Source organism: Paenibacillus periandrae (assembly GCF_022458865.1).
Classification (GTDB): domain Bacteria; phylum Bacillota; class Bacilli; order Paenibacillales; family NBRC-103111; genus Paenibacillus_S; species Paenibacillus_S periandrae.
On sequence record NZ_JAJNMU010000012.1, the window covers coordinates 57,672 to 115,342 of the forward strand.

A 57,671-nucleotide genomic window follows, 5' to 3' on the forward strand; every position below is an offset into this window, starting at 1 on the left:
AAGCAGTCCTTCAAAAAAGTACAGGTTGCATTCGCGGATGTATCGACCCACTGTTTATTCGATAAGGAGTATGTGGAGGTGCTATCACAGGTTGGACGTGTGACGACCCTACTGATTAAGAGTAATGCAGCCCACACGATACGTTTATTACAGGATAATCAGCCACTGCTGCTGGAGGAGCTGCCTGTTACCGTCGAGGATTTATTTATGAGTAGGCTGGGGGGAAATGGATATGTTTCATAAAGGATTATGGTTTCAGCACTATAAGCAGTCCAAATATATACTCTGGGCTTTATGGCTGGTGGCGGCGTTTAGCGGTTTCCAATTGCTCAGTCATGCAAACAATGTCGTCGTGAACATCGAATCTTCATTGAAAAATAACTATAAATTCGAATATAACTTTAATGCCGATCTGGAGATGGTATCGATCCTTCAACTTCTGATATGCATAGGATTACCAGCTTTCCTTGTTGGTTTCAATCGTACGAATCAAACTCTGGAATACATGTATGCGATGCCTGTGAAGCGGGAGCATATATTTGTATCCAAATGGATGCTTGGTATCGTTCATATCATCGGATCTACTACAGTAGGCCTACTTATTCAGCTCATAGTGATCCATTCGACGATTTTGAATAATTATTTGACTGATGGTTTATTTTGGATCTATTATCTCCAGCAGTTAATTATTTTGAGCGCAGTGTTTAGTTTTTCGTTGTGGCTCGGTTTCATCGGAGGCAGCTTCTTATCACAGGCTGCGTATAGCGTCATTTTTTTACTGCTTCCCTCTGTGCTATTTGGATTGGTTAAAGAGATGGTTTCCCTGCACTATTTTGCTTTCGGTGTAACGAATATTAGAGATGCCTGGTTTTTCAGTATGACGTTGGATCCTTATTTTCAAAATATTTCGTTTCCACTGAAGCTGCTTAAAATTAGTGAATGGTTCAGGGTAGCTAGTCATCCCAATCGTGGAGGTTCAGAGGAGTACATAGAGTTGATTCGTCAAACTTATTATGGCTGGATGTCCTTCTTGGTACCGCTGCTGGTTACGCTCGGAAGTGTCTGGGGCATGCTCCGTATGGCCGTTACAGCCAGAAACGAAAACAATGGGAAGGTGTTGTTGAATAACAAGCTTCGTCCCTACTTGGTTGCAGGGGTAGTGATGTGCGCATTTCTATTTGGCGGTGCGGTGCTGGAAGGTACGTTGGGTAATCATTATTATGGTTCTGATGGCACGGAGCATGGGCGTTATGTGGAAAATATAGCGATTTACTATGCGGCTGCGCTGGGATCAGCAGGTATCGGCTATTATTTAATCAAAAAATGGCTCGGAAGCAAGCAGCAGCTGTCAAAAAATTAACTCATTCCTTGATGGAATAACGACTTAGTGGAATGCCACCCGGCGATTTAAGGGGGTACTAGAAAAAGATAGTACTAACAGGATCATCCTTCACCCTTTATAATAGTGGATAAGTCATAAGCAGATGAAAAAAATACGTCGGGAATGATTTTGGTGGTGGAAATCAAGGAACGCTTAATGGTATTGAAGAAGCACGAAGACATTTGTTACAGCATTTGCCTGTATGTGCTGCAGTGCGAAGCCTTGGCTTGTGAAGCCGCAAAGGCTGCATTGTACAACCTGCTGAAATGCGACTCATTTTTCGTTGAAGATTCTCATACTAAAAGTATTCTGCTGCGTAAGGAATCAATGAAATGTGCCTTGCAACTGATGAAATTGAAGTCATAATATGGATTTGGAACCTTGATAGGCTTATGCCTTCAAGGTTTTTTTGTTGTTGGAGTACGATTTTCAACGCATAAAATCGATGGTAAACGTGTTCATGTTAAATGGCCAATATTGATATTAGAGTAGATGTAAAACTATGGACATCCAAAAACGGTTGACTAACGATAAAATCCCAGCTACAATGATGTAGTAATTTAGTAAATTACTAAGTTAGTAAATAAGTGGAGAGATGAGGAAAAGAAAATGAAAATACCTACTACCTTAAAGCATAAGCCTGTTGTTGTGGTAGAAAATTATGAGCAGGTTGACGGCCGATTCGCCAGAAATACAGATGCAAAAGGTCTTTCTCTGGGATTGGCCCAGTGGAACGATAAAGGCAAGGTCGATATTTCAGCCAAGGTATGGAGATACACGGGAGAAGAATGGTCAAGGCAATCGGAGGAACTGCCTCTCCATCGCGCTCTTGATTTATCCATTCTGATTTGCCGGACAATGGCGCATTTTAGCGAAGCATACAGATATGAGCATTTATATGACCCGAAGGAGCCTGTCATCGACCGGGTTGGTATGCAAGGGGATGCCATGACCGTGGGTATATGTACCAGCAATGACACAATCAATGAAGATATTAAGCTGTTCAGTCAAGCTCTGAGCGATGACGATGAGATGATCAGCGAGCGTTTGCGCATGCTATCAAAAATATTAAAGGATATGGGGTATTAAAATGTTTTCCAATCGTTACGTTCGAACTATTATCATTTCCCGAGTGCTGCTGCAGCTGGGAATCTGGATCCGGAATTATGCCGTACTTCTTTATGTTACCCATTTGACGAACAATAACCCGGTTGATGTATCGCTGATTTCCGTTGCGGAATTTGCGCCGATTTTCTTATTCGGCCTTATTGGCGGGACCTTTGCCGACCGATGGCGGCCGAAGCGAACAATGGTATGGAGTGATTTGCTGTCAGGCTTGTCCGTTGGGGCTGTGCTGCTTGCCGTTATGAATGGTGGATGGGTTGCTCTTCTCTTCGGCTCATTCGTTTCTGCCAGCTTGTCTCAATTTTCTCAGCCTTCGGCTATGAAACTGTATAAGCGGCATGTGCCAGCTGAACAATTGCAGAGCGTGATGGCGATATCCCAAACTCTTGTCGCTGTCTTTACGGTTTTGGGCCCAGTCATCGGCACGTTTATTTTCATACAGTTTGGAATTAACGTATCGTTGATCCTGACGGCAGTATTGTTCCTGGGGTCTTCGCTTATACTATCGTCGCTTCCACGCGACGCGGAGGAGCCGAATTCCGGGGCTGCCAGCGACTTCAAAAAGGAGTTGATGGCGGGGCTGCGTTACATCAGATCCAATCAATCCTTAAAAACACTCAGCGTTACTTTCTCGGCTGTCGGATTGGCATCAGGACTCACTATGCCGCTTCAAATCTTCCTTGTCATCGAGAAATTGGGACAGGACACGCAATTTTTGCAGTGGTTGGTTATGGCTAATGGAGCAGCCATGCTGGTGGGGGGATTTGCCATAATGGGGATAGCCAAAAAGGTGAAGCCACAGCTTCTGCTCATGGTAGGATTACTTGTTACTGCCGTATGTACAATCGGAATAGGCGCTTCTACAATGATTGGGCTGACAATCGTCCTTTTAGTGATCAGCGGTTTGTTTTACCCTTGTATTCAAGGCGGAATCCAGACGCTTATTGTGCGGAACACAGAAGGAGCATTTATTGGCCGGGTATCGGGAGCGATCATGCCTGTTTTTATGGGAATGATGGTCATCGGCATGTTCATATCCGGATATTTAAAGGATACGTTATCGCTGTTAGCAGTATATGTGGTCAGCGGCGGTTTGATTATTACCGGTGCACTTTTACTGACCCCTCTTGTGAAAAGAAACAAGGCTGAGAGAGGCCCAGCATCATGACGGATAGGAGAAATGTTATGAAGGAGCACGTACAATATTTGTTGTCGCCTGCAAGACAATTGTCTGATGCAGAAAAATGTCTTGTCTGGAAGAAGCCGTTATCTCATAAGGTCAGCGAGGAAGAACAGCGTATTAGTAAAGAAATAAAGCGCAGCTGGAATCGTGGGGAAATGAAAATCGCCAATATTTTGTTAGAGGGCGACGCCGGATCAGGTAAGACACAACTTGCAAAAGCATTATCGGCTAATTTCGGGCTGCCCTATACGAAAGTAACCTGTTTTGCGGATATGGATAAATCGGATATTATTGGCGCTATTTTGCCGGTTATTTCCTCTGAACGATTAGAACGGATGGACCAAGCGGACCAAAGCGTTTTGAAGGCATTGTATGAGAGCGATGGCTTTCAAAGCGCAGCTGAAGTTCTGATCAATGTACTGGGAGTTACACCGGAAGCAGCCGCATTAAAGATGAAACAATTGCTAAATCTGGCCATGGAAAACACCGAGGGCGAAGCAGTTGAGTACCGGTTCTACCCGTCCGAGATCGTCAGAGCTTATCAAAAAGGCTATCTCCTGGAAATTCAGGAACCCAACGTGATTCGCGATGCCGCGGTGTTAATGGCACTAAATTCTGCCTTGGAGCTGGATGGCAGCATCAACCTCCCGACAGAAATCATACGCAGACACCCGGACTTTATAGCGGTTATTACAGCAAATCGCAGTTACGCAGGGTCCAGACCCCTGAACGAAGCACTGCGTGACAGAGTTCAGCATACGGAAAAGATGGACCTGCCAACCAAAGAAGTCATGATTGAACGTGCGAGGGCAAAAACCGATTATAGGAATGAACAGGTTTTGGGCGTTTTTGCAGATACTATTATGATTCTGGACAAAACAGCACGAGCTAATGCGATTAAAGGTGTGGCAGGCATGCGTTCCTATTTCTACTGGGTAGATGCGGTTGCCGAAGGTACTTCCGCAATCGAGTCTCTTTACCATAAAGTCATCTACAAGATCACAACCGATTCCGATGAAATCAAAATACTGGAAGATGCACTTAAAAGCCATCATTTATTTGAGAACTTGAACGCGGCTGAAATCGAAGTAAAAAAAAACGAATTTTTGACACTGCAGAGCTCCGGACAAGTGGAAATATAGATGATGCAGCTTTTGACAGTGATGACATTGAAGAGGAAGCAGGTATTGCACTTAAAAAGTCTCCTGATAGCGACGAGAGCTCATTGGATAGTGATTCCGAAGATGCTGATGATATGGAAAGCTCGGATTTGGGAGAGAACGGCTCCCCCAAGTATCACCAAGCAAATCCTGATCCCATGTCAGAGGATGAGCAGCAAAAGGAACGTGATTTTCGTAAAAAGCTGAATCGAGATGCACGGGAGGTTGTGTCCGAATCGATGCATAAGGGCGTCAAGCTGATTGTCCACCGTCCGGAGTATGTATTGGATAATAAAGAGGAATATGTTGGCCTAAGCAGAGAGCTTATGCCTGTCGTACGAGAAATTGCCAGAACAACGCTTCCGCTGTTGGAGCATGAGATTTCTACTGAATTTGCGAGAAATCATTATTATGGTACGCAATTTAAACCAGAAAACGTTGCATATCGAGATTACAGATATTTTGCCAAAAAACGTCCTCCTACAGATTCCCCTTCACTTGTGGTCGGACTGAGGGTTGACGAATCAGCATCGATGGCTGCTTTTGGGAGATTGGAGGCGGCCAAGCGCGCAGTGATCGCGGTTTATGAATTTTGTCAAATTTGTAATATTCCCATATTGATCTACGGTGATACTGCGGATGTTTCCAGAATGGAGCAAATGTCAATATTTGCATATACCGATTTTAACAAGGCGGAGCCGAATGATCGATTCAGGCTAATGGGGATTCGAGCCAGAAGTAATAATCGAGATGGAATGGCGCTTAGAATTATGGCCGATAGGCTAGTGGATTCACCGCAACAAACCAAACTGTTAATTAGCATAAGCGACGGACAGCCCAAAGCAATGGACGACTATACCGGAGGTTATGCTGCCAAAGACATGCAACAGACAATATCCGAATATGAGCGGAAGGGAGTTGCATTTCTGGCAGCCGCTATCGGCCAAGACAAGGATGTGATTCATCAAATCTATGGGAATGAGAGATTCCTGGATATGACCAACCTAAATGAATTCCCGAGAAAGTTGGTTCGGATTATTTCTCGGTATTTATAACTACGACGGTCATGAATTGACCCCAAAAGGAGAGAAAAAGCATGGACAAGAACAAACGCAAGGAGCTGCAGGAGGAATACAAGCAGATTAAGACCTACCTGGGTATAATCCAAATAACAAACAAGACCAACGGCAAAATATACGTAGATAGCTATCCAAACCTGAAAAACAAATGGCTGGCAATACAGGGCCAGTTGGATATGGGAAGGTTCGCAAATTCCCAATTGCAAAAAGATTGGAAGGAGCTCGGATCCGAAGCATTTTCCTATGAGGTGCTGGAACAGAAAGAAGCTGACGAAATTACCGACAAGCGCTGGGAGCTTCAGCAAATGAAAAAGCTGTGGCTAGAGCAATTGCAGCCCTACGGAGAGAGAGGATATAATAAGCCTTCAGTCAACTAAAATATAATGCTAGAAATAAAACAACCCGTCAATCGCTACAATTGGCGGGTTTTATGATTATGGTTTTTTCTATGTCTGAGTGCTCAGCATCATTAATGAGGCAATCCCATTCTTTCCAAGTCACTGCGGTTCAAATAAGTTGTGCCGTCTTTGACAAGCATTTGGATATTACCTGGGTTGCTAATGGCGATTTTTTCATCGTCTGTGCTGTTGGGTAGATTAAAAATAAAGTTTTGCTTACCATACTCCAGATTAATTTGAGGAGTACCGGGTGAGATGGTTACCTTAATGCCAGGAACTAACGTTAATTCCCGTAAAGCTACCCATTTGGCCGTATCGACGGGCTCGCTTTTGACGGCCGGCTGGTCCAGAGCTATCGTCCTGCTCTCGGTCGTATATTTGACGTTATAGCCTAACAGATCCGCTATGGCACGCACGGGCAAATAGGAAGTCCCATCATAGACCAGGGGAGTCGTGTCCATCTTCTTTTCCTGTCCATTAATTTTAAAAATGAAATTCGCAAATACAGCTGTGACCTCGCCTTGAGTAGCAGCTACTGCAGTGGTAACGGAACCTATCATCATGCCGATTGCTAATCCAAGAATTATCTTTTTCATGATCAAACCTCCATCTGCTGGTATTATTAGGATTATAGCATATTTCAACTGCTGAAGTTTCATCGTTACCGTCAAAAGATGGTATAGGCAAAGATGACCCCTAAAGTAATTTAGGAGTCATCTTATTAGAGCCTGTTGTTGCATGGACAAAAGGTCATTCACACAGTTTATTAACTGCCAAGTCAATGCCTGTTAGTTTATGTAGTAAGAGCCAGTTGGCAGAGCAGTCGATTTGTCGACCACAACAAGACCTACACCATTGAGCACATAAGCAATTCGGGTATCATCGTTAAATATGAATATCCCGGGTACATAAATGCCTCTAATGTTCGTTTCACCTATCGACTGAGAGGTCGAAGCTGTTGGGGTTTTGCTCACATTCGGCGTGTTCAGCAGCGGATCGGTTGTCGCCTCAGCGGCACCTACTACTGTTGGAAGCATCAAAGCTGCGGCAACTACTAACATCGATAATTTTGTTTTAAAAGACTTCATCATCATCACTCCATCTATTTTTTTGTTATGTAACTATATCTTTCTGGAGCATCTTCCCCAGTTGAGTATTATTACCCACGTTGAATTTATTCGAAGCATGTGCTGCGAATTATTTTATAAAAAATTGTAAACAAGACTTTAAAGATTAATATATTATTAATCCTACTAAACCGATTGACATTTAATGATATTGAGTTAAAATAAGAATAACAGATAGACGTTGAGCAAGTGAAAGACTACATGAATGGGGGAAGCCGGTATGAAAATAGTTGCCATTATCGGAGGAAGTCAAACGGATACATTTAAAAAGATAGGTGAGAAGCGTGGGGTCATAGTGGAGCATCATAATGGTAAAACCGGCGGCGGTTCCGTGGAAAGCTATTTCCTGCGTATTATTAATAAAGCTGACGTTATTATTATTTTGAAAGGTGCGATCAAGCATACGTCCATGTGGGCTGTCCGGGAGCTTGCAGAAAAGAAAGGAAAAAAAATCGATTATCATGATGGTTTTGGTGCCACAGGCGCTTTGGAAAAGGCATTGCAAATTGTAGGGTGATAGGGTAAATACGGGTGTGAATCGAGTGTCCTATTAAACATAAAGGCTGGTGACAACAATCAAATACGATGAACATCCGTAAACCCTTTTCCAGATTTAATTGGATGAGGGTTTATTTATAATAAATGAGTCACCTTTGGCGTATCCTAACCAATGAGGTGATCAGGATGAATGAGGGAACAAACAAACCGAATTATGAGCAAATTTATCAGGAGTACAGGCAGCAGGGGGAAATGCAGGCAGCGCAGGAGCAAATAAGTAATCAGTCAGCTGATGGCAAAGAGTCCATCGTGGCTGTACGTAAAAATGCTGATGGTGATATTATTGCGATTCAAACATCAGCTGGACGTGAGCTGGATTATGTGACTGCTGTGAATGAGGCCAAGTCAGGCGCACTTGCACATGTGGATGTATTCCACCGCTACGGCCGTGATATTTTGCGAAGTGAGCCAGATGGTATACAATCCAACAATTTGGATAATCTGCCTACGTTTTAGGGAAGAAATATTGAAGTTCAAATGCTTTAACCCGGAGGGAACCTGTTTACTTCCGGTTCTTTGTGCTGCTCTGGCTGGTGCGGAGTGCGGAGTGCGGAGTAAAAATACCAGTTATCGCACTCGATAAAAATTTCGCAATCCATAAGAAATCCGGAAATAAGATGCATGTTACACTAGGATTGAACTTGCTTATCCATCATGAATAGAACCTAAGCGATTAGCGAAGAGATGATGTTAAGGAGTGAGTCCATGATGAGAGCTCGAAATTTGTCAAAGGAGCGGCTCGGCCGTATGCATGACATTATGGCTGGCTATGTTGAGCGCGGCGAGATATCCGGGATGGTTACATTGATCAGCCGTCGAGAGGACGTATATGTCGATGCAATCGGTAAGCTGGCATTCGGCAGCGATGTATCGATGCAGCGGGATACTCTCTTCCGCATCGCCTCCATGACCAAGCCGATCACCGCAGCAGCGGCCATGATTCTGGTGGAGGAATGCAGGCTTCGGCTGGACGAGCCCGTAGATCAACTGCTGCCTGAACTGGCTGATCGTCAGGTTCTTAAGCGGATCGACAGCCCGCTCGATGACACCGTGCCCGCAAAACGTGCCATTACCCTGCGCGATCTGTTAACCTTTCAGTTGGGAATCGGGGTCGTTATGGCACCGCCCGGCATGTATCCGATTCAGAAGGCGATGGACGAGGCTGGACTTGCTCCTGGCCCGAACCCGCCAGCTCATTCACCAGATGAATGGATGAAACGTCTCGGCAGTCTACCATTGGTTCATCAACCGGGTGAGAACTGGATGTACCACACGGGCTCAGAGATACTCGGTGTGCTGATTGCACGTGCGGCAGACCAGCCGCTGGAGCAATTTTTACGCGAGCGGATCTTTGAACCGCTTGGGCTGAAGGACACCGGATTTAGCGTACCTGCCGACAAGCTGGATAGACTGCCAACGAGCTATATGACTCATCCGGATTCCGGAGCACCCATGGTTCATGATGAGCCTGCTAACAGCCGCTGGAGCAGCAAGCCTGCCTTTCCCTCTGGAGGTGGGGGACTCATATCGACCGTTGACGATTATTTGGCTTTTTGCCAGATGATGCTGAACAAAGGCCAGTACGGTCGCGAGCGCATCCTGTCCAGACCATCCATTGAGCTCATGACTATCGATCATCTGACAGCGGAGATGAAGGCGAACAACCGTATCTTTTTCGGGGACCACAGCGGCTGGGGGTTCGGTATGGCTGTCAGTCTCAAGAGGAGTGATCTGTCCGATACTCCTGGAAGATTCGGTTGGAATGGAGGCACGGGCACATCGGGTTATACCGATCCGAAGGAAGAGATGATCGGGATTGTGATGACCCAGCGTCTGATGGATTCCCCTGCTCCTCCTGGTGTTTTTCTTGATTATTGGACATCGGCTTATCAAGCGATTGATGACTAAAACAGTTAGCAGTAACCGTTCAGCTGCACATTATAAAAATTTCACGACCAAGGAGCTGTTTATTTATGACAACACGATTAGTCCCTTATCTAGTATTGAATGGTAATACGAAGGAAGCTATTCAATTTTATGAGCAAGCCTTGGATGCCAAGCTGCTATTTATGCAATCTTTTGGGGAAATGCCGGAAAACCCTGATTTTCCTATACCGGCAGAGCTCAAAGAACGTGTTGGACATGCCATGTTAAAGGTTGGCGAAACCGACCTTATGCTGTCGGATACATTCCCTGGTCAACCTCATCACCAAGGAAATCAAGTTACGATCTGTGTCGTAAATAATGACAAGAATACATCAAGCAAGATTTATGAAGCCTTAAAGCAAGATGGCCAAGTGATAATGGAGCTGCAAGAAACCCATTTTAGCCCTGCATACGGAAGTGTAGTAGATAAGTTCGGTATCACTTTCCAAATTTTCACTGAAGGTCAATTTTAAAAGTTGCAAAACCAAAATGCAGTGCAGATCAATATCTGTACTGCATTTTTTTTGGAAGCAATCTGTGGTAATATGGTTTAATATTTTCTGTAAGCAGACTCTTATCTGGGATGCTGCTGCCTATGCAACGAAGGAGTGGTAACTTGCATTTATTAGTCAAGGAACGCAGCATGAATCATGAAATTTCGGTATACGAGACTACTCAGCTATATGGAGAGACAGGCAAATTTCGATTTTTACAGTTTTCAGATCATGCTGTGCAAGGGGCAATCGATTTAAATGATCCACAACGTATCGTGCTCGAATACCCAAGGGCTATTATACATATGATGAAGTTTAATCAACCGTTGTTTAATAATGTGTTTGTTATCGGGCATGGAATCGGAACGATCGCAGGTCACTTTTCAGATAAGAGATTTACAGTAGCAGAAATTGACGAAAAGGTCGTGGAGCTAAGCAAGTCGTTTTTTGGATACCTCCCTAATAATGTGTCAGTAGGAGATGGACGTCAGCTTCTTGGGAATGAGGATGACCACACGTTGGATTACATCATACTGGATGCCTTTACCAAAAAGGGGACCCCGTATCACTTAACAACAAGTGGTTTTTTCGAATTGACCGGGCAAAAGCTTACCAGCCAAGGTGCACTCATCATGAATTTAATGGGAAAATCAAGAAATGATCAGCTGATCAATGCTATACATACCACACTTGGAGAAACATTTGCACACTCAAAGGTATTCTCTCTGCCTGCTGACAAGGGGACTGACATCAGAAATATGCTTGTCGTTGGCAGTAATAAAAACATTGAATTCCAAACCCGCGATATGGCAGGTTTTGTTGAAATTGAGCTTAGTCAAGGATATATTATCCATGATCAAGATCCAAAAATAGCGGAATGAGTCGTCTGCGGGAGTGGAGGTATCTGTAACAAGAATGGACAACATTCTGAATTATGGATAATTGACACCAATATGAATAAAGGCGATAATCTTTTTTGAATAGGCGCATCGCCTCTATGAAGTAGGTTTGCATTTAAATTTGTCAGGAGAAGGAGGGTTTACCATCGGAATGAATGGCCGCGAAATTTATGGAAGGCTGGTTACGACAGGCGAGTACGTTTATGTTCAGACAAGTGGCGAACACATTCATCGAATAATTCCTGCTGAGAAGCAAGAGATTGGCAGTAGTGAAGAGGAATTGTGGATTGCCCCGGGGCTGATCGATTTACAAATTAATGGTTTTGCCGGCTATGATTTAAATATGGCTGAAGCTGATTTGGAGCAGCGTGTGGAAGCGATTGGTCTCATGACGAGAGAGGTATTGAAATCCGGTACGACATCTTTTTGTCCCACGGTAATTACGGCCGGATTTGATCAAATTCATAGCAGCATGACAGCCATTCGAATGGCTTGTGAGCGTGATCCTATCATTGACAACTGTATATTGGGCATCCATCTGGAAGGGCCTTATTTATCTGATCAAGATGGACCGCGAGGCGCTCATCCCCTTGAACATGTCAAGGATCCTGACTGGGAGGAATTTTGCGCTTGGCAGGAGGCTGCCGGCGGGCGCATTCGTATAGTAACTTTGGCACCGGAGCGCAGTGGGGCTGTTCCCATGATTAAAAAGCTTGTCCAAGCAGGTATTTTGGTCTGTATCGGACATTGTGCGGCAAACCATGATGAAATTACGGCGGCTGTTGATGCAGGAGCAAGGATGTCGACTCATCTTGGAAATGCTGCTCATTCGCACCTTCCGAGACATCCAAACTATATCTGGTCTCAGTTGGCTGAAGACCGTTTGATACCGAGTATCATTTCCGATGGACATCATTTGCACCCGTCTGTGGTCAAAGTCATGGCGCGAGCAAAAAATAATCATATCGTGCTCGTCAGTGATGCTGTGCATCTAGCTTATATGCAGCCGGGAATTTATAAGACGCATGTAGGGGGAGAAGTCGAATTGCTTCCTTCGGGACGCTTGCAGACTGTGGCTAATCCACTTGTTCTAGCAGGTGCGGCGGTCTCACTGGCGGAATGCGTACAAAATTTTAAGCGGTTTACGCAATCTGATCTACATACCGCTTTCAAGTTAGCTACGTTGATCCCCGCACATCTAATAGGTGAACCGCTCCTTGGTGATGTACAAACAAATGGAATCGCGGATATCCTAACCTTTACCTGGAATGAAGCCGAGGACAAGCTAAACTTGCAGACAGTTATTAAACGTGGAGAAACGATATTTTCAGCTGCGAAGGCATGATGAATGTGTAAAAACATCTTATTGACGAACAACAACATAACAGCTATAATTTCTAATTGAAACGGTTCAAATTTTAATACTGTTTCAATTAGATTTTTTTATATAGGAGGTTGCCTTTTTTATTTAATTCATTTTGTAAACGCTTACGGATTTAAGTTTCTTTTTGGGAAATCATTATGGTTAACCAGGACATACAACAAAGTATAACTGCACTTCGACACACATCACTTCCAATGAAACATATATGTTATGTATTTACTGAATTAAAATTAATTATTGCATTTTTTCAATATTAAATGTTATTATAACTAACATGGATGATTTGATCTAAGAAACATTATTTTTTAAATAAAATTTGAACCGGTTCAAAACATTTGACCGTGTCAATATATTATTATTCAGGAAAAGGAGATGTGATCCAGAGCTGATTTGAGCAGCGTGCACCGTGTTCGGTACCTTAGTTTCATCGTATCTGGAAGTGCCGGAAGTTGGTTACACCAATAACTTAGAGGAGTGGTCGTAGATGGCATCTAAAAAATTAGTTTCTGGTGGTCTCGCAGGCATGTTGGTTTTAACAGCTATGCTGTCGGCGTGTTCTAGCTCTAGTAATACTTCAACTGGAGGAGCTGCTCAGCCTGGCACAAGCGCTGCCGACGGAAAGGCCGTAAGCCTGTCGATCTGGACAGGGTGGCCCGAACTGGACCCATTTTTCAAAAAAATGGCTGAAGACTACAAAAAAACAAAACCGAACGTTTCGATCGAAATCTCTTCATTCCCGCTTCGAGATTACGAAAAGAAAGTAGCAGCGGCTCTGCCATCCAAAAGCGCTGCAGATATTCTTCCATTAAATCCAAATCTGGCGCTTCGCTACATTGAAGGCAAAATGCTGCAAACCACTCCGGATGATCTGGTGAAACAAAATAACTCAGGAATTCATCAAAAATTAATCGTGGATACGACAGTAGTCGGTGGCAAGTCATACGGTGTACCGTCCTTCATGGGCTCCGGTGCCATTTATTATAATAAAGATATGCTGAAGGAAGCGGGTCTTACCGAACCGCCAACCGTGGATAACTTGCTGGATTATGCTCAAAAGCTGGCCAAACGTGACGCTTCCGGGAACCTTGAGCGTGCAGGCATGAGTCTACGGCTTAGCGGTGGGGGCAGCGGTACCGGGGAGAAATTCTGGAATATATTAGCACAGCGCGGAGGCAGTATCGTTAAAGAAGTATCACCTGGCAAATTCAAGGCTGATTATAACACGGAAGCAGGTTATCAGACCTTGAAGCTGTACGTAGATATGGTGCATAAGTTTAAAACAGACGACCCGAAGGTAAAGCACGATACGGAAGCCTTCCAGACAAAAGCGGCAGCATTTTATATTCGTGAATCCAATGTCATTGCGGACACCAAGAAAAAAGCACCTGATTTGAACTATGATGCAGCTCCGTTGAAAGCAAATGTGATCAGCTTGATCAATTATTATGTTTCCAGTACGGATAAAGCCAAAGCAGATGCTGCATGGGATTTTATTCGCTTCGTTACTAAGCCTGAGAATCATAAGCAAATGGTTGCCATGAGTGGCTGGCTGCCACCGCGCGACGATTTGGATCTGAACGATTTGTACAAGGAATACCCGCAATACAAAGCGTTTTTTACAAAACAGGAATTACAGATGTACCCGGCCATTGCCGAGTTTGATGAAATTTTGACCAAGTTTGCAGACCGTATCGCGACCAAAGGCTTCACTGATCCGTCATTTGTGGATAATCCTGATAAGATGAAGGCTTTCCTGAATGAAGCGGCCAAGGAAACGAACGACATTTTGAAAAAAGCAGGCCATCTGGCTGAATAAGTAAATTAACTAAACAGCATACTTACCCGGTTATTCAGGCCGGGTAGGTTGCAGCATGAGGTGAAGATATGCCCGATACAATCAGATTCGCCATTGTGGGTGCAGGAAGTATAGCAAGGCATCATGCCGAATCGATCCGTCGACATCCCGATGCACAATTAGTCGCCATCGCTGATAATAGTCTGGATAGAGCTCGAGCATTGGCAGAAGAGGCGGGCTCGGCCGCTCATTTGTTTACCGATTATGAGGAGCTGCTGAAGCTTGCGGACATTGATGTTGTCTGTGTATGTACGCCGAGCGGAGCACATAGTGAGGTGACTATTGCTGCAGCGCAAGCAGGCAAACACGTTCTTTGCGAGAAACCGCTGGATATTCATGCTGATGGTATGACCGCCATGATTAACGCTTGTCGTGAACATGATGTGAAGCTTGGTTGTGTATTTCAAAGACGCTTAATGCCGGCTATGCTGCATGCTCATAAGGCGATACGAGAAGGCAAGATAGGCAGACCGGTGCTTGGCAATGCGTATTTGAAATATTATCGGAGTCCCGAATATTACAAGAGCGGCGGTTGGCGTGGAACCTGGAAGCTTGACGGGGGCGGGGCTTTGATGAACCAAGGTGTTCACGGTGTGGACCTCATCCAGTACCTGATGGGTGATGTAGAGTCGGTTTTCGCGTATTCCGCAGCGCTGTCAAGGGAAATTGAGGTAGAAGATACAGCTGTCGTGGCATTGAAATATAAAAGTGGTGCGTTCGGCATCATCCAGGGCACAACCTCGGTATATCCGGGCCAGGAAACAAGATTTGAGCTGCACGGAGACCAAGGCACCATTGAGTTCGGAGATGAGGGGATCAAGCAATGGGTTTTTAAGGGGAAGGAAGAACCGGCTCCGCATTATGAAGATACATTGGGCCTGTCGTCGAGCAGTAATCCGTCGCAAATTTCCACAGCCGGTCATTACTTTTACGTTGATGATATGATACAGGCTATCCGGGATAACCGTGAGCCGCATGTAAACGGAGAAGAAGCAAGAAAACCGGTTGATTTGATACTTGCGATATACGAGTCGGCGAGGCTCGGTAAAGAAATCAAGTTATAGCATTTGTTAATGAAGTCTTCTTGTACTCATGAGAATTTCTTAAGGAGCGAATGAAAATGACCCATTTAGCAATAGACGGAGGAACACCTGTCAGAACGAAAGCTTTCCCGGAGTGGCCGATTTTTGACAATCTGGAGGAAAGGCTGCTGCTTGAGGTGCTGCATTCCGGCCAATGGGGAGGAGCCAATCGCAACAAGCTCCCCGAGGCTGAAAAGCTGTTTGCCGAGCTTCATGACGCCAAGCATGCAGTAACGGTTGTGAATGGAACCGTAGCGATTACCGTAGCGCTTCAAGCCGCTGGTGTCGAGCCGGGGGATGAGGTTATCGTGCCTCCATACACATTTTACGCTACAGCTGCAGCACCGCTGATGTTTGGTGCGATTCCGGTATTCGCCGATGTGGAGGAGAACACCTTGCTTATCGATCCTGACAAAGTGGAAGCCTTGATCACTCCAAGGACGAAAGCGATCATTCCGGTGCACATCGGTGGGGCTGTGGCTAACATGACGAAGCTTAAAGCCATCGCAGATAAACACGGTTTGCGAATCCTTGAGGATGCGGCGCAAGCGGCGGGTGCCCGCTATAATGGTGCAGGTGTAGGGACGATTGGCGATTTGGGCACATTCAGCTTCCAGTCCTCCAAGAACATTAATTCCGGTGAAGGCGGAATGATTCTAACCAATAACGAGGAATTGGCAGATAAGGCCTGGTCTTTGATCAACGCGGGACGTATTCGTAAAGGTGAATGGTATCAGCACGAAGTCGTAGGCTGGAATCTGCGCATGACAGAATTTCAAGCGGCTATTCTTATTGGTCAGCTCAGCAGAATGGAGCAGCAAATGGTTGCACGTGAAAAGAATGCGCGCCTGTTGAACGAAATGCTGCGGGATATTGATGGTATTCGTACGCTTGATGCAGATCCGCAAATAACGCGGCACTCCTATCACCTGTATATTTTTAAAATGCATCAGGAGCTGGCCGAGAAGCTCGGTAAACGTGAATTTTGCCAAAAACTCAATGCGGAAGGCATTCCCGTTCATGAAGGTTATGTAGCACTAAACCACAACCGGGCGATTTCCGAGGCCATATACAAATTGACAGGAACGGCTCGTCAAGATTCTTGCCCGATTGCTGAACGTGCGTGTGAGAAAGAAGCGATGTGGCTGGCGCAAAATGTTTTGTTAGGCGATGAACAAGACATGGAAGATATTGCAAAGGCAATCCGAAAGGTCGTACAATCGGTTTAGTTCCTGTGAAGAAATGGAGGTACAAAACCGTATGATATGGAATCGTGTGGGTGTATTAACTGATGAGGTGTCTCCTCATTTGGAGGAAGCGCTCGATTGGATTGTAGATAATCAACTGAAGCATGTGGAAATCAGGTCAGTGGACGGGCGTAATATTATGAATATACCGGACGAGGCATTGGTAAATATACGACATGAAGTAGAACGACGGGGGCTGTTTGTTTCCGCGATAGCCTCCCCTGTATTCAAATGCTCGCTGGACCCGGAGCGCCAGGTTTCAACGGGTGACACGTTTGGTCAGCAGGAAGAAGACATTGAGGAGCATCACCGAAAGCTGCTGCAAGCAATCCGAATAGCCAAACAACTGGGCACAACAAAAATTCGCATTTTTTCATTTTGGCGTGAACAGGACCCCTTGCGTTATGAAGCAGACATTATCCTTCATCTGAAGAGAGCGGCAGCAATAGCCGAGCAGGAGAACGTGACCTTGCTTCTGGAGAATGAGCCTTCTTGCAACGGCGGATATGCCGAGGAGGTAGGCCGCCTTGTACGTGGAGTGAACTCCCGTGCACTTCAAGTGCTTTGGGACCCGGGCAATGAGGCGTATGGAGGGAAGTCCGCTTATCCTGAAGGTTATGAGTATATTAAAGATGTATCAGGGCACGTTCATTTGAAGGATGCTCTAGTGGAGCAGGGTGGTACGCCTCGCTGTGTACCGATAGGAAACGGACGGGTTCCGTTTGCAGAACAAATTATCGCGTTGGAAAAAGACGGTTATAAGGGCCTGTACACCATTGAAACTCATTACATTCCTGACGGCGGTACGCCCGCGGACGGGACGATGCTCACACTTCAGGGTTTACGCAAAGTGCTTTCGTCTTTGGAGGCACAACTATGAACGTAACGATCGCCGATATAGCGAAGGCTACAGGGTTAGCCAAAAGCACGATCTCCGGAGCCTTGAACAACAAGAGCGGGTTCTCCGAAAAAACACGCCGTAGGGTACTGGCTGCAGCAGAAGAGCTTGGCTATGTTCCTAATGAAATTGCCAGAGGGTTATCGTCCAAATCGACAGGGTCCATTGGATTGATTATTAAAGATATAACGAACCCCTTCTATAATCATATAACCAAGGGCGTTCAAGAGATTGCAGGCGAGCATGGTTACACGGTATTTTTGTGCAGCAGTGGTGAGGAGCATCAAGCGGAAATCAAACATATTCAAGCGATGGTCCGCAAAAGAGTGGATGGTTTGATCATTGCACCGCTGTTGGAGGAAGTTACCTTCGATCATTTTTTTGAACTCAAAGACCAAAACGTACCTTTTGTACTGCTTGGCAAAATTCAGGGGTTGTCCTGCGATACGTATGACTTTGATGATTATGATGGAGGGCGTCAGGTGACGGAGCACCTGCTTTCCATGGGACATACCCGAATTTGTTTTGTACGTGGCCCCAAAACCTCAAAAGCCGCCAAATTACGTTATTCCGCGTTTACTGATACCTTAAAAAGCCATGGTATCGAAGCGGATGAAAGGTATGTGTTTCAAAACGCTAACGGTATAGCGGATGGCATGGCGGTCGGCAAGCAGATTGCGGCTATGCCGGATCGGCCTACGGCAGTTATATGCTTTGATGATGTGATTGCCATCGGATTGATCAAAGCGGTCATGGAGGCTGGTATGCAAGTACCGGAGGATCTCTCGATCATCGGCTTCGATGATATCGAAGTGAACACCTTCCCTCTGACGACCGTATCGATACCTACCTATGAGGCAGGTAAAGCCTTGGCATGGACCTTGTTCGATCGCATCCTGCAGAGGCGCACTTCCGGGTTTCAACATATTACATTCGAGCAAAAGCTCATTGAAAGAGCGTCGGTCAGACAGTTGCATAATAAATAGAATAGGAAGTGTAGGAATGGAAGCAACGACCATGAATCAACTAACTGTACTGCGTTATACATCACGTTTAGATATGGGTAAAGCAGTAGCATCGGATGTTGCAGCAAAAATGAAAGAGCTGCTGGAACAGAAATCGAGTATTGCTGTCGTGTTCGCCTCTGCGCCATCGCAAAATGAGTTCCTTGACGCTCTTCACGAGGACGAAAGCATCCCGTGGGAGCGGGTAGTCTGCTTTCATCTGGATGAATATGTGGGTTTACCCGCCGATGCGCCACAAAGCTTCTCTTTGTTTCTAAAGGAAAAGCTGTTCAATTCCCGCAAGCCCAAACAATTTAATGCCATTAATGGTTTAAATGATCCAAAAGACGAATGCATAAGATATTCAGAATTGCTGTCCTCCCATTCCATAGATATCGCCTGCATAGGAATCGGCGAAAACGGGCATATCGCATTTAACGATCCTCATGTTGCTGATTTCAATGATCCGTTAAGAGTCAAATCCGTAATGCTGGACGAAACCAGCAGGGTGCAGCAGGTCAACGATGGCTGCTTTGACGCTCTGGACAATGTACCGGTTGAAGCAATTACGCTGACCATACCGACGATTCTATCTGCATCCTCGATCTTTTGCACAGTTCCCGGTGAACGCAAAAGCAAGGCCGTTCAGGAAACGTTGTATGGACCGGTTGACATACGCTACCCCGCAACAGCGCTGCGTAAGGCTGCATCCTGCCGTATTTATCTGGACGAGGAGAGCGCTTCATTATTGTAAGCCTGCTTGAGGTTTCACCGGAAAGGAAAGGGAAAGGGGATGGCAGGAATGCAACCACACGTGAAAAAGAAATTTCGACTCAATTCCAGCCACTGGTTTTGTATCATTGGGCTGGCGCCGATCATCGCCTTGTATGCCTATCTACGATTTATCCCGATTGTGAAAACCATGTACATCAGTTTATTTGAATGGGACCTTATTTCCGCGAATAAGCCATTCGTTGGTTTGGATAATTTTGTAACCTTAATCCAAAGTGAACCGTTTCTGATGGCTCTTAAAAATACGACGATCATTGCTTTCGGTATCCTCATATTCGCGGTTCCGGGCTCGCTGATTATTGCGAGTATGCTACATAAAGGGGTTCGCTTCAAAGCATGGTATGAAGCGCTTTATTTCCTGCCTGTGATCACGCCGATGGTTCCGGTGGCGGTTACCTGGAAATGGATGCTGGATTCCCAGCACGGCTTGTTCAATTACTTTCTTTCCTTCTTCGGTGTGCCCCCACAGGCGTGGCTGTTTGATCCCGTTCTGGCTGTAGTTTCTGTCATTATGATGACCGTGTGGAAAACAATAGGGTATAACATGATCATTTTCCTTGTCGGGATGACCGGCATTTCCAAGGAATATTACGAAGCGGCTGCCCTTGATGGGGCGACAGGAGTAAAGGGGTTCCGTTATATCACACTCCCGCTCCTGAAGCCGATTACGGTGTTTGTATCGATTATTACTTTAATCCACGGTTATAACGTGTTCAGCCAAATTTACATCCTGGCTTCTGACATTCAAGGTTCACCTGGTTATGTCGTTCGTGTGCTGGTCTATGACATGATCGAAAATGCATTCCGCTACTATAAAATGGGTTATGCTTCAGCGGAAGCGGTTGTGCTGTTCCTGATTGTGCTTGTCCTGACATTGGCTCAGCTATGGCTCGCCAAGGATAATACAACTTCACGGAAGGGGGCAAAACGATGAAACGCAGAAATCAGATCATGACTGCCTTGATGATGCTATTTCTCACTCTGGGAGCGCTCATTATGGTTATTCCTTTCCTTTGGATGATATCTACAGCGTTCAAAACACCTCCAGAATTGACCATATGGCCACCGTCTTTCATACCGCACCAGTTTAATTTCGATAATTTTGCCGCGGTATTCGATATGGCTCCCTTCCATCTGTACTTCTATAACAGCTTGCGAATGGCCGTCTTTTCCGCAGTTGCAATTGTGTTCACATCCGTTATAGCCGGATTTATATTTGCGAAGTTCAAGTATTTTGGTTTGACCTTTATCTTTTCAATTTTTTTGGCCACTGCAATCATTCCTTTTGAAATTTACATGATTCCTCTCTATATGCAAATCCAGAAATTGGATATGCTTAATAAATTTAGCGGGTTGGTATTGCCCTATCTGGTAATGAGCTTCGGTATCTTCTTCATGCGACAAAATGTCATCCAGCAAATTCCCGATGAAATTCTGGAATCTGCGAAGGTGGACGGAGCGAATGAATGGCGCACTTTTTTTCAAATAGTGATGCCTTTGCTGGTCGCACCGATGAGTGCTTTAGGAATTTTTGCTTTTATCGAAGCTTGGAATGCGTTCGTATGGCCGCTGCTCGTCGTTGGCGACAAGTCGCTATTCACAATGGAATTGGGTTTGGCTATGTTCCAATCGTCCTTCTCAATTGACATGACAGTGATGTCAGCGGGCTCGCTCATTTCGGTGATTCCTATTTTAATCGTATTCATTTTCCTCCGTCGACACATTATTCAAAGCATAAGTATGACTGGCGGGAAATAAAGGCCAAACCTATTCACGGGGGTGAATCATGAAACATTTATTATCGTTTTATCAAGAGCATGCCGAGCAGGTTCTATTGCCCTTTTGGCTGAAGGCGATCGACCTTGAGCGAGGCGGTGTCTACACATGCTTTAATAATGAAGGAACAGAATTGGTGAGCACCGATAAGTATACATGGTCTCAGGGTCGCTTTATTTGGATCCTGGCTCAGACGGCATCGATGATTGATAACAAGCTGCTCACTGGTGACGCTGAATTTTGCATGCGTAATGCTCGTAAAAACGTTGACTTTCTAAAGAATCACGTTTTTCTTGATAATGGCAACTGTGCCTATGTATTGACGGAAGATGGCGGGAAGAAGGAAGCAATTCCTGGGTTAGGATATGACATCAGCTTTTATGCAGATTGTTTTGTCGTGCTTGGGTTTGCCAAATTCGCTCACGGTTCCAGAGATGCCGAGGTGCTGCAGGATGCATTACAATTGTATCGCCGTATTGTAGAGCGGCTTGCACAAGGGAATGTGAGAAGCGAGCCTTATCCGGTGCCTGTTGGGTATGAGGCGCACTCTGTCCCGATGATCATGTTGAACGTCGCCCAGGAGCTTGCAGATGCACTTGATTCGTTCTCTCACCCAGAAGCACAAGCGGTTCGGGATGAGGCTGAATCTTATATGAACACGATCATGGATCGTTTCTATACAGGCAGCGGAATCATTCGAGAAATGCTCCCAATGGATGTGGGGGAGACAGACACACTGCTCACCCGGCACGTGACACCAGGGCATTCCTTGGAATCGATGTGGTTTGTTATGAATGAAGCGTTAAAGATTGGTAATCAACAGCGGGTGGATCAAGCAGCTGCCGTTATTGAACAGGCTTTTGAATTGGGCTGGGACCCCGAGTATGGAGGGCTGCTGCGCTACGTTGACCGAGAAGGCGGCGAAGTGCGTGGACGCAGGACCGGCGGCAGATACGAGCAATTAGTAGGTGATACCTGGGATATGAAAATATGGTGGCCGCATTCGGAGGCGTTGTATGCGCTGCTGCTCGCATACAAGCAGACCGGAGAGCCGCATTTTTACGCCAAATATGAACAGATGCATGATTATGTATTCCGAACCTTCCCCCACCCAGATGCCGGGATTGGCGAGTGGATCCAAATCCGAGATCGGAGCGGTCAACCGGTTCAGAAAACGGTAGCTTTGCCGGTCAAAGACCCTTATCATATTTTACGGAATGTATTGCTAACGATTGAACTGCTTGCTGAGCAATAATTGCATGCTGTATGGGGAGGAGACATCATTGTCTAACAGAAAAGAGGGAAGCTGTGATATAGCGGGTCAAGAGAAGCATAACGAAGAACTGATGCTTGGCTGCGCCAAAGTGGATATCACTCCGCAGAAGCCGCTGGCTCTGGCTGGATTTGCACATAGGCAAGGTAATTATGAATCCGTCATCAAGCCTTTGAACGCCAGAATATTGTATTTCCAGCAGGGGCAGACGGGAAAGGCGCTGATCGTATCGGCCGATCTGCTTTGGTGGGGATCAGAGCGAATGGAAGGAATCAGGGTCAAGCTTCGGGAACGCTTTGGATTACTGGAATCACAAATCATGTTCCACGCCACACATAATCATTCGGGACCACAAGCCAGTGTGATGTATACCCCTTCCCTCGGCAAGCCGGATATCGAATATATCCGCTATCTGGAGGATGGTATTCTGGATGGTGTGGATCAAGCAGTGCTGGAATTGGAGACGGTGACGGTCGAACGGGGGATAGGACGGTGCGACTTATCCGTTCACCGCCGTAAAATGGTAGATGGAACGATCCGCATGGCTCCTAACTTTGAGGGACCTGTTGATCCGGATGTGAACGTTATTCGTTTGTCTGCTTCGGGGGGAAGGACCAAGGGGATTCTGGTACATTATGCATGTCATCCAACGACAACTGGAGAAAATGTGATTTCATCCGAATTTCCAGGAGTTGCGATGGAGCTGATTGAAGAAAAGCTGGGCAGCGGAGCCATATCGGCGTATTTGCAAGGCTTCTGCGCTGATGTCCGCCCTGCGCTTGTGCGGGACGGTGAATTTTATCGGGGTGGTGACGAGGAAGTATGCAGGATAGGGAGAGCATTGGCAGACGAGGTGCTCGCTATTGTGCAGCAGCCGATGAAGAGACTGGAAGCAGGGATATTGGCTTCGAGGTCGATCAAGGTGCAGCTCCCCTTACAAGCTCCACCTGTTCTGGATGATCTGCTGAATTGGGCAGGGGTGTCTGCAGCTGAATTGGCGGCAGTTCATCAACAAGCTTTTTCTAATCCGTCAGTTGATGGGGGAAATGAGGATGCGAACCGTTCCACAGCCGATGCTAATCCCATCAAACAGTTAATGCCAGATGCAAAAATCGTGGAAAAGTGGAGTCAACTGCTGTTAATGGATCAGCGCTATCAGCAACGTTATGTAGAGCTGGAGCTTGCGTATTTACAATTGGCTGAAGGGCTTGTATTACTGACAAGCAATGCGGAGCTGGTTGGGGCGTATAGCCGCTTCATCAAAGCCTCCTTCGGAGATACGGTGCTTCCCGTAGGCTACACTAATGGAATGATCGGGTACGTACCCACAGCTGCTCAATTATCCGAGGGCGGTTATGAGGCCGTTGATTATATTTATTATTTCGGTTTACCTGCACCGCTTGCATTTGAATCGGAGGCTATTATACACAGCAGTATAATCAAATTGGTTGTTCATTAATAAAAAGCAGCTCACAATACATAAATAGTGGGGTGATGCTATGGCAGTTGTAAAAGCCCGAGATCAAGACATTAACTTATTGGCAAGGCTGCTTAGGGCTGAAGCAGAGGGAGAAGGAGAACAAGGCATGCTGATGGTTGGAAATGTAGGGATTAACCGAATTCGAGCTAACTGCTCCGACTTTAAGGGTCTTCGGACGATTCCGCAAATGATTTATCAGCCGCATGCATTTGAAGCTACACAACATGGTTATTTTTATCAAAAAGCAAGAAAAAGAGATGTGAGATTAGCGAAAAGATCTGTAGACGGTGAAAGGCTGTGGCCAGCCGAGTTCAGTCTGTGGTACTTCAGACCTGAGGGCGATTGTCCGGATGAATGGTACAACCAGCCTTTGGTAGCCAGGTACAAAGCGCATTGTTTTTATCAGCCAACCTCTGAAACCTGCGATAATATTTATAATACGTTTTGATAATGGGGCCGAGAGGCTCCTTTTTTTGTCTTCATTTTTTATCGTTTAATTTAACTTCAGAGGGGGAAAGATACTTGAAAAAGTTGTGAGGTGAAGCTGGTGGAGGAATTAACGTCAAGTAAGAAAGTGACAATTATGATTGCTTTAATGGCGGCGATGTTTTTTGCAGCTATTAATCAAACCATTGTAGGTACTGCGATGCCGCGGATTATAGCGATTCTGGGGGGGATAGAGTATTATACCTGGGTTATTACGATTTACATGCTCACCTCTACAATTGCTACTGTGCTTGTCGGCAAGCTGTCGGATATTTATGGGCGTAAGCCGTTTTTGTTAACGGGTATCGTGTTTTTCATTATCGGCGCTTTTCTTTCCGGTACAGCATCAACGATTTTTCATCTGATTACTTATCGGGGGATTCAGGGTATTGGTGGCGGTATACTGATGTCAGCAACAGTAACGGCTGTAGGTGATTTGTTCGCTCCCCGAGAACGAGCCAAATGGACAGGTGTCATGATGGCGATTTTTGGCTTTTCCAGTGTACTGGGTCCTACACTCGGCGGCTTTATGATCGATCATATGGCTTGGAAGTGGGTATTCTGGATTTTTCTCCCGCTCGGCTTGGTAGCTTTCGTGATGATTTGGTTCATGTTTCCCAAAACGGCCCGAGTTGCAACCGAATCAATCGATTACATGGGTTCGATATTTTTGTCTTTGACGATAGTTGCCTTGCTGCTCGGATTTTCGTGGGCAGGTTCCAAATATGCCTGGAGTTCCCCGCAAATCCTCGGTCTTCTTTCAGCGGCCGTCATTTGTTTGGTCATTTTGCTATTGATTGAACGAAAAGCCAAAAGTCCGGTCATGCCGCTCGGGCTGTTCAAAAACTCCATCGTGACGATTTCCAATAGCATAGGTTTCCTTATGAATGCAGGTATGATGGGTGCCATGATTTACTTACCTTTTTTCGTGCAGGGAGTTAAAGGGGTATCGCCGACAAATTCCGGTTTTGTCAATATGCCCATGTCTATAAGTATGATCGTGCTTAGCACCTTATCTGGGCGATGGATATCCAAATCCGGCAAATATAAGCGATATGCGATCATAGGTATGCCTTTCCTGGTTGCGGGTATGGTGATGATGGCATTCATGAACAGCATTACAATGGCGGTGTTCAGTATGCTCATATTCGGTATAGGGTTAGGCATATCGATGCCGGTGTTTACCTTGACCGTGCAGAACGCTGTTTCCCCAGCAGATCTCGGTGTGGCGACAGCGACAGCTACATTGTTCCGAAATTTGGGTGGAACCATTGGTATTGCGGTGATGGGTACGGTCATGAACACCACATTAACGAGTAAATTGAAGGCTGCGATGACATCGGGCCAAGGAGTTGATTTAACCAAGCTGGATCCTGCAGTAGCTTCGCAGCTATCCGGTTTCCTGAATCCACAGATGCTGCTGGATCAACCCAAGCTCAAGGAGCTGCACAATACATTACCGGCTGATGTGCAGCCTCTGTTTACACAAATGATAGCTATGCTGCGATCCGTACTCAGTGACTCGTTGACCGTTGTATTTCTGTTCGGTACTGCCTTGTTGGTCCTGGCTTTCATTCTGGTTCTGTTCCTGAAGGAAATTCCATTACGGACATCCAATGAAGTGAAAAAAGAGCAGCCTGAAGAGGAAGAGGTACGGACAAGTAAAGGCAAAAAAGAGCCTGCTCTTCACTAGGAGCTGCTCATTAGGAGTAATTTTCACAAAATGGTTACAAATTCCGAGCATAGCGCGTTTTTTTTCCATATTGCTCTGGCATTGCTTTTCTTGCACGTGCTTTTTGGTTAATATGTATAGGCAATGAATTTTTCTAAGTAAGAAAGGAACTGATTCGTTTGAACAAGAAGTCCCTTAAACTGACAACATTTTGCATTATATTTTCTGCTATCTTGACCATCCCTATACAATCCGTGGCAGCCGCTGATACGAATACGAGCATAAAACAATTTTATAGCAGCTCCAAATCGGGCAAAGTTATAGATTTTGTTGGCGATAGCACCACGGAAACCGCCCCGGCGATGTACAAGCGTATTGCCGAGCAATATGCGGTAACAGGTGGCGCGCTGCATGGGACAACGATTCTTAATCGCGGCACCAACGGTAATACATTGCATAACTTCGTGAATGACAAAGCGGCCAACGATAATTCGCTAAGTAAGGTGATCATAGATAACGCCGATTTATATATCATTTCTTATGGGATTAATGACATACGCCGAAGCTCCACTACCGGAGCCACCAGTCCTACGCAAATTAAAGCGGATCTCAAAACAGCTATAGATCGGCTATTAGCCGAAACCAAAGGCAGCATTTTGCTTCGGACACCAAATACCTTGTTATCTAAAAATCCTGCCGATGCGATATTGGTATCGCCGATAGAAAACGCTCAGCTCTACTCTGATCAATTATGGGAGATTTATAACAGCTTTAAAGGGTACAACGATCGTGTCGATGTTCTGGATATCCCCAGTATGATTTTTGGCAGAAAAGCTGTGCCGCAGCACCTGCTCATGTTCGATATCCTGCATCCTAATGATGCTGGCTATCAAGCGATTGCTGATGCAATTGTTGACAGAATTACGGGTGGAATGGCTGCAGGGGAATGGCATTACATGGCGTATGACCCGAAAACATTTACTATTGAGTTAAGACAAACGACTCCCTTTTATGATGATTGGCAGCCATTTAACCGTGAGCCTGTTTCCTATCTGGAACCGCAAAATTTAACCGTACTGAAGGAAAAGATTGACGAAGAGAATGCCGGGTGGACGTGGTATCAAATCCAAACCTGGCTCGGACTTAAATGGGTTCATGCGGTCCGACCGATCGCTCGTTATAGCGAATGGATCAATAATATCCATCAACCCAACAAACAAGCAACCGTGACGGTGACGAATCGAACCTTATTGTACAATGATGCCTATACGGATACAAGTAACGGTTACTCGATTAATCCGCAAACCGTGGAGGTGCTTGATGTAGGTAATTATATGTACAAAATTAAGACCTGGTATGGGGATTTGTGGATTCCGGCCAATGCAACGACTTCTCCCCTGGATAACCATTATGGTAAACTTGCCGGCTCAGAAGATAATAAGCTTAGGTCTGTAGACCAAATGATTCACCTCACTGTGACTACGGCCTTGTCCGAATTACCGACAACATTGGCAGCTAGAAGCCTCGGCGCACTGTCACCCCAAATCGTGCGAGCTTTTGAAAAAAAAGGGGATTGGTATCATATACATACAAGCTGGACAGGCGATGCTTGGCTGTATTATCCCAATGCCACTAATAAATCAACCTAAAAGTCAATCAGGAGGAGCCTCTCCCATTAGTTTAAAGAGGCTGCCTCGATTTTTTGCCGATCACCTTCATCAAGGCATGTTTCATGGCGATCCCTGATCGATTCCAGGAATGCTTGCGCATGTCCTTTCGACCTTGCTGTCCTTTCTGGCGGCAAATGGCGGGATGCTGATATGCATATCTCATTTGTTTCTTTAAATGCCTCAGGCTGGGTTCTGCCCATAGCTGCCCACGCTGAGCGAACAAATAGCCAAAGCTTGGCGATATCGATTTTTTCATACTTCGTGCCGGTGGCTGCAGCTTATAGTTAATCAGCAACGAATTTCTGTTGTTCAGAAAGTCCATTTGTCCACCCCAGCGTGTAGCAATCACGGGTACTCCGCTGGATAATGCCTCAAGGAACGGCAGACCGACACCTTCCCCACGTGTAGGAAGTACAAATGCATGACCTGAGGCATACAGAGCTTTCAGCTTTTGTGGACTTGTATGGCTGGTAATGAGATGTACGGGTGCTGTTCGGCCGCATTTGCATTTTTTCTTGAAGGCCTGAATGCGTCTTTGAATGGATCGACCCGAGGCCTGCGAACCAACTCCATTAGTTTTGATCACTAGAGCAACCCGGTCCTTGGGAGAGAATTCTTCCCAATAGGCTCTTAGTAAGGTCTCCGGATTTTTACGATGCTGGAATGTAAACACGGAAACAAATACGAAGGTCCCTTTCTTTACAGACAGGGGCAGCTTTCTGTTGCCAGGCTTAAAAGTTTGGGTATTCACGCCATGGGGCACGATAAATACGGGAACCTTTACACCGCTTGTTCTCATCGCAGTCTTATTCTGGGTAGAAGGTACAAAGACCGCATCAAATCGATTTATGTTCGGATGCCAATTACGAGGGATTCGAGTTGTCTCCCAGACGGTATTGAGCACGATATAACGATACTGTTTACGAGCTTGTTTCGTGTTCAGCGTGTGCGGTAGCCCATGATAAATTAGAATCTTCGTTTTTTTACGTGCTATCGGCTTTGTAGCCAAAGCCTTAAGGGTTCCATGTTTGCCCTTCGTATATAGGAGAGGTTTGCTACGGTTTGTTGCCAATTTTACATCTACACCTTGTCGATACAAAGCAAGGGCATACTCCCGACTGGCGGTACCGATTCCTGTTGCTTTCAGTACAGGACCGTTCCATATGACTTGATAATTTTTCATGGTTAACCTTCCTTTTGGAAAATAATCTCCTATAATTTCGCAACCCTTAAATACTTGCGATATCGTATGCTTACCGGGTAGCTTTGGTTAAAGGCTAGCCGAATTTATAGTTTTCTCATCGTTTTTTCATCTTCATCATTTATAGTAGCCCTCATTCACTGTTCATTATTCGTATAAAAAGGAGAGGGCTGTTATGAATGTTACTCAGTGGGATTATCAAATTTTTCAAATGATTAATGGCTGGTCTGGGAAGTATATGTACTGGAATCCGCTGATGAGGTTGTTGTCGGAGGATGCGGAGTATTTATTTTATGTGGGTGTCATTGTGTATTGGTTCTCCAGGATGCGTCAAAGCAGGAAAATGGTGTTTGAGTCGCTATTTGCCGCAACTATCGCGATGGGGATAAGCGTTATCATAGGAGCATTTTATTACAGGGATCGGCCATTCATTACACATCATGTTATGCAAATGATCAATCATGCTGCGAACGGTTCTTTCCCGAGTGATCACGCAATTGGGGCTTTTGTGATCGCAACCTCAATATTCCTGTTCCGAAAAAAAGAAGGTTATTTGTGGCTATTGATCGCAGGTCTAATCGCTTTTTCACGTGTATGGAATGGTGTTCATTATCCGCTTGATGTGATCGCCGGTGCATTCATTGGAGTTCTTACTTCCATATGTGTTCATCAACTGTTCTTGCGATCGTCGTATGCTTACAAATGGTTGGGAAACGGGATCGATTATTATGAAAAATGGGAGCATAAAATCAGAGTCAAATCCTAAACGCTTCAAAACCACTAGCTTAAGATCAGCAATAGGGGGTACATATGAATATTAAGCAGCAGCTTGCGCGTGCTTTTATTTTAAGTATTTGTTTTGCAGTATGCTTTGGCCTGATTGCTTTATTGATCCATGATCGTCGATTGGATGCTTTTGACCAAACCATTATTGGGTGGGTTCAAGCGCTGGAATCACCAGGGTTAACGCTTATAATGAAGGGTTTCACCACCATAGGTTCAGGTTTGGTCATAGCCATTTTGGTTCCTCTTGTTGCGGTATTTTTATATTTTGTGCTGGGGCATCGAAGGGAGCTATACTTTTTTATCGGTGTCATTATTGGCTCAACCTTATTAAATGAGGTTTTGAAAATCATTTTTCATCGGGCGCGGCCGACGATTCATCGTATTATTGATGCAGCCGGTTACAGCTTCCCAAGTGGACATTCGATGGCGGCGTTTACATTGTATGGTGTCATTGCTTTTCTTTTATGGAGACATGTATCGGGTGCATTTAATCGCAGTATTTTGATCCTATTCAGCATCCTGATGATTGTAATGATCGGCATCAGCCGCATTTATTTAGGTGTGCATTATCCAAGCGATGTACTGGGCGGATACATGGCCAGCGGCACCTGGCTTACGGCTGCCAGTTGGTTTTTTCATAAGTATGGGTATGGCACAGCTGCCCAAAAAGCTCAAACTCAGTACTGATCCATACCCAAATGCAGCCCACCTCCGAAGAGATTGAGCTGCATGCAGGACCCTATATTAAGAGGTTAAATCTTACAAAACGCGTCGTGCCGTCTTGTAATGAGAGCTCCACCAGCCGGAATTGAGGTCAGAAATGGTAACACCGGGACCTCCATACGTGTGTAAGAGCTTACCATTCCCTATATAGATAGCTACATGATGAATGGGCGAGTAGAAGAACACGAGATCACCCGGCTGCAGCTGATTCCGGGAGACATAGCTGCCAACGGCAGATTGCTGCCTGGATGAGCGTGGAAGCTGGATACCATATTGTTTAAATACATATTGTGTAAAGGAAGAGCAATCAAATACCCTCGTTGTACCCGTTGGCGCGCCATATTTATAAGGAACTCCCATTAATCGTTTTCCTGTAGCTATAATTTGACTGGCTTTACTGTAATTTACTGTTGTGGAGGACGCTGCCTGTGCGGAACCGTTTCCCATAAAGCTGCCTGCCCCTACGAGCACAGTAAGACTGAGTGCAACACTTGCTGTCAGTTTTCCAAAACGGTGATGTACGAACATATTGCTTCCTCCTCTGGGTCATGTTGTTAGTTAGTTAGGTGATCACCTGTGCCCACTATAGCACAGCGCAAAATACCTTTATTTACTAACAGAGACTTAGAGGCCGACTCAGTATGGTTTTAATTCACTTTATTAAAAAGCAATGAGAAAATTTTAATATAAACTATCTTTACGAACTGGTAGGATTATGGCATAGTTAGTTCTCATATTTTCACAAGGAAAGCTCATTTTGACAAAACATTTAACCGGAAGAAGGCAACCTGCCTATGGTGATCATGGATCGCAAAAGAATACTATTGATAGAAGATGAAAAGAATTTGTCTCGCTTTATCGAACTTGAACTGCAGCATGAAAGTTTTATGGTTAAGGTGGCTTATGATGGCAGAACCGGATTAGAGCTGGCACTTGGAGAAGTATGGGATGTGATTTTGCTGGACTTGATGCTTCCTGGCTTGAACGGAATTGAACTATGCAGACAAGTAAGAGCCGTCAAACATACGCCGATTATGATGCTGACTGCCAAGGACAGTGTTGTGGACCGGGTTGCCGGATTAGATAGTGGTGCAGATGATTATATTGCGAAGCCGTTTGCAATCGAGGAGTTATTGGCGCGAATTCGAGCTCTTATACGCAGGTCGGATCAATCGGAAGGACAACAGCACTCCATCCTGTTATATCGTGATATCCGTGTTGATCTGGACGCACGTACCGTTACCAAAAAAGAGCATCCCATTGAATTGACCAAACGGGAATTCGATCTTCTGGTTATGCTGCTTAAAAATTCCAATTTGGTCATGACCCGAGACATGCTGCTCGATAGAGTATGGGGATATGATTCTAGAGTGGAGACGAATGTAGTGGATGTATACATCAGATATATAAGAAACAAAATTGATAATCCCGATCAAGAAAGTTGCATTCAAACCATTCGGGGCATTGGGTATGTGATGCGATGATGACGCTGATAATTGCTAAATTAAACCGGCTGCCTATTAAGTGGAAACTGGTCTTGTGGTCTTCTCTCTTGCTATTTTTACTTTTCGCCGTCTATAACCTCGCTCAATATTGGGTGATCAATGAATGGATGAAAAAGCAGGAACTCGTTTCGATGCAAAAAAACATGGTAGAGCTTCAGGATTATTTTCAAGAGAAAAGGCTTGCGTTAGAACCCGGTAATGTAACGAATACCCAAAAATTTCTGGACAATTTTAATCAATCCAATCAAGTGATTCGTATTCTGGATGCTGCAGGCACACCCATCATTACAGCGGCAGATCATCTTGATAGTGAGTGGGTATCGCCGAAGAGTGTCGAACATATGGAAACGCTGAATATATGGCATTTGGAAGAACATCTTCTAGTGATGAGAAGCCCATTAGTTACACCTGATTTTAAAGGTACATTGGAAATATTCAACAATCTGGAGACGTTCGAGCAATTAAGCAAATTGACTTTATGGGTCATGCTCATAGGAGGAGCGGCAGCCGTCCTTCTCAGCGGTCTGGGAGGATTAGTTCTTGCAAGAAAGCTACTGCAGCCTGTTCAAATGCTGGCTGAAACCATCAAGAATGTCAAACAAAAAGGAATGCATGAAAGAGTAAGAAAAGTCGGTAATGAAGATGAACTATCTAATCTTGCCAGTTTATTCAATGAGCTTATGGACCAGCTTGAAGCATCCTTTCGGCAGCAAAAACAATTTGTTGAGGATGCATCCCATGAGTTAAAGACACCTATTTCCATTATTGAGGGACACTTGAGGTTATTAAATCGTTGGGGGAAGCAAGAACCCATGATTGTAGATGAATCTCTCACAGCTTCACTTCAGGAGGTAGAGCGTCTTAAGGGGATCGTCCAGGAATTGTTGCAGCTTACAAGGTCGGAGGTCTCTATACCTGAATCCGATTTGGAGATCTTTCATATGTATGAGGTTATAGCTGGCATAGTAAAAAGCTTTTCGGTGCTGCACCCTGATTTTGAATTTCGAACAGAACTGGAAGAGATCAAGTCGATCTCTATTCAAATGCTTCCTTTTCACCTTGAACAAACCATGCTCATATTGCTTGACAATGCAGTAAATTATTCACTCGAACCCCGTAACATTCTTCTTATCGGCACACAAAGAGGGAATGGGGTACAGCTGCAAGTTATTGATCAAGGCATAGGTATTCCTGAGAGTGACCTGCCTCATGTTTTTGACCGTTTTTACCGGGTAGACAAATCCAGAAATCGGGAGCAGGGAGGGACAGGACTGGGGCTTTCCATTGCCAAACGTATTGTCGAATCTTACGGGGGCGAAATTTCCATAAGTAGCAAGGAAAATCAAGGAACCACTGTTGCTATCTGGTTTCCCACAGCATAGGTAGACCCATTGAAGATCCATTCAAACAGAAAAAACTGCCGTAGGCAGTTTTATTTGGAAATATTAAACTTGTTGTTATCAAGGCTAATAGTTAAACCAAGCTGTTCAACAGCGTATTCCCACGTCATCGGGAAGTAGGTAACATCATTAAGTACAAGCAAAGGGTAGTCTTCGGATGCATTATCGATCCAAACATCGTTAACAAAAATATTAAAATCCGGCAATTTTGCATACAGCTTGGAATCGGGAACACCTGAATCAGCATTAAGCTTAGCAGCTTTATTGGAGGTTTTTCTAATCGCAAAACCAACTGATTCATCCCATTTGGTTTCCAAGCCAAGGGCTTGTGTGTAGTTCCAGGTCATCGGAAAGTAGGTAATATCTTTATACTCGAACACCGGATATTTGGATGTTGAGTTGGAGACCTGCTGCCCGTTTACAAGTATCGTATAGGAAGGCAGATTCACCTTTACAGTTCCTTTTGGAATAACCTCTTTAGGTGGAGTGGCAGCTGGAGCAGGGGTAGGGGCAGGCTTGGGAGCGCTTGATGATGAACCGCTGTTCGAAGAGCTGGAGCTGTTAGAGCTGCCGCCATTGTGATAGTGGTATTCGCCATATTTCAATCCCCACTTTTCACAGTTGGTTTTACAGGTGTGACCTCCATTGCTATCGGTTCTGCCTGGATGTGCTGCAGCGAATGAAGATAAGGACAAGCTAAGAATTAAGGTCGAAATGAGTATTTTTGTTGCTTTCATCATAAAATCCTCCTGATATAGTTCTATAGACTCATAAGAGTCTACCATATATAGGGTTAATAGACAATTGTTATTCATATAAAAAGGATCGTGCACTCAAACCGTGTGTATCACACACTACGATTTGAAGGAACGATCCCTTATGATGGGTCAATTTAGAATACCTTGGTTGTCCACGATTCGCAATTCCAGGTTTCCGTGACGACATCACGATAAAATTCCGGTTCGTGGGAAATCAGCAGGATACTGCCTTTGTAGGCCTTCAGAGCACGCTTCAGCTCGTCCTTGGCATCAACATCCAGGTGGTTCGTCGGCTCATCGAGCACGAGCAGATTGGTTTCGCGATTGATCAGCTTGCACAGGCGAACCTTCGCTTTTTCACCACCGCTGAGCACGACAATTTTGCTCTCGATATGTTTGGTTGTAAGTCCACACTTGGCCAGCGCTGCGCGAATTTCGAATTGGGAGTAGGAGGGGAATTCCTTCCACACCTCTTCGATACAAGTATTGTAGTTGGCATCCTTCATTTCCTGCTCGAAATAGCCAATGTTCAGATTTTCACCAAGCCTTACCGTTCCGGACAGAGCTTGAATCTCTCCCAGGATACTCCGCAGCAGTGTCGTTTTACCGATACCGTTGGCACCTACTAGTGCAATTTTTTGCCCCCGCTCCATACGAAGGTTGAGAGGTCTGGATAAAGGGCTGTCATAACCGATGATAAGATCCGTTGCTTCAAAAATCAGCTTGCCAGACGTTCTTGCGTCCTTGAAGTTAAATTGCGGCTTCGGTTTTTCCTTGGCAATTTCGATGATTTCCATCTTATCGAGCTTCTTTTGTCTGGACATCGCCATATTTCGCGTTGCGACACTAGCTTTGTTACGAGCGACAAAGTCCTTCAATTCAGCAATTTCCTGCTGCTGACGCTTATGTGCGGATTCAAGCTGCTGTTTCTTCATTTCGTGAACCTGCTGGAAATAGTCGTAATCGCCAACATAGCGGTTTAACTCTTGGTTTTCCATATGATAGATCAGGTTAATAACGCTGTTCAGGAACGGAATGTCATGTGAAATTAAAATAAATGCATTCTCATACTCCTGCAGATAGCGCTGCAACCAGATGATATGCTGCTCATCCAGGTAGTTTGTAGGCTCGTCCAGAAGCAGGATATCCGGCTTTTCAAGCAATAGCTTCGCGAGTAGAACCTTCGTGCGTTGTCCGCCGCTCAGGTCATTTACATCTTTATCCAGTCCAATATCCGTAAGCCCAAGTCCGCGAGCAGTTTCTTCGATTTTCGCATCAATCATGTAAAAATCTTGATTAGTCAATGTATCCTGAATCGTGCCTACATCCTCAAGCAGCTGTTCAAGCTCCTCTGGAGAAACATCGCCCATCCGGGCATACATGTCGTTCATTTCTTGTTCCATATCGAACAGGAATTGGAAAGCTCCCTTAAGGACATCCCGCATCGTAAGTCCTTTGCTGAGCACGGCATGCTGATCCAGATAACCAACTCGCATCCGCTTGGACCATTCGACCTTGCCATCATCCGGCTGAAGCTTTCCTGTAATAATATTCATGAAGGTGGACTTGCCTTCACCGTTAGCACCAATAAGTCCAATGTGTTCGCCTTTAAGCAGACGGAAGGATACATCCTTGAAGATGGCGCGATCTCCAAAACCATGACTTAGTTTTTCTACGTTTAATATGCTCATCATTGACACCTTTTCTTATAAACTTTGTTCTCACTTATTATAAGCTGTAAGGGAGGAATAACTCAATATGGGAAACAACAACTGTAGTCGGGGGGTTGCAGCTAAGGTACGGTTTATTTTATAATGAGTCTGTACAAGGAAGGGTGGTAGAGATGGCGAATAATTTTGCCAGCTTAAGTAGCAGCTCATGCAAAGCCTAATATTAGGGCGATACTTTGCATGGGTGACGGACCGATATTGTTAACATTGTCGCCCGAGAAGGCTTATATCGTTTCTAATAGTGGGCTTTGCAGCTTATTTTTTATTTTATATAAAATAAGGAGCTGAAAAGCAATGATGAAACCATTTATTAGAAACCATCAATATAACACGATTAAAAAGCAGACGGATCTGCTGCAGCGCGCCTGCAATACCGTTTCCGATCCGAAAGTGGTAGAAGCGGTAAGATATAGCGCAACTACGAAAATTATAGAAGCGTTCCCGGATCCAGAGGAGCTTCAGAAGCAAATCCTGGAGAAGATTTCGACACTAAAAACAACAGAACAATTCCAGCACTATTTACATTCCATGGAGCCGTATCTGGAGCCGTTTCAACAAGTGACGGAAACGCAGATGAAGAAGCTGTTTCCCAAAAGCAAAAAACTGAAGGTACCAGACTTAGCTGCTATCGATTACCGCCATGTCACTTATCTTGGATGGACCGACATTGCGACGAATAAATTGTTTATGGTTTACCATTTAAATGGTAAGCTCATCGGGATCGAAGGCAAATATACCCCGATGAATAAAAAAAGCAATTGTTTTTTATGCAATCGGCATGAAGAGGTTGCGTTATTTTCAGCCATCTCGAAGTGGAAGCCAGCTAACGCTTCGCCTGATTATTATAGAGCAGTCGGCAACTATCTATGTGTGAATAGTGACGCCTGCAACAACAACATCACGGATGTGACCACATTGGAAAAGCTTATTTATGACATTGTGGGGCATTCACGTCTTGAATCATAAACATTTGGAGCCCGCGGCAATGGTGGGCTCTTTTTTTTTTGAAATGATATATTTCCATAAAAAAGAATATGTGGTAGAATAAAAATGGGAACAAATGTTCCTGTTTGTCTGAATCGGATATACTCTACACAGAGATAGACGGAGGGAAGGTGCTGAATAGATGACGGAACGGTATTCAGAAATAGATGAGGTGATAGCCTACATCCACCAACGTATCGATGAACCGCTTTCTCTGTCTCAATTGGCTTCGTATCTTGCCTATAGTCCATACCATTTTACTCGAATTTTTAAAGAAAGAATTGGTTTGTCCCCGTTATATTATGTATCTTCGCTTCGTTTGCAAAAAGCTAAAGATTTGTTGCTGCACACGAATTGGAGTGTTCGAGATATAGGATTAGAGATCGGGCAACAAAGTCTGGGAACTTTTACAACTCGATTTACCGAACGAGTAGGGATGACGCCAACCGATTTTCGTAACTCGACGCTGGAAGCGGGCAGCCAATTCCGTTCCTTACATAATCTTAAAGATTTGCGTAGTACCCTACACTCTACCATGAATCAATACGGAACCATCAAAGGGAATGTCCAATCGACGATACCTTTTGATGGTGTTATTCTGATCGGTTTATTTGCCAAGCCAATTCCGGAGGGACTACCTATTCATGGAACGCTGCTATTTTCTTTAGGTGAATTCTGTTTTACAGGTGTACAACCCGGTACCTATTATTTGATGGCGACATCGGTATCCTGGGGGATGAAGGCAACCGATATTTTGCTCCCGCAAACTACTCTGCGTACTCGATCCAGAGAGCCCATCGTGGTCCAGCCTTACGCGGCTGTTCCCTATCAGGAGGTTACCCTTCATGTTCCCCGCCTGGACGATCCTCCCATTCTGATTTCGCTACCCTTGCTGATGAATAATTTCCTCACTCGGACTTTCGAGCATAGTATTCGATAAGTCCATAGCCACAGTGGTGCAGAATGAAATGACATCGATATGGAAACGATAATCAATGGTTAACCATATACAATACAAAAACCAACAGTTGTGAGCTGCCAGCTTGGAAAAATTGTACACAGCTACCGTAAAAGCAGCAGGTGGTATACCTCATTCTGAACCCTATTCATGTGGATGGATGCCTCGCAGTTACATTATTTGTTCACCACGATATATTGTCTATCCTGCCATTCGAATTCTTCTCCCAGCTCAAATGTATTCAAATCCAATACAAGATCCAGCTTGCTATTCCGCGGCCCCTCAAATCTCTCCATTCCATGTGCCCAACATGCATAGAGTTCTGCGTGTTCACCAGATACCAGATTGTGATCCAGATAGGCGAAAAGCTCTGTCAAACATTTTTTACCCAAGAGAAAAGCTTGAGGTGAGATTTCCTTAATTCGGCCGCTAATTTGAAACGAGCCTCCATCGTGATCGACTTGATAAACGAACGGATTCCGAAAATGCTTTGAGGTATCCTGATACGTAAGAGGACCACTGATATAAAGACCTGCTGCATCCTCCTCTGTTTCATATACCTCTGTATTTTGTTCATAGAGATGAGACAGATCGAATACAGAGGTCAACGAATTTTCATCGGGCGGATGCAGCTTTAAAGCGTCTTTCAACTTCATCATGGTTTTCTTTTTACCAAATGAACCTGTCGGAAGCTCCTTATCTGTGGCGATATAGTAGAAGAGAGTCATAGGCGAGCCTCCTTAAAGCTATTTTCGATGATATTGTGTTAAAATGGAAAATTAAGTACTCATTATAGCTTAATTTCGGAGATTCTGCATAAAAAACCGTTACGTCATGGTTTAAAAAGGGAACAGAGCTTTAAATAATAGCGAGTGGAGACTTGTTAAATCCATGGCATGATAGATAGCAAGCAGCGGGATATGTTTTGTTTTTTCTGAGGGGGATTTGAATATGGGGAACCGGACATTTTTAAGTGTGACCAATATAGACACCGTAGTCGTGGAGTATGAACATGTTGCTTTTGAAACTAATAATTTTTTGGCTCCCTTGTGGTTTTGTCTCGTCAGTCAAGAGCAGTATGGGCGTTATCGTGAGCAGCTCTTAGCCAGCTGGAGTTTGGTTCAACCTCACTTGGAAGACGAGGAGCTGGAGGATTTACCTGAATGGTCAGCATTCTCGGAGGCACTGGTTTGGCATATCCCATGGGTAGAAGCATCCATGCAAATGCGTGAGAGTCTGCCAGTTACTCTTGCTCGGTACCCTGCGCTTAGTCCCTATATGTCGGACTGGCTGGAAACGTTATACAGTCATGTGCAAGTGCATCCATCTCCTGTCCTTCACCTGGAGCTTTCCCAGTATTTTAGCTTTTCTGGTGATCCAATCCCTTACCTGGCTAATATCGAGGAATTCCTTGGAGGGTGGTGGCAGCCTGATGAATCATCGTTTGATTACCTTGATCACATCACGAATTCATATCTATTGGGTGGTGAGCATCACCTTTATAGAGTAAGAGCCGATAGTCTCGAACAGTCAACGGAACCGGATATTAAAGTGGATACATCTAAAGTACCCATATCTGCGGTTAAGAAGCCTATATCCAAGCGGCTCGAAAACCTGTATACGTGGTTGCTTGCCTTACTGTCAGCAGCACTTGGTTTAGGCGCTTACCTCTGGACCTCAAGCTCATGGCTAGCTGTATTCGCTTTTTTAGTTCCGTCCTTATGTATTATTATCTGGGAACTGCGTCGTCGACCCAAGAAAGCTGCAAAGGGTAAGCACGATCATACTTTTCCTTCATCCACACCAAGAGCGATAGCTTACTATAACCACATCTCGCCAATTAAACTTCAAGGAGTACAGGCCGTAGATTTGGATAACAATCATTTGGTTACTGTCCCATGGCAGTATATTATGCTTGCACAAGTAAGTTCATTCGGACATATTGAGATCAAGCTCGATGCGAAAGCTGAGTCCTTGTACCCGTCGCAGCTTAATATCGTCCTTGAGCATGGATTAGAAGCGGACTATGTCGTATCAGCTATTCATTCAATCTCGCAGCTGTGGCGTCTTGATCGGAACGGAGATGGCTACAGCTGATCACCTAAGGTGTGAGCTTGTTTATCCAGCTGTCGTGCAGCTTGGCCGATGCCTGTAAATTCATCAACAGCCTGCTGCGTAAGACGTTGACTTTCTGTGATTAAGGTTTGGGAACGTTTCGTACCTTTGACGATTTCTGCAACCTGAGTGGTAATGCCTTCCAGATTGGAGTTCACTTCCTTAGTTGCTTCCTCTGCTTGTTTAGCTAATTTGCGCACCTCGCTTGCCACCACGTCAAAGCCGCGCCCATGTTCTCCAGCGTGTGCGGCTTCGATAGCCGCGTTCAAGGCTAACAGATTAGTTTGTGAAGCAATATCACGAATAGTCCTTATGATCCCGCGAACAGAGTCGGCCTTGTTCTCCAATAGCTGGAGCACTTGCATATTATCATGGGTTTCCTTAACGACCAGCTCAATGGCAGTTGCAATTTGATGGCTGCTAGAAATACCCTCCTCTGCGCGCTTCAACAAATCGTGGGCCATCTGTTGTAAATCGTGTGTTACTTGGATAGTCGTGGTTTCACGTGCAGTGATGTCCGTTGCGACTTTAATTACGGCTATCACTTGACCTTCTGTATCATATACAGGGCTATATGTTGCTTCGAGCCATAATAATCGTTGTTTTTTTGTAACGCGCAATATTTTTTCCTGAAAGGGACGACCGCTTTTTAGATCATTCCACAGTTTTTGATATTCCGGGCTGTTGACAAATTCAGCTGTGCAAAACTGACGGTGACTCAACCCTGGCATTTCCGCTGCCTCATATTCCATAGCCTTCGCGAAATTATCATTTACCCATAATACTTTCCCGTGGATATCGAATTCGATCATGGCCAATGACTGTTCAATGGCTGAAAGGACGGCATTCTCATCAAGTACTTGGTTGCTTGTATTTGTATCATGTCTTGCATTAATCATGGACTGCTCCTGCTCCCTCTTGGATAAATTATTTTTGTATAGAATATGTATAGAGTATATAGATTCATGTTATGAACTATACATAATCTATACATAAGTTACAAGACATATGTACAATATTTATGAATGTATACCGTAAATAGTCTCGCATTGTTCATATTGTATAATTTATGTATAATTAAATTGAGGTGGCTAAGAAAATGTATAGCATTAAAAAAGTATCTGAAATGCTAAGTATCCCTGCAGTGACCATTCGTGCATGGGAAACCAGATACCAGATTGTAGCGCCCATTCGTGGTGCTGGAGGACATCGTTTATATAGCGATACCGATATTAACACACTTAAATGGATAAAAATTCAAATGGAGGAAAACAAGGTGAAGGTCAGCGAAGCGGTGTGGCTGCTGAAGCAAGGGCCTATTGAGGAACAATCCATCGAAGAAACGATTGAGAAATTTGCAATGACGCAATTCCGTAAACCTTACGAAGATCTCATGGATAAGCTGTACGAGCAACTAGTTGATCTTAATACGTTCCAGTCACACGAAACGATAGATTTAGCATTTGCTTTATATCATTATGACGAAGTATTCCATCACATATTGGTTCCTGTACTGTATCGAATGGGAGAAGAATGGGAGAGAGGTGACATCACAGCTGCGCAGGAGCATTTTTCTACTCAACTGATTATGCAAAGGTTTACCCAGTTTTTTAGAATTCTGCCTATTTATTCTTACCTCCCGAAAGTGATAGCTTTGTGCCCTGAGGGTGAGCATCATCACATGGGATTAATGCTTTTTAGCTTATTTATGCGAAAAAAAGGAATGGAGGTCATTTATTTAGGCCCTAACACACCATTAAACGATTTGTATCAATTGATTGAAATGAAGCAAATATCGGTGGTGGCTGTTTCAGTTACCGATCCTGAACTACTTGAAACATTGGAGAATTGGATCGAGGAGTGTCAAGAACAATACCCGGAATTAATATTTGTGCTAGGTGGAACAGGGTTTCAACATTGCTCATCCCGGATATCCTCATATGTTCAGCCTGACGATCAGAAGCAATGGGAACAATGGTATAAAACGGAAATAGAGATTGCAATTTAAGCTCATGCCCATACATGATTTTGTAAAATGAATCCATACTATGTGTGGCTGAACTAAGAGGAAATTCAAAATAATAGGGGGAAAATCAGGTTTTTATGGCGAGTTTATTATAAGTAAGTGATTGGTGCAATGGAGTCAAGTGTTATAACCATAACGAGAGGATTGAGTAAATGAATAATTCCGTTTCTTTCCCTGATCTTTCGTCCAGGCCATATCGTTTGACTGCGGAACGTCTTATGATTGCTTCGGCTGATGTCTTGTATCGAGCTTGGACAGAGCAGTTTGATCAATGGTTTGCGGCTCCAGGATCGGTAATTATGAAGAGTGAGGTCAATACCGTCTTCTTTTTTGAAACCAGCTACAAAGCTGAGACGGGCAAAGAGGCACAACGCCATCCACATTACGGCCGATTCCTGAGGCTTGAGCCTGATTGTCTCGTTGAATTAACATGGGTTACCGGAGCAGGAGGAACACTTGGAGCTGAGACCGTTGTCACCGTAGAGCTTACACCCCAAGACACAGGTACGTTATTGCGGCTTACGCATGCAGGGTTTCAGGATGAGGCTTCCAGGGATGGGCACGAGCAGGCATGGCCTTTTGTCCTGGACCAGCTCGATCAACGGATGACAACAGGTTCATAAACAATGCTTTTTATGGTCGTTATTTAGAGGGACAGCCTACTACAGCATTGTGGACGGGATTTCCCTTGATAATAACCGGGTGTACTTGCAACCGGTTATTTCTTTATGTGGACGTAGATTGGAATATGAATGTATTCATAAACGGTTTAAAAATTTGGATGTTATATTAATCGGCTGGTATACCCCGGGAGTCAGCATCCCGTTATAATAAATTTGAAAGCGTTTTTATTTCGGAACTGACCATGAGACGAAGGTGCAGCAGAGCTAATTCCTAACAAACCGCCAAACAATTCAACAACATGGTCAAAACCATCAAGGACCTGATAGATAAAAAATATAAGCTGGAGATTCGACAAAAGGAATCGGAGCTTGAGAATATTACAAAGTCAGATGGACCCGCATTTTCTGTACAACACACTCGATAGGTCCGTTGGACAGCCAGATTGGAGAAGGCGACTGAAACCAGCCAACTCATTGAGACCTTGTCACGATTTTTCTGAATGGGCTTGAGCAGTGAGAAACGGTATACGACCTTGGCCAGCGAACTGGATTTTGTAAGGGCTTACCTCAATCTGCAGCAGAAGCGAATGGGCGCAGCAAGCTGCAATTCAGTCTCATGCGTAAGGCTAAGAGTACCTCTATGGATGAATGAACAGGAGGCGGGAACATGACGATCAGAATGCTAATTGTAGATGACGAGCCTATTATTTGCCAAGGACTGAGACATACCCTTCCATGGGAATCCATCGGTGTTGAAGTGGTCGGAGAAGCTTATGATGGATGGGAGGCCCTTCAATTCGTATCCCGGGAGTCGGTTGATTTGGTGCTGACGGATATTCATATGGATGGTATGGACGGACTTGAATTGGCTAAGAAATTAAAAGAGCGGATGCCGCATATTCGTATTATCATTATTAGCGGCTATGAAGATTTTGAGTATGCGCGCAGTGCGCTTCGGCTTGGAATTGAAGATTATTTGCTTAAGCCGGTAAATATTGATGAGCTTTTGACCATGGTCAAAAGAATTAATATGGAGATCACCAAAGAAGCGGAGCAGGGGCATAAGAATGAGCATGAACGTCGATTGAAATGGCTGACTCAGCTCATTCAAGGGGAAGGGATCGTACAAAAGGAAACGATATTTCCGACATTTACATCAACGGATATTCATTCCTTCAGGTTTATTGCAAGTCAGCTTGAGGATTATGCAGGATGGGTTGATCATTCTTCGGAGGAGCTTCAGCATTCCGTACGGAGCGAATGGGAGAAGGCCGTTGCTACTGCTTTAAAGGGCATCAATCAGGAGGTCATATCATTCTTTCATCATCCCAACCTGCTGCTATCCTTATGTGTAGGGCCACGCGGGGTCGATAGCAGGGAATTAGCGACAGCTTTGACCGATACACAGGATTTGATGTCGGAATTCCCACGCCTGCAATACGGCATCTCGCCCGTATATTCCTCATTGGATCACGTATACCCCAGCTATATGCAAGCTGTATCTGTTTTGCAGCAAAGTGTTCTTTCGGATTTTAACAAGGTACAGTTCTATGAGCAGGAACAGACATTGAGAAAATGCCTGCTTCCCTTTGCCCCATTCGAGCTGGAGAAGCAGCTGGTGCATGTGCTTTTTTACGGAAGCTTCGAGGAATTGGATGACATTATCAGAGGGATGATGCAGGAGTTTCGCGAGAAAGGTTATCTGCTGAAGGAAATTTTGCAGGCGATTAAGGAATTGAGTATTATTCTCCATCGCAAGCTGCACAGCAATGGGATCGATTTATCTCAGCATACCGATTATTTTAATACTTATGAAATCGACCTGCAGGTGCATAACTCCAGTCGAGCTATGGAAACCATACTCCGCCGCGAGCTTCGGGCGTTGTCCTCAATTATTCATTCATCTCTTGAAGGAAAGCATCACTGGATTACCGAACGGGTCAAAAAATTTATCGAATCGCGGCACACCACAGATTTGAAGGCTTCGGAGGTAGCGGCATGGCTCAAAATCACACCCAATTATTTTAGTATCATCTTCAAACAAAATTTTGGCAAAGGCTTTGCCGAATACTTGAACGAAGTGCGGATTGATCATGCCAAAGCTAGCTTGGTCAGTACGGAGGAACGGGTGTTTGAGATCGCAGAGAATGTCGGGTATCGTGAATATAAATATTTTTGCTCGATATTCAAATCGTACACAGGGATTACACCTACTCAATACCGCAAGCTAGCGCAAACCACATCTGACTCCATGAGGCAATTCGTTTGAGAACGGTTACATTTGCTTTTAACCTATCAGTATATTGAAAGAGTAGGCCATGAACGTATGGGCCTACTCTTAGCTATGCATATAAGATTATGTAAATCAGATAAGGATGCCTGCAGGATTCATGAAAAAATTCATTCGCAAACGAACGTTTAAATGTAATTAAGCCCGCTAGTATGAGGAAGCGGTATGGTAGACCAGCCTGGCAAAAGCGGCTTGTGAGGTGATAATGGATCGAACAGCAGTGAAACCAGCTCGGCAGGATTGACTTCGATGCTTGTATCTCCGGCCTTCACCTTGTAGCTGCCTTCCTCCAGAGAGGTAATCGCAAACGCATGCTTGTGATTCTTGTCAGCAACCGGGAAAGCCTGCTCAAGAACCCGCTGCGCATTTACGATATATACAGTTCCGTTGTTCGCCTTCGTTTCGTAAGGTACAGCAGCTTCCTGCAGCAGTCCTAACAATTGTTGCTCGTGCCAGCTTACAGGAATTTTCAGCTGCTCGAGATTCAATCGCTCAACAGCTTCGGCCAACAGGGAACCAACGTGAGCGGCTGGACCGGCCCATTCAATCGCTGTAGGTGGTTTGCTATCCGCCGAACGACCTGGGGCAGCAACCACAGCAAATGAATCGATGCTGCCGGTTCCATGAGCGGCAACTAAGGTTTGATGCTCCAATTTCATACAGCTGGCATAGGCTTCCGCATCTATCATCCTGCCAAGATCGGTAACGCTTTGCTCATACGCGACTTCACGAGCGGAAGCTGCCGCATGCAGAGCGAACGAATCTGCAGCCTGGAACGGGCGCAGTTGGAGTGGGCTGTCTCCAGCTTGTAAAGCTGACGCTGCGGCTTTAAGCCGAGCGGCTCCTTCCGCATCCAGCGTGAAGTGCTCTGTAAGACCAAATGGATAACAGTGTACGCGTGTATAGAGCGAACGGTCACCAGAAATGAAGAGTAGAGAGGCGCCGGCTTCTTCAGCATGCTGCTTGCAGCGATCCAGCATTTGGCCAGCAATGCCTTGTCCACGATAGTCCGGGTGTGTGCACACTGCCCCCATCGAAAATACGTTAAGTCTTGCCTCGCCAATATGAATCACAAACGGAACAAGTCCCATGAAGGAAACGAGTCGGCCGTCAACAAAAGCTCCGTAGGAATGACTTAATCCTGGTGCAAACAGAAACGGAAAGCTTGTGCCCATCGAGCTTTGTCCTGGTTTACGAAATACTTCGTCTGCCAATTGGACGGCTTGCTGCAGTTCATCGTTTTTTACTAATCGAATGTCCATTCCCTATTCACTCCAGATCATCTTATAATATGGCGCTTGAACCCCAAACCAAAAGCAGCTCCTGCGAAAATAGTATCATAAACAATACGGAAATCAAACATATTTTTAGCAAGAAAGAAAAAATGTTTGTTTTTCTAATAGTGGACTCAGCCCAAGGATCGACTCGGGAGGACGAATCAGCTTTTATTAAGAAGCAGCTTCTGCAAGAACATATTCACAGCCATGGATGATGAATGATCATGGTTTCGAATGATCCAAAAGTTCCGATCCAATAGCTTGGGGGTAACCGGAATTTGACACAATTCGCCCGATTCCAATTCCTTCTTTACAATCCACCGTGAGAGTATGGCAATCCCCAGACCCGCAGAGACCGCTTCTTTGACCCCTTGGCTGCTGTTAAATACATAGGATCGTTTCATTGCCAACCCCGCAGCTTGAATAAACTGTTCGCTGAAGGAACGCGTTCCGGATCCGTTTTCTCTAAGCACCCAGGTGAGATCCTGCAGCAGCTCCGGTTTCACGTTTTTTTTGGACGCCAATGGATGCTCAGCAGACGCGATCAGAATCATTTCGTCTTTCATATAGGGGGTAATGAGCAGTCCACTGGATACCACATTACCTTCAACGATACCAAGATCAAGCTGGTTAGCCTTCAACGCCTGGGTGATCTCCTCTGTATTGGCAATCGTAACCGACATTTCGACCTCTGGAAATTGTAAGGCAAACTCCGCTAGCACCCGCGGCAGAATGTATTCCCCGATTGTGAAGCTGGCGCCAATTTGCAGGGAGCCTGTCACTTTTTCATTCAGTAGTTGAATTTCCTGCTTCGCTTCTTCCGCAAGAGCAAGAATTTGCTTCGCTCGTTTATACAAAATATCTCCAGCCTCGGTTAGTTTGACAAGCTTTGGTGAACGATGCATCAGCTTGGCTCCATATTCATTTTCCAGATTGCGAATGTGCAGAGACACACCGGGCTGTGACAAATTGAGCAGTTCTGCAGCTCTTGAAAAGTTTCTTTGTTCCGTTACAGTAACAAAAACCCGAAGCGTTTCTACGATCATTTCCATTCCACCTCACAACAACATTGTACCTGTACACAGGAAATACAACAACCCAATCATTAGTTTTTCTCATGATTACAATAATACATTGGTATTTAACTTATGATTGAAACAGCCTTATAGTGGAGCTACAGACAACTGTATGGCTTTCATTATAAGAATGGGAGTGAGGATAATGGTACAAACCTATGCCTTGCCAAAAAAGCAGAATAAAATGTGGGGTGTCATCCCCGGTGTTAGTTTGACGCTGTTGCTTGCTGTCTCAGCCAAATATTTGGCCGTGCTGCCGTTTCTCAGTATTATGGGCCAGCTTGTTATAGCCATTTTACTGGGAATCGGATGGAGAGCAGCGGTTCGTGTGCCACAGCAAGCCATAGCAGGTATTTCATTTTCAAGTAAAAAGCTGCTGCGATTCGGTATTATTTTACTGGGGATGAAATTGAATCTGATCGATATCGTGCATGCAGGTCCTAAGGTTCTCGCTATTGCTGTCATCAATATCGTGTTTGCGATTTTGGTCGTATACGGCATCGCCAGATTGTTAAAAGTTGAACAGCGTTTAGGGATTTTGACGGCATGTGGTACAGCTATATGTGGAGCAGCCGCCATTGTTGCCATAGCGCCGCAAATCAAGGCCAATGATGATGAAACGGCGATTGGGGCCGCCACGGTCGCCATATTGGGAACTATTTTTACTCTCGTTTACACGTTACTTTATCCGCTGCTGGGTCTGACTGCAAGCGGTTATGGGATATTTACAGGTGCAACCCTTCACGAGGTCGCGCATGTGATCGCCGCAGCAGCACCGGGTGGTCAGCAGGCTGTGGATTTGGCTGTTATCGTCAAATTGACACGTGTTGCTCTTCTGGTGCCTGCTGCAATTGTAATTGGTATTTGGGCTAATCGTGAGGAAAGCCAAAAAAATGAAAATGTAAACAAAACAAGCTGGAAGTCGATTCCGATCCCATGGTTCATTGTAGGCTTTTTGTTGATGAGCGGTGTGAATACACTTGGTATTATGCCAACAGCTGTTACGAATCAATTCATTGTGGTGGCTTATGTACTCATTGCTATGGCCATGGCTGGGCTTGGGCTAAATGTGGACATCAGCACGTTTCGCCGTTTGGGTATGAAGTCGTTTGCCGCGGGTCTTATAGGATCGGTATTGCTCTCGGTACTGGGATACTTATTAGTCATTCTGTTCGGATTAAATGGATTGTGAGAAACATTGGCTGGCATGAAGGAGAGAGGGTATAGTAAAATTAACATAATAACGGTTAGCAAAAGGAGATTGCCATGTGCCGAAATATCAAAACATTATTTAACTTTGATCCGCCAGCTACTGAGGAAGAGATTCATGCAGCAGCACTCCAGTTCGTGAGAAAGATATCCGGTTTCACCGAGCCTTCGAAGGCGAATGAGGAAGCGTTCAATCGCGCCATTTCAGAGGTGGCTGTAGTTGCCCGTAATCTGTTGGATAATCTGGTAACCAATGCCGAATCACGTAATCGTGAGGTCGAGATCGAGCGTGCTCGTGCCAGAAATGAAAAAAGATTTGGAGCAGCCAAGGAATAATGCGAAAGTGTACTGGAAGCCATAAATAAATATATAGAAAAAAGAGCGAGGAAAAGGGCTGAAATTCACAAAACGATTTTTGTGGATTCAGCCCCATTTTTACGTTCATTTATTTAATGATACTAATAATTAATCACATTAATACGATAAAATTTACATCGATTTCATCGCTTATATACCAGACCATACATCCTTGGCATAACGTCCATCGTTCTGCAAGCGGTCCAACCACTGCTTAGACTGCTGTTCATCGACGTTATGAATTTCGCCGTAAGCCTGTATCAGTGTGGCTTCCACATCCGGAGCCATCCTGCTGCCGTCGCCGCAAACGTATAGTGCGCCTCCATTGTCCAAGATGTCGATCAGCAGCTTGGAGCTTTGACTCATCAAATGCTGGACGTACGTTTTCTGCGTATCCACTTTCCGTGAAAACGCACAATGCAGCGTGACGATGCCTTCCTTTTGAAATTGCTCAAGCTCTTCACGATACAAGTAGTCTTCATCACCCCGACAGCCAAAAAATAAATGAGCTGTGCCCAGTTTTTTTCCTTCACGCTGTAAAGCGCTTCGTGCCTGGAGGAAGCCGCGGAATGGAGCGACACCTGTTCCAGGGCCAACCATAATAATTGGCGTTTCTGTATCCTCCGGCAGCTGGAAGCCGGATTCAGGGGTTCGTACGAACATGACCACATCATCATCAACTTGAAGCCCCGCCAAATAATTCGAGGCGATTCCACGGTATTCACCTTGGCCGCTCCAGGCAGGTGCGCGCACGACGCCAACCGTAATGCTCGCTTGCTTTGGTTGAATACGTGGCGAGCTTGAGATTGAGTAGTAACGAGGCTTCAGCGGTGGCAGCAGCTCGATAAATCGTTCAAAGGGCAGCTCGCAGGCTTCATACTTATCTAACAGATCAAGCATCGTGATCCGTTTGTTCAGTACCTGCTCCCGATACGACTCTTCCGTAAGCAGCGCCTCCAGCTCCTTCTTGTGCGGCGGACAGACGGTGTATGCTGCCAGCTCGCGCAGCTGGGCGCGTGTCGCTGCTTCCTGCAGCTCCACGTTATGTGACAGCAGGTCGTGCAGACTGACGGGACGGTCAAGCGGCAGATGCGCAGCGCTGCGACCGGTCGCCTTAAGGATTAGATGGTCGTTGCTGTTCAACCGATATCGGCGAAGTGCACGCTCAACGAGCTCTGGACGGTTGCAGGGCAGCACTCCCAGATGGTCGCCCTCCTGATAAGTGACGCCATCCGGCAGCGCAATTTCCAGATGTCGTGTGCTGCGTCCGCTCTCTGCACCCTGAAGCTCGCGGTTATCCAACACTTTAGTATGCACCGCTTCATAGGATTCGGCTAGCGGGGTCCCGACGAAGCCGCTGACGAACTGGACGCTAAGTGTGCTGCGCTCACTGTCAGCCTTGATGTTCAGCTTCAGCCCGAGCTTATCCATCACATCAGGCCACAGCTGAGCCCGCCAATCGTCGAGCTGCTTCTCGAAATCTCCGTTAGCGTCACCTTCGCCGCGCTCAGCAAGACGGGCAGCGCCTTTGGCAGCAAGCTGCTCGTCGATCAGACGCGGGATATGCTGGTAGGTGCTCGCCCAGTTGCGGTCGCCACAGCCGAACACAGCATATTTCACACCGTTCAGCTCGCCAGCACCAACACCTTCAAGCCAATGGACAAATTCGCGGGCACTGCTCGGCGGCTTTCCATTGTAGGAAGCCGTTACGATAAATACAGCGCCTTCCTTGGGAAGCTTCCCGACCCTGTCGTTCAATGTGGCAACATCGCAGCGAAAGCCCTGCAGCTTGGCTGCATCAGCGAGTTCTCTGGCTATGCCTTCGGCAGTGCCCAAATTCGAGCCGTACAGGATGAGCAAGGGTGTGTTATGAGTAGGAACACCAGCAGCAGCCTCAGTTTGCTGGGTTTCCCTGGACTGTGTCGCTGTATTTGGTGCAGCAGCAGGAGAAGTGGGCACCACGGTGCCTGTGGCCGCATTTGCTCTTGGACGAACACGGATCGTTAGTCCATCTGGCTTCAGAGTCAGGGTTTCCTTCACATCCAGCTGGTAATTGGTATGATCAATCAGCTCGAAATGCTGCAGCACCATTCCGAGCACAAGTGTCGCCTCCTGCAGTGCAAACTGTTGTCCGATGCAGGCACGTTGACCGTTGCCGAATGGCTTGTAGGCATCATGCGGTATTTTACTCGGGTCCTCGAAGCGCTCGGGCCGGAATGTCTCTACGTCTTCACCCCAGGCTTGCTTATCGCGATGGAGCTGCGGAATGAGCACAGTCACGGCCTCGCCCTTCGCCAACGGATAGGTGTCGGCCAGCAGTGTATCTTCTTTGGCATAGAGCGAGAAAGCGGGCGCCGTTGGCCAAAGTCGCAGCGCTTCGCTCAGCACCATGCGGACGTATTTCAGATCACGAACCTGCCCATACGTTGGCACGGGTCCTGTCAACACACGGTCTACTTCTTCGTAAGCTTTTTGCAGCTTATCCGGATTTTTGAGCAAATAATAGATAGCAAACGATAACAGACCGCTCGTCGTCTCGTGTCCGGCAATGAGGAACGTGATGATCTGGAAGCGGATGTTTTCGTCATCCAAACCTTCGCCAGTTTCCGGGTCGACTCCTTCGAGCATGTGTGCCAGCAGATCCTCCACACCTTGGCTTCCTTGTTCTCGACGTTCAGCGATCAGCTTGTCTACCAGCGTATACATCGACTGTATGTCATGCTTGAACTGCCGTTTCGTCAGCACCATCAGCTTATCCTGCAACCCGAGCCGCTGGAGCTGGTTCATGGCTTCGTGCAGTGCGCGGACCATGCTCGTTATAAACGGGTGCGGTTCTTCCCGGTAAAAGCTGTTAAACCGATAGTTGAAGCCGCACAGACCAATCGTATCCAGTGTCAGCCGCGTCATATCCTCGGGGACTTCAACGCTTTCGTCCGGGTTCAAGCGAGCCCATTTCTGGACCATCTGCATCGCAATATCAACCATCATATGATGGTATCCCTGCATCGCCCGCTGCGAAAAGCTTGGCAGCAGCATATGGTGCGCCTTTTGCCAGTTGGGCTCATCTGTGCGTGCAGTAAATAATCCGTCGCCTGTAAAGGCGCGGACGTTCATCAGCGCGGTGTGCACATTTTTATCAAAACGTGATTCGTCACAAGCATCAGCGACAAGAGTTTCACTCGAAATCATAATTATCGGTCGACCCGGCATATCCATTTTGAAAATAGGCCCGAATTCCTCAGCCAGCTTAATCATGGATTGTACGGGTTTTTCCTTATCAACTAAAGGCAGGTTGCCAAGCGGACCGTACGTTTTGGGTTGGGGAATTGGCGGATTGGCTACTTTGTCCATGTTTACGACCTCCTAGGCTTCATTTCCGGCAGCTATCACCAGATTACTATTTGATCATTGCGCAGGAATTATTACACAAACGGTTTGTTAATTAATCAACAACGTGATTATAATTAAATTATAAATACATCTCATTGGGATACAATGTGGAGTTATGATCGATTCGATGTTTAAACATCATTTTGTCGATTAATGCCTATAACTTCACAAAATTGTTGCACTAAGGGGGCCGCTAATGCCTAAGAGAACCGATCTTCGTGTTGTCAAAACGAGAGAACTGATCCGCCGCGCATTCCTTGAGCTCATAGTGGAAAAAGGCTATGAAGCCATAACCATTCAGGATATCGCTGAACGCTCCATGACGAACCGTAATACCTTTTACCTTCACTACACAGATAAAAAGGATCTTCTCGAAATCGTCACCGACGAAGTGCTGGATGAGCTTACGAACAAGCTAACTGCTGTAATAGCCAATGAAACCGATCAGTTATCCAAGTCACAGGCGATTATTCGTACCGTATTTGAGCATGTCGTGAAGCATTCGGTATTTTCCAAGGCCATGCTCGGCAAGCATGAAGTACCGCGCTTTCATGATAAAATGAAACAGATTATCCATCATATTTTTCATCAAGTGTTAACCCAGATTTCAGAGCAGACTCCTGATTCTAAGAAAGTCCCCAACGATTTTCTGGAAAATTGCCTGTCATCTCTGTATATTGGTACGATTGTATGGTGGGTGGAGCATGATTTTCATTATTCGGCTGAACAGATGACAGCGATCATGTCTGAAGTGATTACAAAAGGTCCTATTCAAGCTGCGGGCTTCATTGGAAGTGAGCAGGTTTAGAAAATTTTTTAGATGTATTGAGCATTGTATAGGGTGTGGGAGTATAGTATAATTGTACGAAAGCATAAGGGAGGCGAGTTCAATGAGCGTGGAAATCGAACTGCTGGATACATCCATGGTTCAGGGGCAGGAATGCTGCTCGCATGAAGAAACAGGACGGAAAAGCCATCATTCAGATAAAGTGAAAAGCAGCCTGACCAACCGTTTGAATCGAATTGAAGGCCAGATTCGCGGGATTAAAGGCTTGATTGAAAAGGATACGTATTGTGACGATGTGCTGAATCAAATCGCCTCCGTTCAGTCAGCCTTGAATGGGGTAGGCAAGCTATTATTAGAGCATCATATGAAAAGCTGTGTCATCGAACGCATCAAGGAAGGCGATACAGAAGTAATCAATGAGCTCATGACTACAGTGAACAAGTTGATGAAATAAACAAAGCATATACAATCAAGCAGCAGAACATGCTGCTTTTTCTATCGACAATTATATAGGGTACAGGGGTATAGTAAAATAATGTTGACACATATAGGGTGAGGGGGTATACTCTGTTTAAGACGATCGTTGAAAAAATGGAAAAGACGAAGGGATGAGGAACTATGAACAACACTACATTGCAAGTAAACGGAATGAGCTGTCAGCATTGTGTAAATTCTATTGAAGGAGCTTTAAAGGAAATTGGCGCTTCGGGAAAGGTTAATCTAAAGAACAACACGGTTGATGTAACCTATGATAACCAACTCACTATTGAACGTATAAAAGAAGCTATCGAGGAGCAAGGCTACGACGTCCTGTAATCCATCGTTAGAGGCAAGGGAGTGAATGATTATGGCATCTGGTGTGACAGAGACCGATAAGCAAGCGACTTTACCCATCACGGGTATGACCTGTGCAGCATGTGCGAACCGCATCGAGAAGGGTTTAAATAAACTCGAAGGTGTTACCTCTGCCAATGTGAATTTCGCGCTGGAAAAAGCAAGCGTAACGTATGATCCGGCACGAATTGGCGTCAGTAACATGGAAGAAACGATCAAGAAGCTGGGCTATGACACACTCAAAGAGGTCGCCCATTTTAAGCTGGAAGGCATGACCTGTGCAGCTTGCGCGAACCGAATTGAAAAGGGCCTTGGCAAGCTGCCTGGTGTGACGGATGCTTCTGTCAATTTTGCTATGGAAACTGCACGTGTGCAGTATTCGCCAGGCGAAATCAGCATTACCGAGATGCAAAATAAGGTCAAACAGTTGGGCTACAAAGCGATTACGGAGCAGGAAAATGTAAATACAGGCGATCACCGCGAGAAAGAAGTGCGACATCAGAAACGGAAATTGCTCATTTCGGCGCTGCTTTCATTACCCCTTTTATGGAGCATGGTGGCCCATTTTTCGTTCACGTCCTGGATCTACTTGCCCGAAATGCTGATGAATCCCTGGTTTCAGCTTATTTTGGCCACACCAGTTCAATTTTATGTCGGCAAACCGTTTTATGTGGGTGCTTATAAAGCATTGCGTAATGGCAGTGCCAACATGGACGTCTTGGTCTCACTTGGTACTTCGGCTGCCTATTTCTATAGCTTATATCTTACGATTAACTGGTTCATCGGGGGCGGAAATGTGCATCACGGACCCTCGCTGTATTATGAAACGAGTTCCATATTAATTACGCTGGTCATTATGGGTAAATTGTTCGAATCCCTCGCCAAAGGCCGGACCTCGGAAGCGATCAAGTCCTTGATGGGACTGCAAGCGAAGACCGCTTTGGTCGTACGGGACGGTCAAGAAATAACGATTCCGGTGGAGGAAGTCATCGCTGGCGATATTGTGCATGTCCGTCCCGGTGACAAAGTGCCTGTGGATGGCGAGGTGCTTGAAGGTCTCTCATCTGTAGATGAATCCATGCTGACGGGTGAAAGTCTTCCTGTTGAAAAGAAAATCGGTGATTTCGTGATTGGAGCGACTATCAACAAAAACGGCATGCTGCGGATTAAAGCCACGAAGGTTGGCAAAGACACAGCGCTCGCACAAATTATTAAAGTCGTAGAAGAAGCACAAGGCTCCAAAGCACCAATTCAAAGGGTTGCCGATGTGATCTCCGGGATATTTGTGCCCATTGTTGTCGGTATCGCGATTGTCGCCTTTCTGGTCTGGTATTTTTTCGTGACGCCTGGCGATTTTGCCGGTGCCTTGGAGAAAGCAATTGCAATTCTCGTTATCGCTTGTCCTTGTGCACTCGGTCTGGCTACTCCAACGTCCATTATGGCGGGCTCCGGGCGAGCAGCAGAGCTCGGGATCTTGTTCAAAGGGGGCGAGCATCTGGAGCAAACCCATAAGATTGATGCGATTATTCTTGATAAAACGGGTACAGTCACCAAAGGGAAGCCTGAGCTTACGGATGTTATAACTGATGGTGACGAATTGGAATTTCTCAGACTCGTAGGCGCAGCGGAGGTCAATTCCGAGCATCCGCTTGCTGAGGCGATTGTGGCAGGTATCCGTGAACGCAATATTGTGCTGCTGGGGACGGAATCCTTTGAAGCGATTCCTGGCTTTGGGATCAAAGCTGTGGCAGAAGGCAAGGAGCTGTTAATCGGTACTCGCCGCTTGATGGAACAATTCGAGGTGGATGCCAAGCATGCTTATGACACGATGGCCAGCTTGGAAGAAGCCGGGAAAACTACGATGCTCGTTGCTATTGATCGCCAATACGCAGGTATGGTTTCAGTAGCGGATACGATCAAAGATTCCTCAAAGGCCGCGGTCAGCAGACTGAAGGAAATGGGTATCCAGGTCATCATGATTACTGGTGACAACGAGCGGACTGCGAAGGCAATTGCTGCGCAAGTTGGAATCGATCATGTGCTCGCCGAAGTGCTTCCTGATGGAAAAGCGCAAGAAGTGAAAAAGCTGCAGGAGCAGGGCAGGATCGTCGCCATGGTTGGCGATGGAATCAATGATGCGCCCGCGCTTGCGACAGCGAATATCGGTATGGCCATCGGCACAGGTACCGATGTGGCGATGGAGGCGGCGGATGTGACGCTCATGCGCGGCGATTTATCCAGCATTCCCGATGCGATCTATATGAGCCGCAAGACGATGAGCAACATCAAACAAAATTTATTTTGGGCGCTTGGCTACAACACACTCGGAATACCTATCGCAGCGCTTGGTTTATTGGCACCCTGGGTGGCAGGCGCGGCGATGGCCTTAAGTTCGGTTTCTGTTGTTCTTAATGCACTTCGGCTGCAGCGTGTAAAAGTGCGTCACTAGTCCTTCTTGGAAAGAATGGAGCGTTTAAGCGGATGAACCCAAAAATGATTGTTTTATTAAGTATACTTGCCCTTGGTTTCTTGTCTGCCTGCGGTAAAGCCGCCAACAATAATACACACTTGTCGGGCCATGAGACTGGTAATAAACAAGGGGAGGCACAAGAGCACGCAACCAGCCAAGGCGGACATCATATGAACCAGCCTGTAGCTTCTGAGAACTTTAAAGCGTTGTTTACGTTTGCCCCAACAGCTGTGAAAGCAAATGAACAAACAGAGCTGACCATTCAAATCAACGGCAAAGACGGCAAGCCTGTAAACGAGTTTAATCTGAATCATGAGAAATTACTTCATCTCATTGTCGTCAATCATGATTTGTCTTTCTTTAATCACATTCATCCTGATTACAAAGGAAACGGCAAGTTTACGATCAGCACTTCTTTTCCAGCAGGCGGCGACTACAAATTATTTGCTGACTTTATACCAACCAATGGGTCCAGCACAACGCTAAGCGAACGAATACAGGTAGAAGGTAAAAGTGGGGATCACGCAGCTATCGCAGCCGACGTCAAGCTGGTCAAAGAGACGGACGGTAAAGAAATAGAACTCGCGTTAAGCAGCACCAAACCCAAAGAAGAAGTAACCCTTACGTTCAATATTCGGGATGCCCTGACGAAGAGAGGCGTTAATAATCTGCAGCCTTATTTGGGGGCTGTAGGCCACGTTGTTATTTTATCGGCTGATGCGGAGCAATATATTCATGTTCACCCGATTGACGAAAAGTCAACTGGCCCCCAAGCTCAATTCGCAACCTCTTTTCCGAGTAGCGGCATTTATAAGCTATGGGCGCAGTTTCAACATAACAACAAGGTCATTACCGTACCCTTTGTCGTTGATATCAAATAATACGATTGGCTCACCAATTGAATAGGTGATGTATCTCAAATCCCTGTAACATCCTAGGATGTATGGGGATTTTATTGTATATACCAGTGCTCTCTGAAATTTCTTTCATAGATTCAAGTGATCCATATCACAGATAAATAATTCCATAAGCGGTATCGTTAGGTAGACCTACTCCAAATGATATTCGACATCTAACCTCAGTCCTAACAATTACTTTTATTGGGAGGCTTGCCTATGTGTTATGAGATACAGGATAGCGACCAACAAATAAACGTCATTCTGACCGGATTTATCAGCGTCAATGAAGCGACCTCTATCAGGCAAAAACTGTTCCCGCGCCTG

General features: G+C 45.4%; 57 protein-coding genes and 1 pseudogene (2 of these 58 cut by a window edge). 46 read left to right on the forward strand and 12 right to left on the reverse strand.

Translation table 11 applies throughout. From position 1 onward, the window contains the following. The 8 genes from LRL21_RS20705 to LRL21_RS20740 all read left to right on the forward strand — a co-directional run. On the forward strand, nt 1-243 hold the 3' portion of the coding sequence (locus LRL21_RS20705) for an ABC transporter ATP-binding protein (RefSeq protein WP_240417691.1). Its footprint begins 642 nt before the window's first position; only the last 243 of its 885 coding nucleotides appear in the window; the start codon falls outside the window, past its left edge; it ends in the stop codon at nt 241-243. Further along, the gene (locus LRL21_RS20710; protein ID WP_240417692.1) at nt 233-1,360 is read left to right on the forward strand and encodes an ABC transporter permease subunit; all 1,128 of its coding nucleotides are present in this window, start codon (nt 233-235) and stop codon (nt 1,358-1,360) included. The genes LRL21_RS20705 and LRL21_RS20710 overlap by 11 nt, the downstream gene beginning before the upstream one ends. Before the next feature lie 156 nt (nt 1,361-1,516). Beyond that, nucleotides 1,517-1,747 carry a hypothetical protein gene (locus LRL21_RS20715; protein WP_240417693.1) on the forward strand — a complete coding sequence of 77 codons (231 nt, stop codon included), beginning with the start codon at nt 1,517-1,519 and terminating at the stop codon, nt 1,745-1,747. Between the two features lie 243 nt (nt 1,748-1,990). Beyond that, a complete protein-coding gene (locus LRL21_RS20720) occupies nt 1,991-2,470 on the forward strand; it encodes a DUF6530 family protein (protein ID WP_240417694.1) in 480 nt (159 codons plus the stop codon). Between the two features lies 1 nt (nt 2,471). Continuing rightward, the gene (locus LRL21_RS20725; RefSeq protein WP_240417695.1) at nt 2,472-3,674 is read left to right on the forward strand and encodes an MFS transporter; all 1,203 of its coding nucleotides are present in this window, start codon (nt 2,472-2,474) and stop codon (nt 3,672-3,674) included. A 17-nt stretch (nt 3,675-3,691) separates the two neighbouring features. Further along, a complete protein-coding gene (locus LRL21_RS20730) occupies nt 3,692-4,831 on the forward strand; it encodes an AAA family ATPase (RefSeq protein ID WP_240417696.1) in 1,140 nt (379 codons plus the stop codon). Between the two features lie 83 nt (nt 4,832-4,914). Then, the gene (locus LRL21_RS20735; RefSeq protein WP_240417697.1) at nt 4,915-5,904 is read left to right on the forward strand and encodes a vWA domain-containing protein; all 990 of its coding nucleotides are present in this window, start codon (nt 4,915-4,917) and stop codon (nt 5,902-5,904) included. A 41-nt stretch (nt 5,905-5,945) separates the two neighbouring features. Next, nucleotides 5,946-6,305, forward strand: coding sequence for a GIY-YIG nuclease family protein (locus tag LRL21_RS20740; RefSeq protein ID WP_240417698.1), 360 nt, complete (start codon nt 5,946-5,948; stop codon nt 6,303-6,305). A 92-nt stretch (nt 6,306-6,397) separates the two neighbouring features. Here LRL21_RS20740 and LRL21_RS20745 read toward each other — a convergent pair whose 3' ends face one another. Continuing rightward, entirely contained in the window at nt 6,398-6,922 is a 525-nt protein-coding gene (locus tag LRL21_RS20745) for a stalk domain-containing protein (RefSeq protein ID WP_240417699.1), read from the reverse strand. A gap of 192 nt (nt 6,923-7,114) precedes the next feature. Beyond that, nucleotides 7,115-7,420, reverse strand: coding sequence for a hypothetical protein (locus LRL21_RS20750; protein WP_240417700.1), 306 nt, complete (start codon nt 7,418-7,420; stop codon nt 7,115-7,117). A 253-nt stretch (nt 7,421-7,673) separates the two neighbouring features. On the opposite strand from LRL21_RS20750, the gene LRL21_RS20755 reads away from it, so the two are divergent. From LRL21_RS20755 to LRL21_RS20845, 19 genes are all read left to right on the forward strand, one after another. After that, nucleotides 7,674-7,970 carry a DUF2325 domain-containing protein gene (locus LRL21_RS20755; RefSeq protein ID WP_240417701.1) on the forward strand — a complete coding sequence of 99 codons (297 nt, stop codon included), beginning with the start codon at nt 7,674-7,676 and terminating at the stop codon, nt 7,968-7,970. A gap of 167 nt (nt 7,971-8,137) precedes the next feature. Next, the gene (locus tag LRL21_RS20760; protein WP_240417702.1) at nt 8,138-8,467 is read left to right on the forward strand and encodes a DUF3892 domain-containing protein; all 330 of its coding nucleotides are present in this window, start codon (nt 8,138-8,140) and stop codon (nt 8,465-8,467) included. 249 nt (nt 8,468-8,716) lie between these two features. Next, nucleotides 8,717-9,919 (forward strand): serine hydrolase domain-containing protein, encoded by a 1,203-nt coding sequence (locus LRL21_RS20765; RefSeq protein WP_240417703.1) that lies wholly within the window; start codon nt 8,717-8,719, stop codon nt 9,917-9,919. 65 nt (nt 9,920-9,984) lie between these two features. Next, entirely contained in the window at nt 9,985-10,410 is a 426-nt protein-coding gene (locus LRL21_RS20770) for a VOC family protein (RefSeq protein ID WP_240417704.1), read from the forward strand. 122 nt (nt 10,411-10,532) lie between these two features. Then, nucleotides 10,533-11,312 (forward strand): spermidine synthase, encoded by a 780-nt coding sequence (locus LRL21_RS20775; protein ID WP_240417705.1) that lies wholly within the window; start codon nt 10,533-10,535, stop codon nt 11,310-11,312. A gap of 169 nt (nt 11,313-11,481) precedes the next feature. Next, on the forward strand, nt 11,482-12,675 hold the full coding sequence (locus LRL21_RS20780; protein WP_240417706.1) for an N-acetylglucosamine-6-phosphate deacetylase: 1,194 nt from the start codon (nt 11,482-11,484) through the stop codon (nt 12,673-12,675). Between the two features lie 523 nt (nt 12,676-13,198). Continuing rightward, nucleotides 13,199-14,530 carry an extracellular solute-binding protein gene (locus tag LRL21_RS20785; protein WP_240417707.1) on the forward strand — a complete coding sequence of 444 codons (1,332 nt, stop codon included), beginning with the start codon at nt 13,199-13,201 and terminating at the stop codon, nt 14,528-14,530. Nucleotides 14,531-14,598: 68 nt separating this feature from the next. Then, nucleotides 14,599-15,633: a Gfo/Idh/MocA family protein gene (locus LRL21_RS20790; protein ID WP_240417708.1), complete on the forward strand. Its 1,035-nt coding sequence runs from the start codon at nt 14,599-14,601 to the stop codon at nt 15,631-15,633. A 56-nt stretch (nt 15,634-15,689) separates the two neighbouring features. Next, a complete protein-coding gene (locus LRL21_RS20795) occupies nt 15,690-16,880 on the forward strand; it encodes a DegT/DnrJ/EryC1/StrS family aminotransferase (protein ID WP_240417709.1) in 1,191 nt (396 codons plus the stop codon). Nucleotides 16,881-16,911: 31 nt separating this feature from the next. Then, on the forward strand, nt 16,912-17,778 hold the full coding sequence (locus tag LRL21_RS20800; protein ID WP_240417710.1) for a sugar phosphate isomerase/epimerase family protein: 867 nt from the start codon (nt 16,912-16,914) through the stop codon (nt 17,776-17,778). After that, on the forward strand, nt 17,775-18,782 hold the full coding sequence (locus LRL21_RS20805; RefSeq protein ID WP_240417711.1) for a LacI family DNA-binding transcriptional regulator: 1,008 nt from the start codon (nt 17,775-17,777) through the stop codon (nt 18,780-18,782). Before LRL21_RS20800 ends, LRL21_RS20805 begins: the two co-directional genes overlap by 4 nt. 16 nt (nt 18,783-18,798) lie before the next feature. Beyond that, entirely contained in the window at nt 18,799-19,554 is a 756-nt protein-coding gene (locus tag LRL21_RS20810; RefSeq protein ID WP_240417712.1) for a glucosamine-6-phosphate deaminase, read from the forward strand. A 60-nt stretch (nt 19,555-19,614) separates the two neighbouring features. Further along, on the forward strand, nt 19,615-20,526 hold the full coding sequence (locus tag LRL21_RS20815; RefSeq protein WP_240417713.1) for a carbohydrate ABC transporter permease: 912 nt from the start codon (nt 19,615-19,617) through the stop codon (nt 20,524-20,526). After that, nucleotides 20,523-21,350, forward strand: a complete 828-nt coding sequence (locus LRL21_RS20820) for a carbohydrate ABC transporter permease (RefSeq protein ID WP_240417714.1) — start codon at nt 20,523-20,525, stop codon at nt 21,348-21,350. Before LRL21_RS20815 ends, LRL21_RS20820 begins: the two co-directional genes overlap by 4 nt. A gap of 28 nt (nt 21,351-21,378) precedes the next feature. Next, the gene (locus LRL21_RS20825; protein ID WP_240417715.1) at nt 21,379-22,623 is read left to right on the forward strand and encodes an AGE family epimerase/isomerase; all 1,245 of its coding nucleotides are present in this window, start codon (nt 21,379-21,381) and stop codon (nt 22,621-22,623) included. A 28-nt stretch (nt 22,624-22,651) separates the two neighbouring features. Beyond that, nucleotides 22,652-24,100 (forward strand): neutral/alkaline non-lysosomal ceramidase N-terminal domain-containing protein, encoded by a 1,449-nt coding sequence (locus LRL21_RS20830; RefSeq protein ID WP_240417716.1) that lies wholly within the window; start codon nt 22,652-22,654, stop codon nt 24,098-24,100. 40 nt (nt 24,101-24,140) lie between these two features. Continuing rightward, on the forward strand, nt 24,141-24,569 hold the full coding sequence (locus LRL21_RS20835; protein WP_240417717.1) for a cell wall hydrolase: 429 nt from the start codon (nt 24,141-24,143) through the stop codon (nt 24,567-24,569). A gap of 99 nt (nt 24,570-24,668) precedes the next feature. After that, nucleotides 24,669-26,300, forward strand: a complete 1,632-nt coding sequence (locus LRL21_RS20840; RefSeq protein WP_420832469.1) for an MDR family MFS transporter — start codon at nt 24,669-24,671, stop codon at nt 26,298-26,300. A gap of 212 nt (nt 26,301-26,512) precedes the next feature. Continuing rightward, nucleotides 26,513-27,928: an SGNH/GDSL hydrolase family protein gene (locus LRL21_RS20845; protein ID WP_240417718.1), complete on the forward strand. Its 1,416-nt coding sequence runs from the start codon at nt 26,513-26,515 to the stop codon at nt 27,926-27,928. A gap of 31 nt (nt 27,929-27,959) precedes the next feature. Here the strand turns inward: LRL21_RS20845 and LRL21_RS20850 are convergent, their stop codons facing one another. Continuing rightward, nucleotides 27,960-29,132 (reverse strand): glycosyltransferase, encoded by a 1,173-nt coding sequence (locus tag LRL21_RS20850; RefSeq protein WP_240417719.1) that lies wholly within the window; start codon nt 29,130-29,132, stop codon nt 27,960-27,962. A 193-nt stretch (nt 29,133-29,325) separates the two neighbouring features. Between LRL21_RS20850 and LRL21_RS20855 the strand changes: the two genes are divergently transcribed. Further along, nucleotides 29,326-29,916, forward strand: coding sequence for an undecaprenyl-diphosphatase (locus LRL21_RS20855; protein WP_240417720.1), 591 nt, complete (start codon nt 29,326-29,328; stop codon nt 29,914-29,916). Between the two features lie 44 nt (nt 29,917-29,960). Beyond that, nucleotides 29,961-30,623 (forward strand): phosphatase PAP2 family protein, encoded by a 663-nt coding sequence (locus tag LRL21_RS20860; protein ID WP_240417721.1) that lies wholly within the window; start codon nt 29,961-29,963, stop codon nt 30,621-30,623. Nucleotides 30,624-30,695: 72 nt separating this feature from the next. On the opposite strand, the gene LRL21_RS20865 is transcribed toward LRL21_RS20860, so the two are convergent. Continuing rightward, nucleotides 30,696-31,187: a C40 family peptidase gene (locus LRL21_RS20865; RefSeq protein WP_240417722.1), complete on the reverse strand. Its 492-nt coding sequence runs from the start codon at nt 31,185-31,187 to the stop codon at nt 30,696-30,698. A 275-nt stretch (nt 31,188-31,462) separates the two neighbouring features. On the opposite strand from LRL21_RS20865, the gene LRL21_RS20870 reads away from it, so the two are divergent. After that, nucleotides 31,463-32,143, forward strand: coding sequence for a response regulator transcription factor (locus tag LRL21_RS20870; RefSeq protein WP_240417723.1), 681 nt, complete (start codon nt 31,463-31,465; stop codon nt 32,141-32,143). A 68-nt stretch (nt 32,144-32,211) separates the two neighbouring features. Then, the gene (locus LRL21_RS20875; RefSeq protein ID WP_240417724.1) at nt 32,212-33,546 is read left to right on the forward strand and encodes a HAMP domain-containing histidine kinase; all 1,335 of its coding nucleotides are present in this window, start codon (nt 32,212-32,214) and stop codon (nt 33,544-33,546) included. 50 nt (nt 33,547-33,596) lie between these two features. Here LRL21_RS20875 and LRL21_RS20880 read toward each other — a convergent pair whose 3' ends face one another. Beyond that, nucleotides 33,597-34,304 carry a YHYH domain-containing protein gene (locus LRL21_RS20880; protein ID WP_420832470.1) on the reverse strand — a complete coding sequence of 236 codons (708 nt, stop codon included), beginning with the start codon at nt 34,302-34,304 and terminating at the stop codon, nt 33,597-33,599. 152 nt (nt 34,305-34,456) lie between these two features. Then, on the reverse strand, nt 34,457-36,013 hold the full coding sequence (locus LRL21_RS20885; protein ID WP_240417898.1) for an ABC-F family ATP-binding cassette domain-containing protein: 1,557 nt from the start codon (nt 36,011-36,013) through the stop codon (nt 34,457-34,459). A 333-nt stretch (nt 36,014-36,346) separates the two neighbouring features. On the opposite strand from LRL21_RS20885, the gene LRL21_RS20890 reads away from it, so the two are divergent. Both LRL21_RS20890 and LRL21_RS20895 read left to right on the forward strand, forming a co-directional pair. Further along, nucleotides 36,347-37,018 carry a FusB/FusC family EF-G-binding protein gene (locus LRL21_RS20890; protein WP_240417725.1) on the forward strand — a complete coding sequence of 224 codons (672 nt, stop codon included), beginning with the start codon at nt 36,347-36,349 and terminating at the stop codon, nt 37,016-37,018. 160 nt (nt 37,019-37,178) lie between these two features. Then, nucleotides 37,179-37,976 (forward strand): helix-turn-helix domain-containing protein, encoded by a 798-nt coding sequence (locus tag LRL21_RS20895; protein ID WP_240417726.1) that lies wholly within the window; start codon nt 37,179-37,181, stop codon nt 37,974-37,976. 194 nt (nt 37,977-38,170) lie between these two features. On the opposite strand, the gene LRL21_RS20900 is transcribed toward LRL21_RS20895, so the two are convergent. Beyond that, the gene (locus LRL21_RS20900) at nt 38,171-38,722 is read right to left on the reverse strand and encodes a hypothetical protein (RefSeq protein WP_240417727.1); all 552 of its coding nucleotides are present in this window, start codon (nt 38,720-38,722) and stop codon (nt 38,171-38,173) included. A 223-nt stretch (nt 38,723-38,945) separates the two neighbouring features. On the opposite strand from LRL21_RS20900, the gene LRL21_RS20905 reads away from it, so the two are divergent. Next, a complete protein-coding gene (locus LRL21_RS20905) occupies nt 38,946-40,091 on the forward strand; it encodes a hypothetical protein (protein ID WP_240417728.1) in 1,146 nt (381 codons plus the stop codon). On the opposite strand, the gene LRL21_RS46815 is transcribed toward LRL21_RS20905, so the two are convergent. Together LRL21_RS46815 and LRL21_RS46820 are read right to left on the reverse strand one after the other, a co-directional pair. Beyond that, nucleotides 40,082-40,573, reverse strand: a complete 492-nt coding sequence (locus LRL21_RS46815) for a methyl-accepting chemotaxis protein (protein WP_420832476.1) — start codon at nt 40,571-40,573, stop codon at nt 40,082-40,084. The two genes, LRL21_RS20905 and LRL21_RS46815, sit on opposite strands and share 10 nt — an antisense overlap. 42 nt (nt 40,574-40,615) lie before the next feature. Then, nucleotides 40,616-41,008: pseudogene (locus tag LRL21_RS46820) on the reverse strand (PAS domain-containing protein); the annotation flags it as partial. A gap of 200 nt (nt 41,009-41,208) precedes the next feature. Here LRL21_RS46820 and LRL21_RS20920 point away from each other — a divergent pair. The 4 genes from LRL21_RS20920 (at nt 41,209) to LRL21_RS20935 (ending at nt 45,027) form a co-directional block, all read left to right on the forward strand. Beyond that, nucleotides 41,209-42,117, forward strand: coding sequence for a MerR family transcriptional regulator (locus LRL21_RS20920; protein ID WP_240417729.1), 909 nt, complete (start codon nt 41,209-41,211; stop codon nt 42,115-42,117). A gap of 170 nt (nt 42,118-42,287) precedes the next feature. Next, the gene (locus LRL21_RS20925; protein ID WP_240417730.1) at nt 42,288-42,758 is read left to right on the forward strand and encodes an SRPBCC family protein; all 471 of its coding nucleotides are present in this window, start codon (nt 42,288-42,290) and stop codon (nt 42,756-42,758) included. A gap of 390 nt (nt 42,759-43,148) precedes the next feature. Then, on the forward strand, nt 43,149-43,268 hold the full coding sequence (locus LRL21_RS20930; RefSeq protein WP_240417900.1) for a histidine kinase: 120 nt from the start codon (nt 43,149-43,151) through the stop codon (nt 43,266-43,268). A gap of 157 nt (nt 43,269-43,425) precedes the next feature. After that, nucleotides 43,426-45,027, forward strand: coding sequence for a response regulator (locus tag LRL21_RS20935; RefSeq protein WP_240417731.1), 1,602 nt, complete (start codon nt 43,426-43,428; stop codon nt 45,025-45,027). A gap of 149 nt (nt 45,028-45,176) precedes the next feature. Here the strand turns inward: LRL21_RS20935 and LRL21_RS20940 are convergent, their stop codons facing one another. After that, nucleotides 45,177-46,310 (reverse strand): GNAT family N-acetyltransferase, encoded by a 1,134-nt coding sequence (locus tag LRL21_RS20940; RefSeq protein WP_240417732.1) that lies wholly within the window; start codon nt 46,308-46,310, stop codon nt 45,177-45,179. A 176-nt stretch (nt 46,311-46,486) separates the two neighbouring features. Next, on the reverse strand, nt 46,487-47,371 hold the full coding sequence (locus tag LRL21_RS20945; RefSeq protein ID WP_240417733.1) for a LysR family transcriptional regulator: 885 nt from the start codon (nt 47,369-47,371) through the stop codon (nt 46,487-46,489). Nucleotides 47,372-47,546: 175 nt separating this feature from the next. Between LRL21_RS20945 and LRL21_RS20950 the strand changes: the two genes are divergently transcribed. Continuing rightward, entirely contained in the window at nt 47,547-48,593 is a 1,047-nt protein-coding gene (locus LRL21_RS20950) for a YeiH family protein (RefSeq protein ID WP_240417734.1), read from the forward strand. A gap of 74 nt (nt 48,594-48,667) precedes the next feature. Beyond that, nucleotides 48,668-48,946, forward strand: a complete 279-nt coding sequence (locus tag LRL21_RS20955; RefSeq protein WP_240417735.1) for a DUF2277 domain-containing protein — start codon at nt 48,668-48,670, stop codon at nt 48,944-48,946. Between the two features lie 171 nt (nt 48,947-49,117). On the opposite strand, the gene LRL21_RS20960 is transcribed toward LRL21_RS20955, so the two are convergent. Continuing rightward, complete coding sequence (locus LRL21_RS20960) at nt 49,118-52,318, reverse strand: bifunctional cytochrome P450/NADPH--P450 reductase (RefSeq protein ID WP_240417736.1); 3,201 nt, start codon at nt 52,316-52,318, stop codon at nt 49,118-49,120. Between the two features lie 235 nt (nt 52,319-52,553). Here LRL21_RS20960 and LRL21_RS20965 point away from each other — a divergent pair, with 235 nt between their 5' ends. The 6 genes from LRL21_RS20965 to LRL21_RS20990 all read left to right on the forward strand — a co-directional run. Beyond that, nucleotides 52,554-53,165 (forward strand): TetR/AcrR family transcriptional regulator, encoded by a 612-nt coding sequence (locus tag LRL21_RS20965; protein WP_240417737.1) that lies wholly within the window; start codon nt 52,554-52,556, stop codon nt 53,163-53,165. Nucleotides 53,166-53,247: 82 nt separating this feature from the next. Next, nucleotides 53,248-53,598 (forward strand): metal-sensitive transcriptional regulator, encoded by a 351-nt coding sequence (locus tag LRL21_RS20970; protein ID WP_420832471.1) that lies wholly within the window; start codon nt 53,248-53,250, stop codon nt 53,596-53,598. Between the two features lie 164 nt (nt 53,599-53,762). Beyond that, complete coding sequence (locus LRL21_RS20975; RefSeq protein WP_240417738.1) at nt 53,763-53,960, forward strand: copper ion binding protein; 198 nt, start codon at nt 53,763-53,765, stop codon at nt 53,958-53,960. Nucleotides 53,961-53,991: 31 nt separating this feature from the next. Further along, complete coding sequence (locus tag LRL21_RS20980) at nt 53,992-56,427, forward strand: heavy metal translocating P-type ATPase (RefSeq protein ID WP_240417739.1); 2,436 nt, start codon at nt 53,992-53,994, stop codon at nt 56,425-56,427. A gap of 32 nt (nt 56,428-56,459) precedes the next feature. Then, entirely contained in the window at nt 56,460-57,329 is an 870-nt protein-coding gene (locus LRL21_RS20985; protein ID WP_240417740.1) for a hypothetical protein, read from the forward strand. Between the two features lie 234 nt (nt 57,330-57,563). Then, a protein-coding gene (locus tag LRL21_RS20990; RefSeq protein ID WP_240417741.1) for an STAS domain-containing protein crosses the window boundary here: on the forward strand, nt 57,564-57,671 show its beginning. 180 nt of this gene lie beyond the right edge of the window; only the first 108 of its 288 coding nucleotides appear in the window; it begins with the start codon at nt 57,564-57,566; its stop codon lies off the right edge, out of view.

Coding starts and splice junctions, on each gene's coding strand:
- LRL21_RS20850 (WP_240417719.1), bottom strand. CDS start 29,132: ATGAAAAATTATCAAGTCATATGGAACGGTCCTGTACTGAAAGCAACA.
- LRL21_RS20905 (WP_240417728.1), top strand. CDS start 38,946: ATGGGGAACCGGACATTTTTAAGTGTGACCAATATAGACACCGTAGTC.
- LRL21_RS20770 (WP_240417704.1), top strand. CDS start 9,985: ATGACAACACGATTAGTCCCTTATCTAGTATTGAATGGTAATACGAAG.
- LRL21_RS20870 (WP_240417723.1), top strand. CDS start 31,463: ATGGATCGCAAAAGAATACTATTGATAGAAGATGAAAAGAATTTGTCT.
- LRL21_RS20750 (WP_240417700.1), bottom strand. CDS start 7,420: ATGATGATGAAGTCTTTTAAAACAAAATTATCGATGTTAGTAGTTGCC.
- LRL21_RS20730 (WP_240417696.1), top strand. CDS start 3,692: ATGAAGGAGCACGTACAATATTTGTTGTCGCCTGCAAGACAATTGTCT.
- LRL21_RS20980 (WP_240417739.1), top strand. CDS start 53,992: ATGGCATCTGGTGTGACAGAGACCGATAAGCAAGCGACTTTACCCATC.
- LRL21_RS20825 (WP_240417715.1), top strand. CDS start 21,379: ATGAAACATTTATTATCGTTTTATCAAGAGCATGCCGAGCAGGTTCTA.
- LRL21_RS20710 (WP_240417692.1), top strand. CDS start 233: ATGTTTCATAAAGGATTATGGTTTCAGCACTATAAGCAGTCCAAATAT.
- LRL21_RS20720 (WP_240417694.1), top strand. CDS start 1,991: ATGAAAATACCTACTACCTTAAAGCATAAGCCTGTTGTTGTGGTAGAA.
- LRL21_RS20935 (WP_240417731.1), top strand. CDS start 43,426: ATGACGATCAGAATGCTAATTGTAGATGACGAGCCTATTATTTGCCAA.
- LRL21_RS20970 (WP_420832471.1), top strand. CDS start 53,248: ATGAGCGTGGAAATCGAACTGCTGGATACATCCATGGTTCAGGGGCAG.
- LRL21_RS20860 (WP_240417721.1), top strand. CDS start 29,961: ATGAATATTAAGCAGCAGCTTGCGCGTGCTTTTATTTTAAGTATTTGT.
- LRL21_RS20960 (WP_240417736.1), bottom strand. CDS start 52,318: ATGGACAAAGTAGCCAATCCGCCAATTCCCCAACCCAAAACGTACGGT.
- LRL21_RS20765 (WP_240417703.1), top strand. CDS start 8,717: ATGATGAGAGCTCGAAATTTGTCAAAGGAGCGGCTCGGCCGTATGCAT.
- LRL21_RS20880 (WP_420832470.1), bottom strand. CDS start 34,304: ATGATGAAAGCAACAAAAATACTCATTTCGACCTTAATTCTTAGCTTG.
- LRL21_RS20755 (WP_240417701.1), top strand. CDS start 7,674: ATGAAAATAGTTGCCATTATCGGAGGAAGTCAAACGGATACATTTAAA.
- LRL21_RS20890 (WP_240417725.1), top strand. CDS start 36,347: ATGATGAAACCATTTATTAGAAACCATCAATATAACACGATTAAAAAG.
- LRL21_RS20725 (WP_240417695.1), top strand. CDS start 2,472: ATGTTTTCCAATCGTTACGTTCGAACTATTATCATTTCCCGAGTGCTG.
- LRL21_RS20745 (WP_240417699.1), bottom strand. CDS start 6,922: ATGAAAAAGATAATTCTTGGATTAGCAATCGGCATGATGATAGGTTCC.
- LRL21_RS20955 (WP_240417735.1), top strand. CDS start 48,668: ATGTGCCGAAATATCAAAACATTATTTAACTTTGATCCGCCAGCTACT.
- LRL21_RS20945 (WP_240417733.1), bottom strand. CDS start 47,371: ATGATCGTAGAAACGCTTCGGGTTTTTGTTACTGTAACGGAACAAAGA.
- LRL21_RS20795 (WP_240417709.1), top strand. CDS start 15,690: ATGACCCATTTAGCAATAGACGGAGGAACACCTGTCAGAACGAAAGCT.
- LRL21_RS20800 (WP_240417710.1), top strand. CDS start 16,912: ATGATATGGAATCGTGTGGGTGTATTAACTGATGAGGTGTCTCCTCAT.
- LRL21_RS20925 (WP_240417730.1), top strand. CDS start 42,288: ATGAATAATTCCGTTTCTTTCCCTGATCTTTCGTCCAGGCCATATCGT.
- LRL21_RS20900 (WP_240417727.1), bottom strand. CDS start 38,722: ATGACTCTCTTCTACTATATCGCCACAGATAAGGAGCTTCCGACAGGT.
- LRL21_RS20930 (WP_240417900.1), top strand. CDS start 43,149: ATGGACCCGCATTTTCTGTACAACACACTCGATAGGTCCGTTGGACAG.
- LRL21_RS20775 (WP_240417705.1), top strand. CDS start 10,533: ATGCAACGAAGGAGTGGTAACTTGCATTTATTAGTCAAGGAACGCAGC.
- LRL21_RS20740 (WP_240417698.1), top strand. CDS start 5,946: ATGGACAAGAACAAACGCAAGGAGCTGCAGGAGGAATACAAGCAGATT.
- LRL21_RS20975 (WP_240417738.1), top strand. CDS start 53,763: ATGAACAACACTACATTGCAAGTAAACGGAATGAGCTGTCAGCATTGT.
- LRL21_RS20985 (WP_240417740.1), top strand. CDS start 56,460: ATGAACCCAAAAATGATTGTTTTATTAAGTATACTTGCCCTTGGTTTC.
- LRL21_RS20780 (WP_240417706.1), top strand. CDS start 11,482: ATGAATGGCCGCGAAATTTATGGAAGGCTGGTTACGACAGGCGAGTAC.
- LRL21_RS20810 (WP_240417712.1), top strand. CDS start 18,799: ATGGAAGCAACGACCATGAATCAACTAACTGTACTGCGTTATACATCA.
- LRL21_RS20855 (WP_240417720.1), top strand. CDS start 29,326: ATGAATGTTACTCAGTGGGATTATCAAATTTTTCAAATGATTAATGGC.
- LRL21_RS20895 (WP_240417726.1), top strand. CDS start 37,179: ATGACGGAACGGTATTCAGAAATAGATGAGGTGATAGCCTACATCCAC.
- LRL21_RS20965 (WP_240417737.1), top strand. CDS start 52,554: ATGCCTAAGAGAACCGATCTTCGTGTTGTCAAAACGAGAGAACTGATC.
- LRL21_RS20760 (WP_240417702.1), top strand. CDS start 8,138: ATGAATGAGGGAACAAACAAACCGAATTATGAGCAAATTTATCAGGAG.
- LRL21_RS20920 (WP_240417729.1), top strand. CDS start 41,209: ATGTATAGCATTAAAAAAGTATCTGAAATGCTAAGTATCCCTGCAGTG.
- LRL21_RS20835 (WP_240417717.1), top strand. CDS start 24,141: ATGGCAGTTGTAAAAGCCCGAGATCAAGACATTAACTTATTGGCAAGG.
- LRL21_RS20950 (WP_240417734.1), top strand. CDS start 47,547: ATGGTACAAACCTATGCCTTGCCAAAAAAGCAGAATAAAATGTGGGGT.
- LRL21_RS20785 (WP_240417707.1), top strand. CDS start 13,199: ATGGCATCTAAAAAATTAGTTTCTGGTGGTCTCGCAGGCATGTTGGTT.
- LRL21_RS20820 (WP_240417714.1), top strand. CDS start 20,523: ATGAAACGCAGAAATCAGATCATGACTGCCTTGATGATGCTATTTCTC.
- LRL21_RS20885 (WP_240417898.1), bottom strand. CDS start 36,013: ATGAGCATATTAAACGTAGAAAAACTAAGTCATGGTTTTGGAGATCGC.
- LRL21_RS20865 (WP_240417722.1), bottom strand. CDS start 31,187: ATGTTCGTACATCACCGTTTTGGAAAACTGACAGCAAGTGTTGCACTC.
- LRL21_RS20940 (WP_240417732.1), bottom strand. CDS start 46,310: ATGGACATTCGATTAGTAAAAAACGATGAACTGCAGCAAGCCGTCCAA.
- LRL21_RS20790 (WP_240417708.1), top strand. CDS start 14,599: ATGCCCGATACAATCAGATTCGCCATTGTGGGTGCAGGAAGTATAGCA.
- LRL21_RS46815 (WP_420832476.1), bottom strand. CDS start 40,573: ATGGCCCACGATTTGTTGAAGCGCGCAGAGGAGGGTATTTCTAGCAGC.
- LRL21_RS20805 (WP_240417711.1), top strand. CDS start 17,775: ATGAACGTAACGATCGCCGATATAGCGAAGGCTACAGGGTTAGCCAAA.